The organism is Roseivivax sediminis, from assembly GCF_900112685.1.
Lineage (GTDB): Bacteria > Pseudomonadota > Alphaproteobacteria > Rhodobacterales > Rhodobacteraceae > Roseivivax > Roseivivax sediminis.
Map to the genome: position 1 here is coordinate 222,005 of NZ_FOMS01000002.1, position 54,760 is coordinate 276,764.

The 54,760-nt window shown below is 66.7% G+C and carries 59 protein-coding genes and 1 tRNA gene (2 of these 60 cut by a window edge); 38 read left to right on the top strand and 22 right to left on the bottom strand.

Annotated elements, in window-relative coordinates:
* From F3H57_RS04160 to F3H57_RS04210, 12 genes are all read left to right on the top strand, one after another.
* Positions 1-227, top strand: the 3' portion of a protein-coding gene (locus F3H57_RS04160) for a hypothetical protein (protein WP_149754622.1). It extends 367 nt beyond the left edge of the window; the window shows 227 of its 594 coding nt (coding positions 368-594); its start codon lies off the left edge, out of view; its stop codon occupies positions 225-227.
* Between the two features lie 88 nt (positions 228-315).
* Complete coding sequence (locus F3H57_RS04165) at positions 316-501, top strand: helix-turn-helix transcriptional regulator (RefSeq protein WP_149754623.1); 186 nt, start codon at positions 316-318, stop codon at positions 499-501.
* Positions 502-606: 105 nt separating this feature from the next.
* Positions 607-966 (top strand): hypothetical protein, encoded by a 360-nt coding sequence (locus tag F3H57_RS04170; protein WP_149754624.1) that lies wholly within the window; start codon positions 607-609, stop codon positions 964-966.
* Between the two features lie 115 nt (positions 967-1,081).
* The gene (locus F3H57_RS04175; protein ID WP_149754625.1) at positions 1,082-1,312 is read left to right on the top strand and encodes a transcriptional coactivator p15/PC4 family protein; all 231 of its coding nucleotides are present in this window, start codon (positions 1,082-1,084) and stop codon (positions 1,310-1,312) included.
* A complete protein-coding gene (locus F3H57_RS04180) occupies positions 1,309-1,539 on the top strand; it encodes a PC4/YdbC family ssDNA-binding protein (RefSeq protein WP_149754626.1) in 231 nt (76 codons plus the stop codon). The genes F3H57_RS04175 and F3H57_RS04180 overlap by 4 nt, the downstream gene beginning before the upstream one ends.
* Positions 1,539-2,615: a bifunctional DNA primase/polymerase gene (locus F3H57_RS04185; RefSeq protein ID WP_223162974.1), complete on the top strand. Its 1,077-nt coding sequence runs from the start codon at positions 1,539-1,541 to the stop codon at positions 2,613-2,615. Before F3H57_RS04180 ends, F3H57_RS04185 begins: the two co-directional genes overlap by 1 nt.
* On the top strand, positions 2,615-3,052 hold the full coding sequence (locus tag F3H57_RS04190) for a DUF5681 domain-containing protein (RefSeq protein WP_149754628.1): 438 nt from the start codon (positions 2,615-2,617) through the stop codon (positions 3,050-3,052). Before F3H57_RS04185 ends, F3H57_RS04190 begins: the two co-directional genes overlap by 1 nt.
* The gene (locus F3H57_RS22080) at positions 3,049-3,198 is read left to right on the top strand and encodes a hypothetical protein (RefSeq protein ID WP_188129592.1); all 150 of its coding nucleotides are present in this window, start codon (positions 3,049-3,051) and stop codon (positions 3,196-3,198) included. The genes F3H57_RS04190 and F3H57_RS22080 overlap by 4 nt, the downstream gene beginning before the upstream one ends.
* The gene (locus F3H57_RS04195) at positions 3,195-3,476 is read left to right on the top strand and encodes a hypothetical protein (protein WP_149754629.1); all 282 of its coding nucleotides are present in this window, start codon (positions 3,195-3,197) and stop codon (positions 3,474-3,476) included. Before F3H57_RS22080 ends, F3H57_RS04195 begins: the two co-directional genes overlap by 4 nt.
* Positions 3,473-5,188, top strand: coding sequence for a glycoside hydrolase family 73 protein (locus F3H57_RS04200; RefSeq protein WP_188129593.1), 1,716 nt, complete (start codon positions 3,473-3,475; stop codon positions 5,186-5,188). The genes F3H57_RS04195 and F3H57_RS04200 overlap by 4 nt, the downstream gene beginning before the upstream one ends.
* Positions 5,189-5,315: 127 nt before the next feature.
* Positions 5,316-7,889: a hypothetical protein gene (locus tag F3H57_RS04205; protein ID WP_149754631.1), complete on the top strand. Its 2,574-nt coding sequence runs from the start codon at positions 5,316-5,318 to the stop codon at positions 7,887-7,889.
* A complete protein-coding gene (locus tag F3H57_RS04210; RefSeq protein ID WP_149754632.1) occupies positions 7,886-8,140 on the top strand; it encodes a hypothetical protein in 255 nt (84 codons plus the stop codon). Before F3H57_RS04205 ends, F3H57_RS04210 begins: the two co-directional genes overlap by 4 nt.
* 163 nt (positions 8,141-8,303) lie before the next feature.
* On the opposite strand, the gene F3H57_RS22760 is transcribed toward F3H57_RS04210, so the two are convergent.
* The 6 genes from F3H57_RS22760 to F3H57_RS04230 form a co-directional block, all read right to left on the bottom strand.
* Positions 8,304-8,438 carry a hypothetical protein gene (locus F3H57_RS22760; RefSeq protein WP_262504490.1) on the bottom strand — a complete coding sequence of 45 codons (135 nt, stop codon included), beginning with the start codon at positions 8,436-8,438 and terminating at the stop codon, positions 8,304-8,306.
* A 112-nt stretch (positions 8,439-8,550) separates the two neighbouring features.
* Complete coding sequence (locus tag F3H57_RS04215) at positions 8,551-8,961, bottom strand: hypothetical protein (RefSeq protein ID WP_149754633.1); 411 nt, start codon at positions 8,959-8,961, stop codon at positions 8,551-8,553.
* A 951-nt stretch (positions 8,962-9,912) separates the two neighbouring features.
* Complete coding sequence (locus F3H57_RS22085; protein WP_188129594.1) at positions 9,913-10,074, bottom strand: hypothetical protein; 162 nt, start codon at positions 10,072-10,074, stop codon at positions 9,913-9,915.
* 631 nt (positions 10,075-10,705) lie between these two features.
* Positions 10,706-11,077: an H-NS histone family protein gene (locus F3H57_RS04220; protein ID WP_223162944.1), complete on the bottom strand. Its 372-nt coding sequence runs from the start codon at positions 11,075-11,077 to the stop codon at positions 10,706-10,708.
* Positions 11,078-11,414: 337 nt separating this feature from the next.
* Positions 11,415-11,591: a YegP family protein gene (locus tag F3H57_RS04225; protein ID WP_149754634.1), complete on the bottom strand. Its 177-nt coding sequence runs from the start codon at positions 11,589-11,591 to the stop codon at positions 11,415-11,417.
* Between the two features lie 86 nt (positions 11,592-11,677).
* Positions 11,678-11,938, bottom strand: coding sequence for a helix-turn-helix domain-containing protein (locus F3H57_RS04230; protein ID WP_223162945.1), 261 nt, complete (start codon positions 11,936-11,938; stop codon positions 11,678-11,680).
* 108 nt (positions 11,939-12,046) lie between these two features.
* On the opposite strand from F3H57_RS04230, the gene F3H57_RS04235 reads away from it, so the two are divergent.
* From F3H57_RS04235 to F3H57_RS04250, 4 genes are all read left to right on the top strand, one after another.
* Positions 12,047-12,703, top strand: coding sequence for a hypothetical protein (locus F3H57_RS04235; RefSeq protein WP_149754635.1), 657 nt, complete (start codon positions 12,047-12,049; stop codon positions 12,701-12,703).
* A 26-nt stretch (positions 12,704-12,729) separates the two neighbouring features.
* The gene (locus F3H57_RS04240) at positions 12,730-13,308 is read left to right on the top strand and encodes a hypothetical protein (protein ID WP_149754636.1); all 579 of its coding nucleotides are present in this window, start codon (positions 12,730-12,732) and stop codon (positions 13,306-13,308) included.
* A gap of 90 nt (positions 13,309-13,398) precedes the next feature.
* Positions 13,399-13,662: a hypothetical protein gene (locus tag F3H57_RS04245; protein WP_149754637.1), complete on the top strand. Its 264-nt coding sequence runs from the start codon at positions 13,399-13,401 to the stop codon at positions 13,660-13,662.
* Positions 13,663-13,738: 76 nt separating this feature from the next.
* Positions 13,739-14,242, top strand: a complete 504-nt coding sequence (locus tag F3H57_RS04250) for a hypothetical protein (RefSeq protein ID WP_149754638.1) — start codon at positions 13,739-13,741, stop codon at positions 14,240-14,242.
* A gap of 203 nt (positions 14,243-14,445) precedes the next feature.
* Here F3H57_RS04250 and F3H57_RS04255 read toward each other — a convergent pair whose 3' ends face one another.
* Both F3H57_RS04255 and F3H57_RS04260 read right to left on the bottom strand, forming a co-directional pair.
* The gene (locus tag F3H57_RS04255) at positions 14,446-15,447 is read right to left on the bottom strand and encodes a site-specific integrase (RefSeq protein ID WP_149754639.1); all 1,002 of its coding nucleotides are present in this window, start codon (positions 15,445-15,447) and stop codon (positions 14,446-14,448) included.
* 433 nt (positions 15,448-15,880) lie between these two features.
* Positions 15,881-16,225, bottom strand: a complete 345-nt coding sequence (locus F3H57_RS04260; RefSeq protein ID WP_149754640.1) for a thermonuclease family protein — start codon at positions 16,223-16,225, stop codon at positions 15,881-15,883.
* Between the two features lie 164 nt (positions 16,226-16,389).
* On the opposite strand from F3H57_RS04260, the gene F3H57_RS04265 reads away from it, so the two are divergent.
* Complete coding sequence (locus F3H57_RS04265) at positions 16,390-17,070, top strand: DUF433 domain-containing protein (protein WP_188129595.1); 681 nt, start codon at positions 16,390-16,392, stop codon at positions 17,068-17,070.
* Entirely contained in the window at positions 17,067-17,546 is a 480-nt protein-coding gene (locus F3H57_RS04270) for a DUF5615 family PIN-like protein (protein ID WP_149754642.1), read from the top strand. The genes F3H57_RS04265 and F3H57_RS04270 overlap by 4 nt, the downstream gene beginning before the upstream one ends.
* A 192-nt stretch (positions 17,547-17,738) precedes the next feature.
* Here the strand turns inward: F3H57_RS04270 and F3H57_RS04275 are convergent, their stop codons facing one another.
* The 6 genes from F3H57_RS04275 to F3H57_RS04300 form a co-directional block, all read right to left on the bottom strand.
* Entirely contained in the window at positions 17,739-18,407 is a 669-nt protein-coding gene (locus F3H57_RS04275; RefSeq protein WP_149754643.1) for a Fic family protein, read from the bottom strand.
* An 8-nt stretch (positions 18,408-18,415) separates the two neighbouring features.
* Positions 18,416-18,595 carry a hypothetical protein gene (locus F3H57_RS04280; protein ID WP_149754644.1) on the bottom strand — a complete coding sequence of 60 codons (180 nt, stop codon included), beginning with the start codon at positions 18,593-18,595 and terminating at the stop codon, positions 18,416-18,418.
* A 237-nt stretch (positions 18,596-18,832) separates the two neighbouring features.
* Positions 18,833-18,908 (bottom strand) — tRNA-Thr (locus F3H57_RS04285).
* Between the two features lie 48 nt (positions 18,909-18,956).
* Positions 18,957-20,456 carry a heme biosynthesis protein HemY gene (locus F3H57_RS04290; RefSeq protein WP_149754645.1) on the bottom strand — a complete coding sequence of 500 codons (1,500 nt, stop codon included), beginning with the start codon at positions 20,454-20,456 and terminating at the stop codon, positions 18,957-18,959.
* 13 nt (positions 20,457-20,469) lie between these two features.
* Positions 20,470-22,197, bottom strand: a complete 1,728-nt coding sequence (locus F3H57_RS04295) for a COG4223 family protein (protein ID WP_149754646.1) — start codon at positions 22,195-22,197, stop codon at positions 20,470-20,472.
* Positions 22,198-22,254: 57 nt separating this feature from the next.
* Positions 22,255-22,992 carry a uroporphyrinogen-III synthase gene (locus tag F3H57_RS04300; RefSeq protein ID WP_149754647.1) on the bottom strand — a complete coding sequence of 246 codons (738 nt, stop codon included), beginning with the start codon at positions 22,990-22,992 and terminating at the stop codon, positions 22,255-22,257.
* A gap of 117 nt (positions 22,993-23,109) precedes the next feature.
* Here F3H57_RS04300 and tsaD point away from each other — a divergent pair, with 117 nt between their 5' ends.
* From tsaD to F3H57_RS04315, 3 genes are read left to right on the top strand one after another with little or no spacing between them, the layout of a single operon-like run.
* Positions 23,110-24,186, top strand: a complete 1,077-nt coding sequence (gene tsaD, locus F3H57_RS04305; RefSeq protein WP_149754648.1) for a tRNA (adenosine(37)-N6)-threonylcarbamoyltransferase complex transferase subunit TsaD — start codon at positions 23,110-23,112, stop codon at positions 24,184-24,186.
* Positions 24,187-24,201: 15 nt separating this feature from the next.
* On the top strand, positions 24,202-24,471 hold the full coding sequence (locus tag F3H57_RS04310; RefSeq protein ID WP_149754896.1) for a YciI family protein: 270 nt from the start codon (positions 24,202-24,204) through the stop codon (positions 24,469-24,471).
* Positions 24,471-24,890, top strand: a complete 420-nt coding sequence (locus tag F3H57_RS04315) for an EVE domain-containing protein (RefSeq protein WP_149754897.1) — start codon at positions 24,471-24,473, stop codon at positions 24,888-24,890. Before F3H57_RS04310 ends, F3H57_RS04315 begins: the two co-directional genes overlap by 1 nt.
* A 908-nt stretch (positions 24,891-25,798) precedes the next feature.
* Here the strand turns inward: F3H57_RS04315 and F3H57_RS04320 are convergent.
* Together F3H57_RS04320 and ahcY are read right to left on the bottom strand one after the other, a co-directional pair.
* A complete protein-coding gene (locus F3H57_RS04320) occupies positions 25,799-26,569 on the bottom strand; it encodes a PRC-barrel domain-containing protein (RefSeq protein WP_149754649.1) in 771 nt (256 codons plus the stop codon).
* Between the two features lie 145 nt (positions 26,570-26,714).
* Positions 26,715-28,118, bottom strand: coding sequence for an adenosylhomocysteinase (gene ahcY, locus F3H57_RS04325; protein WP_149754650.1), 1,404 nt, complete (start codon positions 28,116-28,118; stop codon positions 26,715-26,717).
* Between the two features lie 148 nt (positions 28,119-28,266).
* Here ahcY and F3H57_RS04330 point away from each other — a divergent pair, with 148 nt between their 5' ends.
* Entirely contained in the window at positions 28,267-28,860 is a 594-nt protein-coding gene (locus F3H57_RS04330) for an HD domain-containing protein (RefSeq protein WP_149754651.1), read from the top strand.
* A 104-nt stretch (positions 28,861-28,964) separates the two neighbouring features.
* On the opposite strand, the gene F3H57_RS04335 is transcribed toward F3H57_RS04330, so the two are convergent.
* Positions 28,965-29,519, bottom strand: a complete 555-nt coding sequence (locus tag F3H57_RS04335) for an ActR/PrrA/RegA family redox response regulator transcription factor (RefSeq protein WP_149754652.1) — start codon at positions 29,517-29,519, stop codon at positions 28,965-28,967.
* A 66-nt stretch (positions 29,520-29,585) separates the two neighbouring features.
* Positions 29,586-30,215: an SCO family protein gene (locus F3H57_RS04340; RefSeq protein WP_149754653.1), complete on the bottom strand. Its 630-nt coding sequence runs from the start codon at positions 30,213-30,215 to the stop codon at positions 29,586-29,588.
* Between the two features lie 81 nt (positions 30,216-30,296).
* On the opposite strand from F3H57_RS04340, the gene regB reads away from it, so the two are divergent.
* From regB to trxA, 8 genes are all read left to right on the top strand, one after another.
* Complete coding sequence (regB, locus tag F3H57_RS04345) at positions 30,297-31,724, top strand: sensor histidine kinase RegB (protein WP_149754654.1); 1,428 nt, start codon at positions 30,297-30,299, stop codon at positions 31,722-31,724.
* Positions 31,725-31,846: 122 nt separating this feature from the next.
* The gene (locus F3H57_RS04350; RefSeq protein WP_149754655.1) at positions 31,847-33,364 is read left to right on the top strand and encodes a PAS-domain containing protein; all 1,518 of its coding nucleotides are present in this window, start codon (positions 31,847-31,849) and stop codon (positions 33,362-33,364) included.
* A 43-nt stretch (positions 33,365-33,407) separates the two neighbouring features.
* Entirely contained in the window at positions 33,408-33,893 is a 486-nt protein-coding gene (gene tsaE / locus F3H57_RS04355) for a tRNA (adenosine(37)-N6)-threonylcarbamoyltransferase complex ATPase subunit type 1 TsaE (RefSeq protein ID WP_149754656.1), read from the top strand.
* The gene (locus F3H57_RS04360) at positions 33,890-34,867 is read left to right on the top strand and encodes an aminoglycoside phosphotransferase family protein (protein ID WP_149754657.1); all 978 of its coding nucleotides are present in this window, start codon (positions 33,890-33,892) and stop codon (positions 34,865-34,867) included. Before tsaE ends, F3H57_RS04360 begins: the two co-directional genes overlap by 4 nt.
* Positions 34,852-35,523 carry a nucleotidyltransferase family protein gene (locus F3H57_RS04365; RefSeq protein ID WP_149754658.1) on the top strand — a complete coding sequence of 224 codons (672 nt, stop codon included), beginning with the start codon at positions 34,852-34,854 and terminating at the stop codon, positions 35,521-35,523. The genes F3H57_RS04360 and F3H57_RS04365 overlap by 16 nt, the downstream gene beginning before the upstream one ends.
* A complete protein-coding gene (gene addB, locus F3H57_RS04370; RefSeq protein WP_188129596.1) occupies positions 35,520-38,495 on the top strand; it encodes a double-strand break repair protein AddB in 2,976 nt (991 codons plus the stop codon). Before F3H57_RS04365 ends, addB begins: the two co-directional genes overlap by 4 nt.
* Complete coding sequence (gene addA / locus F3H57_RS04375; RefSeq protein WP_149754659.1) at positions 38,492-41,860, top strand: double-strand break repair helicase AddA; 3,369 nt, start codon at positions 38,492-38,494, stop codon at positions 41,858-41,860. Before addB ends, addA begins: the two co-directional genes overlap by 4 nt.
* Before the next feature lie 83 nt (positions 41,861-41,943).
* Entirely contained in the window at positions 41,944-42,264 is a 321-nt protein-coding gene (gene trxA / locus F3H57_RS04380; protein ID WP_149754660.1) for a thioredoxin, read from the top strand.
* Positions 42,265-42,390: 126 nt separating this feature from the next.
* Here trxA and F3H57_RS04385 read toward each other — a convergent pair whose 3' ends face one another.
* The 3 genes from F3H57_RS04385 to F3H57_RS04395 all read right to left on the bottom strand — a co-directional run bounded on the left by F3H57_RS04385 (position 42,391) and on the right by F3H57_RS04395 (position 45,903).
* The gene (locus F3H57_RS04385) at positions 42,391-43,683 is read right to left on the bottom strand and encodes a glycosyltransferase family 4 protein (protein WP_149754661.1); all 1,293 of its coding nucleotides are present in this window, start codon (positions 43,681-43,683) and stop codon (positions 42,391-42,393) included.
* On the bottom strand, positions 43,665-45,059 hold the full coding sequence (locus F3H57_RS04390) for a hypothetical protein (protein WP_149754662.1): 1,395 nt from the start codon (positions 45,057-45,059) through the stop codon (positions 43,665-43,667). Before F3H57_RS04390 ends, F3H57_RS04385 begins: the two co-directional genes overlap by 19 nt.
* A gap of 202 nt (positions 45,060-45,261) precedes the next feature.
* Complete coding sequence (locus F3H57_RS04395; RefSeq protein ID WP_149754663.1) at positions 45,262-45,903, bottom strand: DUF1523 family protein; 642 nt, start codon at positions 45,901-45,903, stop codon at positions 45,262-45,264.
* 272 nt (positions 45,904-46,175) lie between these two features.
* Between F3H57_RS04395 and F3H57_RS04400 the strand changes: the two genes are divergently transcribed.
* The 3 genes from F3H57_RS04400 (at position 46,176) to F3H57_RS04410 (ending at position 47,867) form a co-directional block, all read left to right on the top strand.
* The gene (locus F3H57_RS04400; protein WP_149754664.1) at positions 46,176-46,601 is read left to right on the top strand and encodes an organic hydroperoxide resistance protein; all 426 of its coding nucleotides are present in this window, start codon (positions 46,176-46,178) and stop codon (positions 46,599-46,601) included.
* 97 nt (positions 46,602-46,698) lie between these two features.
* Positions 46,699-47,256 (top strand): hypothetical protein, encoded by a 558-nt coding sequence (locus tag F3H57_RS04405; RefSeq protein ID WP_149754665.1) that lies wholly within the window; start codon positions 46,699-46,701, stop codon positions 47,254-47,256.
* A gap of 38 nt (positions 47,257-47,294) precedes the next feature.
* Complete coding sequence (locus F3H57_RS04410; protein ID WP_149754666.1) at positions 47,295-47,867, top strand: HD domain-containing protein; 573 nt, start codon at positions 47,295-47,297, stop codon at positions 47,865-47,867.
* On the opposite strand, the gene F3H57_RS04415 is transcribed toward F3H57_RS04410, so the two are convergent.
* On the bottom strand, positions 47,864-48,835 hold the full coding sequence (locus F3H57_RS04415; protein ID WP_223162947.1) for a lysylphosphatidylglycerol synthase transmembrane domain-containing protein: 972 nt from the start codon (positions 48,833-48,835) through the stop codon (positions 47,864-47,866). The genes F3H57_RS04410 and F3H57_RS04415 overlap by 4 nt on opposite strands.
* A gap of 315 nt (positions 48,836-49,150) precedes the next feature.
* On the opposite strand from F3H57_RS04415, the gene mdoH reads away from it, so the two are divergent.
* From mdoH to F3H57_RS04440, 5 genes are all read left to right on the top strand, one after another.
* The gene (mdoH, locus tag F3H57_RS04420) at positions 49,151-50,764 is read left to right on the top strand and encodes a glucans biosynthesis glucosyltransferase MdoH (protein ID WP_149754667.1); all 1,614 of its coding nucleotides are present in this window, start codon (positions 49,151-49,153) and stop codon (positions 50,762-50,764) included.
* The gene (locus F3H57_RS04425) at positions 50,743-52,257 is read left to right on the top strand and encodes a glucan biosynthesis protein (RefSeq protein ID WP_149754668.1); all 1,515 of its coding nucleotides are present in this window, start codon (positions 50,743-50,745) and stop codon (positions 52,255-52,257) included. Before mdoH ends, F3H57_RS04425 begins: the two co-directional genes overlap by 22 nt.
* A 97-nt stretch (positions 52,258-52,354) precedes the next feature.
* Positions 52,355-52,969: a CDP-alcohol phosphatidyltransferase family protein gene (locus F3H57_RS04430; RefSeq protein WP_149754669.1), complete on the top strand. Its 615-nt coding sequence runs from the start codon at positions 52,355-52,357 to the stop codon at positions 52,967-52,969.
* A 2-nt stretch (positions 52,970-52,971) separates the two neighbouring features.
* Positions 52,972-54,168: an ABC transporter substrate-binding protein gene (locus F3H57_RS04435; protein WP_149754670.1), complete on the top strand. Its 1,197-nt coding sequence runs from the start codon at positions 52,972-52,974 to the stop codon at positions 54,166-54,168.
* A 63-nt stretch (positions 54,169-54,231) separates the two neighbouring features.
* Positions 54,232-54,760, top strand: partial view of an ABC transporter permease gene (locus tag F3H57_RS04440; protein WP_149754900.1) — the 5' end (the start) only. It continues 1,115 nt past the right edge of the window; 529 of the gene's 1,644 nt are visible here — the first part of the coding sequence; the start codon lies at positions 54,232-54,234; its stop codon lies beyond the right edge, outside the window.

Here is a 54,760-nt window from a genome sequence, read left to right on the forward strand (position 1 = left end):
CCAGTATTCAGCGCACACGAGACAAGTCGCGCCGGCTCGCCAATCTTGCAATAGTGAAATATCTCGCTGAAGGGGCGTCCAAGGAGCCATTATCAGTCGAGGCTGCTTGCGCCCATGTGGCCGAGCAGGAGGGTGTCAAGTCGGGCACCGTCGAGAAAGCGTGGAAGAAGTATAAGCCCGAGATATGGCCGCAACTTATTGAGATGGGACTTATTTCTGAGGGGTAAAAAGCTCAGTACCTTCCCCCCGTGATGGCGCCAAGCGAGGCCAATACCTTTCCAGCACGTTCCAAACGCTTGCTGAAAGGTTCGTCCAATGCCCGCCCGTGTTTTCCGCCGCCCCGACGTCGAAGAAATGACTGGTCTCAGCTGCTCGTCCATCTACGAGATGATGGCGCGTGGCGATTTTCCCAAGCCCATCCGCATTGGTCGTCGCGCTGTCGCGTGGCGCGAGGCCGACCTGAATGCGTGGTTCGAAACCCGAGAGCCCGCAGCAGCATAAAGAAACCCCCGCGACCCTTTACGGGCGGCAGGGGCAATTTCTTATGCAGGGATGCCGAGAGATTAGTGAAGTCCGCCCGATCCTGCAAGAACAATGGATCGAGCAATGAAGTTCACCGACGAAAAGCCCCCGAAGAATGCCAAGCGCATCTACCGCTGGGCCGACCTTCCCGAGTGCCTCGCGCCGGGCAAATACTTGATCGAAGACAGCGATGGCCAGTCGCGCGAGATTTGGTGCCACAAGAACCGCCAGCGGGTGCTGGAGGGTTTGATCCGCTCGCCGCTGTTCTCGGCCAGCTATGCCCGGCTCAGCGATCACGTTGACCACCTCAAGCGCGCTGGCGTCGACATCGAAACGTTGATGTTCCGCAACGACCCGGAGACCGGTCGGAAGACCTACGGCATCTACCGGCTCGTCAGCAATGTGACCCGCGTGGATACGCAGAACGCGGAGGTGGCGGCATGAACGCGCGCAGCATCTCCCCGTTCGACATGCAGGTTCGTCGTATCCGCTGGCAGACTGGCGCCTCCGAGACGCCAGCCCGCGTCATCGCTGGCCTCGCATATGGGGGGCACAGCTGATGCCCTCGTTCACCACGATCAAGAAGAACGACCGCGAGGAAATCCGCATCATGCGGAACGACTTCAAAGGTCACGACATGATCAACGTCCGCGTCTTCTACGACGCGGGCGGCGAGATGAAGCCGGGCAAGCAGGGCATCGCGTTTAAGGCCGAGATGCTGCCGGATGTCCTGTGGGCTCTCAACGAGACACTGGCGATGCCGCCCGAGTGCGGAGGGCATCAGCAATGACGACGCTGGCCATCGTCCGACGCGGCAAGGATCAGGAATTGCGCGTGTCCCTGGAGAAATTCAGGGGCCGCGACCGCCTCGATGTGCGCGTCTGGTTCCGTGGCGAGGACGGCAAGATGCACCCCACGAGACAGGGGTGCTTCGTCAAGCCGCGCGAACTGCCTGACCTGTGTGTTGGCCTGAACAAGGCCCTGCACGCGGTGTCCTCCAAGCGGGGGGCATCTTGATGGGGGTCTTCGCGCAGCACGTCGCGGATTTCGCCGAGCGTGGTCTCGCGGCGTTCCCCGTGGACACACGGGCCAAGCGTCCCGCTGTGAAAGGCTGGCAGCAGGCCAGTGCGGTCAAGTCGAGGGCTTGGGCCAGGTCGCCGAAACTCGCAGCAGCAGATGGCGTCGGCCTGCTCATGGGCAAGCCGTCCGGCGTTGTGGAAGTCGATGTCGATGCTGCAGGAGAGGCATGGCTTGCTGTCGCGGTGGACCGGTTCGGAGAAACGCCCATCAAGATCCGAACGGCTTCGGGCAAGTCCAAGCTCTGGTACCGGCACAACGGCGAGGGGCGTCACATTCGTCCCTTCCCGGACGAGCCCATCGACATCCTCGGGAACGGTTTCACCATCGCCCCGCCTTCGAGGCGCGAGGATCTGGGCACCTGCTACGCCTTCGTGACCGGCGGCCTCGATGATGTGGCCAATCTTCCGACCATGCCCCCGACCGAGCGTCAGACGGACACACAGCGCCTCACAGGGAGCGCGGCAAACGGTGCGCGCAACGTGAGCCTCTGGCGCTGGTGCATGACTGAAGCGCGCCACTGCGAAGATGTGGAGGCGCTGAGTGCTGCTGCCGCTGCCTGGAACGGCGCACTCATTGCCCCCCTGTCGGCGCGAGAGGTCGAGCAGTGCGCGCGCTCTGCATGGAAGTACGAGGCAGCGGGCCGGAACTTCATCGGGCTCAAGAAACCGCAACTCACCAACGGAGACAGGATCATGGACGGTCTGATCGACCACCCGGAAGCCTATGCGCTCTACCTGCTGTTTCAGCGCTGGCACGGCAACCGCAACTCGTTCGCGATTGCGCCAACCGCCATGAGCAGCGCGGGTTCGCCTCCGTGGCCGAGACGCCGCATCGAGAGCGCCCGAGATATCCTGCTGGAGCGGGGCTTTCTCGCCGAGGTTCGCTCACCCGACAAGAGCCGTCGCAAGAGCGGCCTCTACAGCCTCACTGCACAGCCCATACCGGGGGGAGGGGCAGGGGAAGGGGTGTATAGTGATTGTTGGCAAATCTGCCAAGTCTCGGAGGGCGTCTGATGAGCGCCCGCAACAACGGTTCGACTACGGACGCCCGCAACCCTGACGGCACGTTCGCCCAGGGCAATCCGGGCCGCCCCCGTGGCGCGCGCCATCGCATCACCCGCGCTGTCGAGGAACTGCTGGAAGGCGAAGCCGAGGGCATCACCCGCAAGGCGGTCGAGATGGCGCTGGAGGGTGACGTGACCGCGATGCGTCTCTGCCTGGAGCGTATCGCGCCCGCAAAGAAGGATGCACCGGTCAGCTTCGACCTTCCCGAGATGACCACCGCCGAGGACGCCACCAAGGCTGCGCAGGCGGTGCTGCGCGCGGTCTCCGAGGGAGAACTGACCCCGAGTGAGGCGACGAGCGTGATGCACCTCGTGGAGGGCTACCGGCGCGCGCTGGAAACCGAAGAACTGGAACGCCGGGTCACGGCATTGGAGAGCAGGACATGAGCAGATTGGACAAACGCGTCGAGGATCTGGAGCGCAAGGCACCGGAGACAGACAAGGCGCCGAAGGTCGAGCGGGTCATCATCGGCAAGAACGAGGCCGGCGAATGGGTCGAAAAGCGGATCATCACGAACGGGGTAGAAGAATGAGCAGGCTTGCACAGAGGATCGAGCGACTGGAGGGCCCGCGCGGCAAAGTGACCGTGCTCGGCGTTGCTCCGGCGCATTGGCAGCCGGAGAGGCGCGACGCCGAACTGGAGAGGCTGGCGCGCGAACAGGGCGTGACAGGTGACGTCGAATTTGTCGCCATCGCACAGCAATGGCCCGCGATCACCGAAGCGGAAATCGGTCACGTCGGCGATATCCGGGATCTCTTCGAGCATGTGGCAAAACACGGCCGCCGGATCGGCGAACGGAGGGCAGCATGAACAGGGAAGACTTCATCGCCGCCATGATGCCGCACGCACAGCGCGTGTCGCAGGCAACCGGAATCGACCCCCGCATCGTCATTGCGCAGTCGGCGCTTGAAACCGGGTGGGGGAAGTCGGCGCCGGGCAACAATTACTTCGGCATCAAGTCGCACGGACAGAAGGGCGGCGGCACCTACAACACGTGGGAAGTGATCGACGGCAAGCGGGTGAATATCTCCGACAGCTTCCGTGGGTACGGGTCCATGGGCGAGAGCGCGGACGACTACGGGCGCTTTCTTCAGCAGAACAAGCGTTATCGACCGATGCTGAATGCGCAGGGCCTCGATGCGCAGATCAACGCGCTGGCGGAATCCGGCTATGCGACAGACCCGCAGTACGGCAGCAAGATCCGCTCGATTGCGAGCAGCATCAGCGGCGGGGGCGGATCGAACGCAGCCCCCACAGCGCCACAGACGACGCGCACAGGCTCCGACGGCGGCGACACGCTACTATCGACGCAAGGAGGCCCCATGGTTGCTACGGCTTCACAGCGGCCCCCTGCGGGCCTTCTCGCTGTTCCCGAAGAATCGGCGGGCGAGCCACTACTCGGCGGCCTTCTCGGCGACTGGTTCACGCCAGACAAGCGCGACAGGCTGATCCTGGCGCTTGAAGGGATGACGCTGAACCCGAACAAGGCGCTGATGGCAACAGCGGCGGGCGGTATCGAGGATCGCCAAGAGGGTCGGAAAGAAGCGCAGGCCGAGCGGAAAGAGGTCAAGCGCAAGAACCAGACTATCGAATGGCTGAACGCACAGGGCGACTATGGGCGCCGGTTGGCTCAGGCGGTGAGCGCCGGAGGTCTCAGCGCTTCCGAAGCCGTGAAGCTGGCGATGACGTCGCAGGAAGGGCCTAAGCCGACCGACGATATGCGGGAATACGAACTCGCCCGGCAGCAGGGGTTCAGCGGTTCACTACAGGACTGGCTTGATCGCGGCCAGGGCGGAGACGAAAGCGCGTCCGATGCGTCCATTCGCCGGATCATGGAAGCATATGGCGTGGATCAACGTACGGCCGTGGGGATCGTGGACGGGACTTTGAAGGTGAGCCGCGATCCGGTGGACGACACGGTGATTGTCACGGACCTCGCCACGCGCCAGAGCTACCGGCCGCAGATGCCAGACGACACGGGCCAGCCAGCCCAGACGCAGCAGCAGGGACAGCCGGAGAGCCCGCGTCTGTCTTTTCCCGGCAATCCGGGTGCGGATGCCTCGGACGCATTCGGGCTTGAGGGGATGTTGAAAAGCGGCGCCAACGCCGCGTCCGACTTCCTTGGCATGGGTGCCCCGTTCGAAGGCGTGCGCGAGACGCAAAGCGACTTCGACGTGCTGCGCGAAAGCCTGATCAACGACGTTGCCAGTTCCTACCCGCGTCAGCCGCCCGCGTGGCTCTTGAAGAACATTCAGGATCTGACCCCGCAGGCCGGCAGCTTCCAAGGTGCCGGGTCAGCGCAATCGAAGCTGGGGGCGCTGCGGCGCAACTTCGAGAACGAGTTGAACACCACGCAAGAGCAGCTTGGCCGGCGTATGAGCCCGGCCGAGCGGCAAGAGCTTCTGGCCCGCAAGACCGGCCTAGAGGCGGCAATTTCCAAGGTCGATAGCTACCTGGGCCGCTTCGGGGGTGGGGAGAGCAAGCGCACCGGGTCGGGCGTCGAATGGAGCGTGGTCGAGTAGCTGGAAGCGCAACGAACAGTCTTCCCCTGCTTCCGGTGCAACGAGTTGCAGGGGTCGGCGACCTCCCCCCGGTCGCCGGTGCAACGAGTGGCGAGGGGAAGAAGCAGCAGAGGCAAAGGGCAGCGAAATGACGACACTGAACATCGAGGGCCGCCGCGTTCGTGTGGACGACAGCTTCAAGAACCTCAGTCCCGAGGATCAGGAGCGCACGGTCGAGGAAATCGCGCAATCGCTCCGCATCGAGGCGGGCAGCTCGGAACGCCGGGGCTTCATGCCGAACCTAAACCAGGGCATTGCCGAAAGTGTCGGGGGGCTTGTGGACTTCGTGAACCCCTTCGACCAGCCGCATAGCCTCAACCCCTTCTCAGGGGGCACAGGCTCAGCGCAGACAGCCATTGAGCGGGGTATGGATGCCATCGGCACCAACCGCGCTCAGGGAGCGCCTGAGACGCTGCTGGAGAGCTTCGGGCGTGGTACCGGGCAGGCGGCCGGCGCGGCTATCCCGGCAGGCGCTACGGCTCGCGCACTGAGCGGTGCGGGTGGATTGCTCGGAAGCGTGGCAGACGACGCCGCACGGGCCATGAACACGCCCGGAGGCCTGCTTGCCGAGACGATGGCCGGCGGTGCGGCGAAGACCGGAGAGGACGCCGCAGAGGCCGCAGGGGCGCCGGGATGGGCGCAACAGTCTGCGGGGATCGCAGCCGGCATGGGGGCCGGTGCCGTGCCCGCTCTGGCGCGCATGACGCCTTCCGCCATCGGTGCCCGCCAACTCGGTCGCGCAGTGCAATCCGCGACGATGCCTTACACGCAAAGCGGTGCCCGAGAAGTGGCCCGCCAGCGGGTGCAGGGGCTCGCCGGTGGCGCAGGCCGTGGAGAAGAATTGGCCCGCGAGATTGCGAACGGCTCGGAAATCGGCCTGACCCCGGCACAGATGACCGGCGACCCGAACATGCTGGCGCTGGAGCAGACAGCAGCCCGGCAATCGCCCGAGCTGCGCGAGCGGCTGTCACAGCGAATGGATGGGACGAGCGATGCAGCCGCCGGCACTCTGCGCGGCATGGGCGGTGACGTGGGCGACGCGCAAGCTTTCTTCGCACAGCGCAGGCAGGAGGCCCGTGACCGGATCGATGGCTTTGTCCGACGTGCGACGAACAACGCGGTGCGCCCCGTGGCTCAGCGGTCGGAAGCGGAGAACAGCGTCCGCGTGGCCGACCAGATCCGGTTGGCCGAGCAACAGGCGGACCTTGAGGAAAGGCAGCTATGGGACGCCGTACCGAAGGGCGTGCAAGTCTCGACCGGCAACGCCCGCCGTGTGGCAAACGAGCTGATCGGAGGCACCCCCAAGGCGCAGCAGAACGATATTCCCCGCGTGGTGCGCGACCTTCTCGGCGATGGCAGCAACGGCGGTTTCGGGGAGTACGAGACGGTTGCGGAAATGCACGGGCTCTATTCCGAGCTTCGCCGGGTGGCGCGTTCCGCGATGGCCGGGAACGACCAGAACCGCAACATGGCCCGTATCGCCAACAGCGTTGCAGACAGCATCCTCGATGACCTGGGCGCACGTGGGGGCGGCGGTACTGTCGGAAAGGCGCTGAACGAGGCGCGCGCCTACAGCGCGGCTAAGCATGAGATATTCGATCAGGGTACGGTCGGGAAGCTGTTGAAGCGCACGCTGGACGGGGACGAGACGATCAATCCCGAGCTGACCCTGGAGCGTTCGGTGGGGCGCGGTGGCACCACGGGCCGGCTTGGCGCGGAGGAAATCACCCGCGCCGCCGACACCGACGCCACGCAGGGCAGCATCGAGGATTACATGCGGTCCCGGTTCGACCGCGCCGCGTTCAAGTCCGATGGCGCCTTCACCGAGACCGGCGCCCGCAATTTCATGCGCGACAACCGCGAGACGCTGGACCGTTACCCATACTTGAGGGACACTCTGGACGAAGCGCTCCGGACGCAGAGCCGGGCGGTGTCCGTAGGGGCGCGAGGCAATCGCGTCCGGGCAGACATGGACAACCCGTCGCGGTCTTCCACGGCGGCATTCGAAATCGCGGCACCGGAGAACGCGGTTGATCAGGTATTCAAGGCGCGGCGGCCGAGCGCGGAGGCGCGTAGACTTGCGGCCACGGCCCGCAAGGACGACAGCGGGCGCGCTCTGGACGGCCTTAAAGGCGCTTTTTCTGATTACCTGATCCGGCGCAGTGGCGGTGACACGCTGAGCGGCGTCAAGATGCAGGAGTTCCTTGGATCGCCCGAGCGCCGCTCCGCATTGGGGCAGGTGTTCCAGCCGGTCGAGCTACGGCGGATGGATACCATCGCGTCGGAGCTTCGGAAGCTGGAGACTGCCCGGAAGTCCGCCCCCGACATCGGCGCGCTATCCAATCGCTCGCCTAATCGGCTGATCGAGTACGCCGCCCGCGTCATTGCAGCGCGTCAGGGCGCGGACCTGGGCGGAGGCGCTGGCGGGTCCATCCAGACGGCGCAGATGGCCTCCGGTCGCGTGAAGCAGCTTCTCGGCAATCTTCAGAACGACAAGGCCGAGCAACTCCTGATCGACGCCGTGGAAGACCCTGAGCTGTTCCGACTGTTGCTCACGGACCCTGGGCGGATCGAACTGAAGGCTGACCAGGTGAACCGGCTGGCGCCCTACTTCACCGGCGGGTTGGCAACTCAGGCTGAAGAACGGGAGGTGGCGCGATGACGGAGCCGAACCCCTACATGTTCGACGGTGCGGGCAAGGCGCTCGTCGCGAAGCACGTGGCTGATCTGCCGCCAATCCGCTCCGATGCGGAATTTGCGCATTATGCGCGTGAGCTTATCCGCTCCGCCAAAGGGCACACACCGGAAACGCCGGTGGAAGCGCGCGCCATGACGGCAGCGCTCCTGTGCAAGATGCAGGCGTATGATCGGCTGATCGAGGCGTTCGACAGGATGGACGCGGGGGAGATTTAAGCGAGCTTGTGCCGCCCGTGTGAGTGGCGTTCTTTTCAGATTGACGCTTCGCCATTGTGGCCTAGCAGGACTACGTGCCGGAAGCTCTGAGACGGCCATCGGTCCGGTCGTGCGAGGGGTAGGGGAAAGGCACCGGCAGGAGGCTCCTTTCGCCGCTCCTTCCTTATTCGGTTGCTTCGGCTTCCGGAACTTCGGTCTCAGATGCTGGCGCGTCCACACTGCTTCCGCTGAATACTGCGAAGAGCACCACGATGACGACGACCACGACGCCGGCGATGATGAGCGTATTTCGGGACATGATCTTGCCTCTGTGAGTCGTTGCAAGACCACGGTAAGCGCTGCGGGGAAACGCGTAGAGGGAAATCTTGGCGTGAGCGAAGCGCCGCCGTTCGCCAGTGCGGCTCGGGGCGTCATCCCAAGCTCAGCGCCTGCCCATCGAAGGAGTAAATCGCCGTTGGGCGGTAGTCCGCGTGCATGTAGGCATCTGGAGTTACGATGGCTTTTGTCCGTTCTGCGATGGAAGCAAACAAGCCCCGCTCATCGTTGGTTGTCGCGACCCTTCCAAGCAACCGGATCTTCTTGGCGGCCTCGCGTCGCGCCTCTATTTCGCGGCGCTGGGACCGACGAGCTTGGCGGCGTGCGTAGGCGTCGTGGAAGCCCGTGTAACCCTTCTCGATGGCTTTTCGCTCGCCAGACCAATGTTGGATCGCGAGGGACAGTCGAACAATGTCCAGAAAAACCGACCAGAAGTCATCCGACAGCCCGGCTTGGGTGAAGCGCTGCGGTTCAATTTTTGGGCTTCCGTCGCTGAGAACTTCCATCCTGGTGCTCCGGAATTAATTTCCATTACGAACGCTGAGGCGTAGTCTGCACCCCAAATGGGGCAAGTTTGAGTTGCAGAAGGATGTGCCGCGCGCTCAGGCTGGTCATGTTCAGAAAGTCGACTTCTTTGAGCAATTGAGTACAAACAGTTTCCGTCAGTCTGCACGGGAACGACACAGTTTGAGCAAGCGTTTGGTCGAGACAGCGCGAGTGGCCGGTCTCGCACCCCTTGAGAACCGTCCACTCCATGTCTGTCACCGGCTCTGGCGAGCCACATTGTTGTACCTGGTGTTTGGCGGCTTCCCGTTGATCGGGGGGCCGCCTTTTATGTTGTACCGACATGAAGCCACGATAGGACGGAGTATTCCATTGGTGCAAACCCGTAGAGCGGCCAAGGCTGTGATCGGACTTGGAAACACAGTTTTGTCGGAGGTGGGGCCATGACGTCAATGACGGCGGTGTGCCGCCGGTCCAATGCTGTCACATGAATGAGATAGGTTGGTACGATGAATGGGGCGCCTGGTGCATTGCCAAGCGCCCTGGGTCATATGGAAAACTTTGAGTCGTGCACTAAGGATTTGCGTCTAGGCGTGCCCCGCGCTGTAATTCGGGCTGCCGCGGAGAAGGCGTGAACCTACGCCGTCTTCTCGGTGTGCTGGGCAACGTGCAGATTACCTGACTTTCCGCCAAATCAGCCGGGATTCTCGGCTGTGGGGACGTCTTTTCCGGATATCCTTGAAGTTCCTTCGAGTTCCGCGTGATGAAATGTTTCATTCTGCAATCAGAGGCTTAGAGGGTGAACCGAGCCACACTGGTGCGTTGCGTCCTTGTTCGAATCGATCCTCCACACGCTGTCGGTCTCCGCTGCACAGGATGTCGCGCATAACTTTGAGGCGCCGCGGGACAAGCTGATAGCTGCCACGTTGTCAGCGCTCCCCTTCGCAGGCTGATCAGTTCTTGAGCAGGACCACAAAAGCAAATGCCGTTAGTACGGCCACTAGACCAAGGATATGCTGGAAGTTGACCGAATCCAGCCAGGACGTCGGCGGCGGATCAGCATTTTCGCGGCGCTCGTTCCACTCGGCTTCCCTTCTGTGCTCGCCGTCTTCCATTGCGGTTCAAACCCTTGCTGCCACAATCGGCGGAAGAACACCATTGTTGGTGAAATACGTCGGTCGAGGGAAAAGTTCCATCACATATCATTTTAAGTATCGAGCGTTCACTTGTCCCTTGCCTATCCGACTGAGGTGTTCCGCGTGGTGATGGCTCGCGGACTTCAAAGCGTTCTCGCCGGAAGCCTACTCTTTGGGATGCTGCGATACATCATGAGCCGGCTGCGCCGCGCCGGCCGTCCGTCGCTGTCTCGGTAGCTCGTAACGAATTGTCAGAGCGCGGACGCCAAATCTGGTGTCTTGGTGGATAACCCTGTCGCCATTCCAGAGTTCGGCAAACATCGCTGCGCGGGCCTCGGAAAGGGCCACCGCATCACAAACTGAATGACCAGCGCGTTGAACCAGGTCAGCGAGGTTGACATCAGCATACGGGTCGCCGGCCGCTTCGCATCTGCTCAGCAGCTTGCGCAGCTCGGAGAGTGCGGAGACTTTGAACCAGGGTGAATCACTCATCGGTTGGATTGTGCAAGATCACGACACGGTGTGGTAGCGTGACCTCACGGCCCGTTGCGAAAAGTGAATTCACCCGTTGGTTTTCTATCTTGGAGGGTACGCCGGCGTTGTAGAAGGATCAGGAGATTCGCATATCCGCCTCGGAGTATCCCTCTTCGAGTGCCTTCAGGTACCAATTGGGCTTTCGCCCGCGGCCGCTCCAGGTTCGCGTCCGATCCTTGGGGTCGGCGAATTTGGCCGGTTTCGGCGCACGCGTTTTTGTCGTCTCACCCAAGAGGTCCGACAGGGAAAACCCGCTCTTCCGCGCGGCGGCCTCAGCCGCTTCCAGTGCCTCCTGCTTGTCGCGAAGCTCGCGTTGCTCAAGCGCGACGTCGATCCGCTTCCTCAGGTCCTGCAACTCGTCTTTGTTCAAGGACAACACATCAATTTCGGCCATGGACTTCACCTTCCAGAATTTCAGGAACGGCCTTGAGAGCATGCCGATTGTCATGCCTCCGGTACCGCATCAGCGGTGCCTATCGTGGAATAACTCAGGGGTGTCAAATCGGTCGGAGACTTCGGAGCCGTAATCTTTCCCTCGTTCCAACGCCCGGGCCATCTACTTTCAGGCCCAGAGCCTCCTGCAAGCGGATGATGTTTCACTCGGCGGAGTTTTCCTGCCTTCCCGGTGTCAGTTTCCTTGGGAATATTTCGTGCCGTCTCCCCGTTACTTCGCAGTTTCGTAACGAAGATGTTGAGCCAAGTATCGCAGATCAATAGTCAACATCCGCGATACTTAACTTTTGTTGTGCGATACTTTTCTGGTGTTTTCTCTTACTCGGCTTCGGTCACGAGTTGTCCTCGACCGGCGCCGACGGGCCGTTCTTCTTGATCGACTCGATGGCATTCATCGCGGAGCTTTTGCTCGAATAACCCTCGGTCGAGAACATGACCTCGGAGTTGTACTTGAAGCGAACGCGGAACTCGCCTGCCCTGTCTTTGTAGACCTCGAACTTGTGCGCCATTGGTTCCTCCTCTGCTGGTAATACGACCAACAGTAGCCGCAAGGGGTATGCTTCTGGCAAGGATTCGCTTTGGGCGCCGGGTGCCCCTATGTGTCGTCGAGGGTGCCGCCAGCGTCGAGCCGTCGGATAGCTACCCCGTTGCCTTCGGCAACTTGCCCGTTCTCAAGGAATTGGATGCCACGGGCTTCGAGAGCGCGGCGAAGAGCCTCGGCGCTGCTATGCTGCAACCCGCTCTTGCCCGTCTCAAACCGACTGACGGTGGTGAAAGACACCCCGGCCTCTGTGGCCAACTCGCGCACCCCTAACCTTACCGCTGCCCGCGCCATTCGTAACTGTTCTGGCGACATTCGCTAACCCTGTATGTTTTTTCGCCTACAGGGTATTGACTAAGTGCTAACCCTGTAGCTATGTCTACTACACGGTAGGCGAAATAGCAACATGAGGAGCGCTTAAGCATGCACACCATTATCAACCGCAGCGACCTCATGCGCCTCGCGTGGACGTGGGCGCGCCAGGAGCTTGCATACAGCTTCATCTACGACTGGACGCCGGGACCGACCTACGGACAGCGTCGGACCGCTACGGTGAGCGAGAAGCGCTCCATCTTCGCCGACTGCCTGCGCAAGGCGTGGGCCGAAATGAAAGCTCGGGCTCAACAGTGGGCAGCGCATATCGACAGCCTTGGCGCTCTGGTCGAGCGGTCCAGCGCATCTCTGCTCGCCGAACTCAATGACTCCGAGAACCGCAGTCACATCGACGCCGATGGCTGGGCGCGGATCGAAGCCCTGCGCGCCGCTCTTTCCGTCGTCCGTGAACGCGAGGCGGAAAAGCGTGAGTTGATCGCTTCGGCGAAGGGCCGGTTCTGCGCCGTCACCTTCACCAAGAAGGACGGCACCGAGCGCACTATGCAGGTGCAGCCCGCAGCGCTGCACAGCCGTCTCAAGGGCGATGCGGCGACCGATGCGGGCAAGCGGGCGGCCGAAAGCCGCCGCGCCTCTCATCCCAACCTGCTGCCCGTGTGGGACGCGCAGAAGCGTGCGGCCCGCAGCATCAACCTCGCAACCGTCACGCGGATCGCCGTGGACGGCCGCGAGCACCTGTTTCGCGCCTGAGGGCGCCCACCGAGAAGGAGGATACCATGACCGACAGCATCGAAAGAGACTGGCCCGCTATCAATCAGCGCCTCGCGCAGTTTGGCGAATGGGTAGGGGCAGAGGCCCCCACGCCCATCCTCGATGACGAGGGAGCGCCCACAACCGAATTCCTGCACTACGCGGAACAGGAAGAGCTGTGCCTCGACTGGGCGTTCGCCGGGGATGTGAAGCCGCTGGCGATGGCCTACCGCAAGAGGCATCAGGCTTTCGCATGGCACGCGGTCCAGGAACGGGTGCAGCTGCTCGCCAAGGAAGCCGGGGTCGAGCCGGTGAAGTTGGATTTCGAGGACAGCGCCGTACTCTTGACCGACGCCCTCACGCAGTTCTGCGAAGACGCACGCGGCGACCTGATGTGGTTGGCATTCGGTGACGTCAGTCAGCTGGTTCGTTCGCACCGGGCTCACACCAAGGCCATGGAGCCGGTCAAGCAAGCGGTCGACGCTCTATCGGCGAACGAGAAGAAGGCTCTCACCTTCACGCTCCAACTGATCCTCGAAGGCAAGGACGCCGAGGATGCCCTGCAAATCTACGCCCGTGCCGTGGAGGAGCAGCGGGCCGCGTGAGCCGGCCGGAGGGCGCTTGCCCCCGGCGCCCTCCAGCCGTGCCGCAACCGAAACGTAACGCTAAGCGCAGTGAAAGACCGGAGACCTACCATGAGCATACAGAGCGACAAGTATCGCGATGCCCACGACGCGACCACCGAGAGCATCATGACAGCCCGTGACCTTCTCGAAGCGTTTTGGGATTTGGCTATCGAAGACGAATACCTTGGCACCAGTAACCAGACGGCCCGCAGCTTGATGGCGGTCGTTCGGTCGGCAAAAGACAAGTTGATCGCAGCCGAAGCCCAGCACGAAGCCGAATGGAAACTCGCGAGCGGCGCGGGGTCCCAAGCCGACACGAAATTAGCAGCCTGAGCGAGATACGGACAGTTGCGAAACCGGGGAGTGCCCATTCGCGCACTCCCCTTCGCCATTCCCGAAAGCCATTCCCATGAACATGATTGCCAGCAGCTACGAGCGCGACCGCGCCTGGTCGGACCAGTTCATACCCCAGATCAAGCACATCGTCGGGGCGCACTTGTTACAGGCTGCGCCCGATGCTTTGGACATGCGGCAGGCGACGGATCTTCTCATGCTCGATGGCAAGGATCTTCGCATCGCGGCCCGCGTCCGCCGGCCGGGTTACGCTGAACGCTTCCCGCATCAGTTCACCATCCGCTCGGGGCTGCCTTCGGGAGGGGAGACCGAGCTGGCGAAAATCGTCAACGGACATGGCGACTGGATGTTTTACGCACACGCGAACGAATGGGGCGGCTTGGAGCGCTGGTGGCTGATTGACCTTCGCGCATTCCGAGCGGCGTTGATCCGTCACAAGGCCGGCGATGGTGCAATCAAGTGGGGCAACAAGACAAACCCGGACGGCAGCCGGTTCGTCTGGTTCGACCTCCGCAGCTTCCCAAAGCACCCGTCAATTGTCGTCGCTGCGTCGGGGTAAGCATCCGCGCTGCTGGTGAAACTCGTTGTGCGGCGAAGCTGAGTGGATCATCGCGGCACGTGCGCGCGCGGTTGACCCATATAGCACCATGTACTCGGCCAGCGCCTCCTCTAACTCGACAATCCGTTTCTCGCACTCACAAGTCATTTGCCACCCATCTTCTAGCCGCTGAATAATGATGTGACTGTATGGTTAACCATAGGTTAACGGTGCTCGCCGCTTCCTGTTTCAGTCTCCTCGAACGCTGCGCAGACCTGAGCGGCTGCCGATTGGCTGGCGAGGATGCGTCGCCCATAGCGAGCGGGCATTTCCGGTGAATTCCATCGGCCGGCTACCATGATGCTTGATAGGTCGCATCCAAGCCTGAACGCGTCCTGCACGCCGCCAACGCGTGTGCTGTGCGCGCTTACGTCGCGCCGGCCGGTCCTTCGCTTCATGATCCTCGAAACTGTCGCCGGGTCGAGCGGCGTACGTTGGCCGCCTCTCTGTGACTTGGTCAGGATCGGATCATCGAGGCCAAGACCGGCCAGCTTGATCCAAGCCAAGGCGGCGTCCGTCCCTCGGCGTGAGAGATATGCATATGCCCCTTCGCCGTACTGGTCGGTTTTGGAGCGAGCGACAAAAAGTAGGCTCGACCCGTCGCTCTGGGTCTCCAGGTCACGCACGCGGAAAGCGACGATTTCGCTCGACCGGCACCAGCTGTCGCTGGCGATCCACAGGAGGGCTTTGTCGCGCATCTCGATCCGCGAGTTCCCGAGCTTTTCGATAGTCGCGATCACTTCTGGTTTCGATAGCGGCGCAGCCTGCCGGATATGGGCGCCATAGGTGCGTTTCACCGCCATAAGCGCTAGCTCGACCAGACGGTGCTTGCAGGGGGATAGTGTGAACGACGCCCGGTGCATTTCGTTGATCGCCCAGAGCCGTACGCCAATGGTCGTGGGGCGAACCTTGCCGCCAAGATGGTCAATGTATGCGGCCACGGTGCCCGCGCTCACAGGCGGCGTCGGATCGTAGCCGTGTTCGTCACACCATCCGCGAAACATAGCGATTATCTGGACGTAATTCCGGCGTGTTGTTGGTGCGAACGCCGCTTCGGATCGACGTTGGTACTCCTCGATCAGGCGCACACGTTCGCTCGCGGACCTTCGTGAAATCTCTGAGATGGTCGCCAGATGGATCTGTTCGAGTTCAGCGCGTCCAGACATTGCCAAAGGGTCCCGCAGTCCATCGATGATCTAGGATAGCGACCCTCCGGACAATCGCCGAGCAAAACTTGCTTGCCCGGACTGGATGGCGCGGCATAGCATCAGTTCGTTTGAGTAGGCTTCATTGGAGTAGCTGTTTTGAAGAATGCCATCTCGATCCTCGCGCTCGCTACGTTTGCCTTTGTTCCATTGGCCGGGAGTGCGCAGACTTTTTCCCCGGTCACGGTGAGTCCTTCGGCAGACGGCGGAGTTGATCAGCTCTCCATAGCCGAGCGTATCGAGAGGATGCGGTCGAATTCAGCGGGCATTTTCGACGCTGCATGCTGCAAGATATGCCGCAAGGGCAAAGCGTGTGGAGACAGCTGTATCAACCGATCCTACAATTGCAGCAAAGGGAAGGGCTGCGCATGCGACGGGTAGACCCCGCGTTGGTTTAACGACACCAATCGGCATTCTTTGACGCCTTTGCGAGCCCGGCACGCATCAGCGGCTCGCGTACATCCTCGCCGTCGTTGCCGAACAGAACAGCGAGGTCGCGTCCGTAACCGCCGCCGCCTCGATTAATGATGCACAAGTTGCCCGGCATGAGGGATTTCACCAGGGCGGTGGCCTCTGCGCCAACTTCCGCTTCATAGCCGCACTCTGGCTGATAGGTCTCCGGCGTATCGAACGGGACGTTCCCTACGCCGGTCAGGCGCGCGTTCGGGCCGTCCAGGCGAACCGTGTCGCCGTCTACGATCATTGATGCGGTGACGGCGATGATTGCCAGGCAGTTCATTCGGAATCGGCTCCTATTATCAACCGGCTGATTAGTAATCGCCGCGTCGAGCGTACGGAAGATGCGGTCAAAGAACAGGTTCCGCGCTTCTCCTAGGTGACCGTGGTAGGATATTTCCCTATATGACGATATATCGCTCACAGCGATCCACAGAGGAGGGGACCGTGAACGACCTGTCGCCAGACCCGCTCTTCGCGGGGTTCTTTAGTGTCCCGGAGACTGCCAAGTTGGTGCACGCCAAGTCGGCAGCTATACGCGGCTGGCTGAACGGGTACCCAAACAGCCAGGCCGGCCCGGTCATTGATCGGGATTTCAAGGATACCCGAACACTCAGTTTTCTTGATCTCATGGAAGTGCGCTTCGTGGCCTTCTTCCGCTCTCAGGGCGTTCCCATGAGAACGCTGCGTGATGCGGCGGCAAGAGCACGGGCTGATTGGTGCGTGTCGCATCCTCTAGCATTGGAGAGCGAACACTACGTCACCGACCGCAAAAAGGTGTTTGCCACTGTGGCCGCGGAAAGTGGTGACAGGGTGACCTGGGACATGGCTAGCGGCCAGCACGAAATGTGGGATACAATCGAGCAGACCATCCAGGCAGGGGTGGTCTTTGACCCAAAGTCTTTCCTTGCAACCAGATGGCGCCCCGCACCACAACAGTTTCCCAATATCGTCATCGATCCGAAAATCGCCTTCGGAAAACCAGTCATTGAGGGCATCCGAATCCCTACCTCAGTGCTGTTTCGCCAGTGGCAGTCGGAACGAAAAGCTGCCACCGTGGCACGCCTCTTCAAGGTAGAAACTTCGGATGTAGAGACGGCCGTTGGCTACGAGCTGAGGGCCGCTTGAGGATAAGGGCCGATGAACACGTCGCGCCGGCCATTGTCGACGCGGTTCGTGACTTGGCGCTTTCAGACGGATGGGAGCTCTCATCCGTACACTCCGCAGGCCATCGTGGACGGGATGATGTGCACTGGATCACTGCATTTTCAGAGGAGGGGGGAGACGCAATACTCACCGCCGACACCGACTTCTTGAAGCTTGAGCCCCAAGTGAGCGCTGTTTTCAACACTGGCTTGAAGGTCATTCACTTGCCAAGGAGATGGTCCAGCGCCCGTGGAACGCTGCAAGCGGCCCATCTACTGATGTGGTGGCCGAGGATCGAAGACACCCTGAGAACGATGAGTGGCCGTGAATGCTTCTCTCCAGACTGGAATTTAAAGGAGCCCAAGGACAACCTGAGGAAGGTGAAGATTGACTTTGAGACTGCCAGAAAAAAGAAGAAGAAGTCGTCGCGGCCCGGGCGAGAGGCGCGTTCCAGCTAGAGGGTAACTCTTGCTCGCAACACTTTGTTCTCTGCTCTGAAGTCCATACACGGGACCACGATCCGCTAATGCTTTGGCGGCATCAACGGTCACGTCTAAAACGTTTGGACTCTCTCCGAGGCCGACACGGAGTTCAGCGCTTCAATGGTGACGCTTGGACAAACCGGATTGAACTACCTCGGCAAAGTTGGCCTATTCGGTCGCTGAGTCGAAAGCGCCTTTGAGTTGCTTCGCAAGCATTGCTGACATCAGGTCTTCCATGCCCGACACAATATCATCGGGGAAACCTTCGCTTTCCGAAAACTTCGCATCTGCGCTTTCGAGTGCGTCGTAGTATGGCTTCCGGTTGGCAACAACTTGCTCGGGTATCGTTTGTCGGCCGGGGAAAACAGCGCCAGCGTGTACGCTCAAAACCAGGTAAGATACTGCTCGCGAGGTTCTGCCATTTCCATCCGTGAACGGATGTATCCAATTCAGACGCCACATGACGAAGGAAGCGAGATGTATTGAGTTCCTGCGCGCCCAGTTGTCGTTGACGTAATCGCACATTTCCTCGACCAGTTCAGGAACGAGGTGTGCTCCCGGCGGCTGGTGTTTGCTCTTGCCAATCTCCACGTCGCCGGGTCGCCAATTCCCCGCGTAGGCATCGAGGCCTTGGATCGCACATCTGTTGAGATCCAGAACCTTGGACGGGCGTAGTTTGAAAGGACTACGCTCAATGCCGGACATGACCATGTCTTGCACAAGCTGTGCCTGCTTCAGAGCGTTTGCGGCTTCAAGTCTTGCGCGTTCATCGGGGTTCGACACGATGGCAGCACTTTCTGCCTGACTGTGTCGTACCCCGTCATCATGTTCGTCCATACTGATAATCAAAGTCCGAGTTTGTCGGCCTCCTGATCGATCATCTCACGAGTGATGCGCGAGTTCTCGAATGCGGAGTTACCATACGCAAAGCTGCGACGTTGTTCGGTCACTTCCTTCTCGGTCATGCCCACCTTGCGAGCGCGGTCGATGAGGAACTGAAGTGCTTCGGTTTCCTGGGCGGTCATGATGGTCTCCTGCTTCCCGAGTTTTTCTTGTGATTTGCTGTGACACTACTACTACGCAAACCGCTTACCAAGCGGTTCCATGCTTCAGGAGGTCGAACAGCCGAAGTTGATGTGATGTGATTCCGTGAAGCCACGCAAATACAAGTAGCGCAGTTCACTAAGGGTGGACAGGAAGGTGGATAAACCTGGCTTTGGCCAAGAGTTTTCCCTTAACTTCAAGTGCTTGCGCGAAGTCTCTGGTGCCGGTGATAGGACTCGAACCTACGACCCCATCATTACGAATGACGTGCTCTACCAGCTGAGCTACACCGGCGCCGGAGTGAGCCGGCTCTTAGCACCGGCTCACGGGCAGGAAAAGGGGTCAATTCGCCTTTTCGCGCTGCTGCTCTTCCGCAGACTCGGCGGTCTCCGAGGCTTCTGCGTGGGCCTCCAGATCCGCCGTGGTGGGCTCGGCCGACGCCGCTGCCGGCAGGTCCGGCTGTTCCTCGTCGCCGACGAGCAGCGGCAGCATCTCGGCGCCCACGGGGGTGGCCACTTCCGATTGCGGCGGGGTCTTCCAGGACAGCGTGTCGAAGGCCTCGCAATTTGTGCAGACGGGCACCCAGTCGGCGTGGATGTGGTTGCAGTTCTCGCAGACCCAGGCTGGGCCGCGCGGAGCCGTCAGGGCGCGGGCGAGCCAGCCGCGGACGACGCGGTCGGACGCGCCTTCGCCGCGCTCGATCGCCGCCATGATCGACAGCACGCGGGCGTCCGGCTCCGTCTCCGGCAGATCGCCGACGGCGCGGCGGGCGCCGGGGAAATCCTCGGCCGCGAGGTGCAGCTCCGCGTTCAGCAGCCTCGTCTCGCGGTGTTCGGGACGGATGGACGTCAGCTGGCCGAAGCGCTTGAGGCGCGCATTGGGACTCTCGTCGGGTTCGATCTCCGCATAGGCGGCGGCGAGGTCCGGATGCGGCTCCTGCTCCCACGCCTTGCGCAGGATGCGCGCGGCATGCTTCTTCTTGCCGTCGGTGATCAGGCCGCGTGCGGCCATCGCCGCGGCGGGCACGAGATCCGGCGAGCCCTTGTTGGCGGCGATGGAGACCTCGCGCGCCTCGATCGTCTTGCCGTTGTCGAGCACGTCCTTGGCTTCGGACAGCGCCAGGACCGCGTCGCGCCGCTTGTGCACGTCGCGCGGCAGGGCACCGTATTTCAACTTCGCGTTCAGGGTCTTGCGGGCACCGGCCCAGTCGTGCTTGCCGGCCTGAAGGCGCAGCAGGATGTCCTGCACCTCCTCGTGCTTCGGCTTCAGCGCGAAGGCGCGCTCGGCCAGCTGCATCGCGGTCTCGGTGTCGCCCTCGGCGAGGCGCTGGTGCATGATCCCGCGGATCCCGACAAAGCGGGTCTTGTCGTTGGTCAGAAGCTTCTTGTAGGTCGCCTCCGCCTTCTTGCGGTCGCCCTGCATCTCGGCGGCCTGTGCGACGATCAGGTTGGTGATCTCCGGCCGTTCGAGGTAGCGCTCGGCCTTCTGTGCCTTGGCCATGGCGAGCCGGCCCTCGCCGGCGGCCAGTGCGGTGAGCCCGTCGGACAGCGCCTCAAAGCCCTTCTTTTCGCGATTGCGGTCGAAATAGCGCGACAGCGCCGTGTCGTCGCCGTTGATGAACCGCAGAACCGCCACGAGGAGCGAGAGAAGCTTGAACAGGATGTAGAGCGCGACGACCAGGAGGATCAGCGCCAGCACCGATTGCAGCGGACCGAGGGTGTATTCGGTTCCGGCGACGGTGACCATCACGCCGCCGGTGGATTCCATCAGGTAGCCGGCGCCGAGCGTGAGGGCCGCGACCGCCGCGACGAAGATGACGATCTTGAGAAGAGACCAAAGCATGTGCGGCGACCTTTTACTCTTGGTTCAGTTGCTGCGCGAGCCCGTCGGCCGCGGCGACCGCCTCGGCCCGGGTGCGCGCCTGCGAGGTCCAGTCGGACATCGCCGCTTGCGCCGCCTCGGGAAGGGCGGAGATTTCATCGAGCGCCGCCTGCAGATCGCCGGCGTTCACCGCCGCCTCGGCGCGGCTGAGGATGGCATCGGGGCTCGATCCCTCTTGCGGGGTAACCGATCGGGCGCCGAGCTGGCGGGCCATGAAGCTGGCGATCCGGTTGCCGCCGTCCTCGCCCTCGGCCGCGTTCGCGCGGGCGGCGGCAAGGCCGGCGCGTGCGGATTCGGGGAAGCCGTCGATCAGCGCCGCCTGGGTCGGCACGCCCTCTTCGGCCGGGGCCGTCAGAACCTCGGGCAGGTCGACCTCGCCTGACAGCGGGTCGAGCGCGTCGGCATAGGGCTCACCGGTGCGCACGGCGGTCAGCAGGTCGGCGGCCGCGGCGCGCAACCGGGCCAGCTGCGCCTGGCGTTCGGCGTCGGCCTCTGCGGCCCGCGCCTCGTCGACCATCGCCTGAAGCTCGGCGCGCTGCTCCTCGATCTGGGCCTGCTGGCTTGCGAAGGCGTCTTCCATCGCGGCCTGCTGCTCGGAGAATTGCTGCTCCATGGCTGTGGCCCGCTCCTGCTGGACCTGGTCGAAGCTCGCGCTTTGTTCGTCGACACGGGCTTGCAGTTCCTGCAGTTCGCGCTCGTAGGCGGCCACCGTCTCGGGCGAAACGACGTCTTCCATCGGCGCCTTCTCGATCGCGGTGACCCGCTCGGCGAGGGCGGCGGCGCTGTCGTCGCTCGCCTCGAGGCCCGATTGCAGGCCCTCGACCGCCGCTTGCAGCCCGGCGAGCGAGGCGCCTTCGCCCTCCGCGCCGCCGGCAATCTCGTCGATACGGGCGGCCAGAGCCGTCAGTTCGGTGCCGAGCGTGGCGGTGCGGTCCACGAGGTCGGCGACGGAGGTTTCGAGGCTCGACAGGTCGACCTCGGAGAGGCCGGTCTCGACCCCCGCGATGCGGCTGTCGAGCGCGTCGAGCCCGGATTGCGAATTCTCCAGCGCAGCGCGCGTCTCTTCCTCGAAGGCGGTGACGTCGTCCGAGAACGGCCAGCCGGTCGGTCCGAGATACTGCGACAGTGCGAAGCCGGCGGCGGCCGCGACGACGCCGCCGAGCAGCATCGGAAAGAAACCGCCGCGCCGCTCGATGACCTTTTCCTGCACGACGGTTGGCGCCGCGTCGGGCGCGGCGCTGCCGGCGATGGTATCTGTGGTCTCGGCGCTCTCGGCCGGGGCCTCGGGCAGATCGTCATTCGGCGAAAGGCCGTCGTCGGTGGGCGTGACGCTGTGATCGCCTGTCTCGGGGCGGGGCGCATCGACGTCCTCGTCAGACTGCGGGGGCGCCATGCCGTCGTCGTCGGCGCGGTTTTCGGCAAAGGAGGGGCGCGGCGCCGGGCCGTCGGTGTCGTGCGCTGAACTGTCACCTGACAAGGTGTCGTCCGCCGGCGTTCCGGCGCTTGCCGTTGCCTCCGCCGCAGTGTCATCCGACGTCGTCTCGTCCGTGGGTGACCCGTCCGTCGCTTCACCGGCTTCTGTCTCGCGCTCGTCCGGCGCAGGCGCGGCGGTGGCTCCGGTTTCGGTGCTGCCGTCGCCTGCCTCCGTCGTGCTCTCCGGATTGTTTTCGGCGTCGTCCTTCCGCTTGTCCGCGTCTGCCACGTCCGCTGTCCCCTTCGAATCCCGTCGCGCGCTCGGCGCGTCAATTGCTTGGCGACCTTACTCGGCCCCTCCCCCCGTCTCAAGCGCCGCGGCTGCGACGAGAAGTTCGGCCGCTGTCACGACCATCGCGGCTGCATCCGGCCTGATCGCAACGGCCAGTTTGTGCGGCGCCGCGGGGCAGAAGGCCTCGGCGACGGCTTCGCTCATCGCGGCGGCGAGAATCGGAGCACCGAACGGGCGGTGCAGCGCAAAGGCCCGCGCCGTCCGTGGCGAAAACAGCGGCGCGACGACCGGGATCGGTCCTGCCAACGCGTCTTGCGCCTCGGACGTGAACTCCCGCACCGGCTGATCGTAGAGGACGGCGTCGGCGGCGTCGATCCCGGCGGCGCGCAGCCGGCCGGCGAGGTCGCCGCGGCTGATGGCCCCGCGCAGATGCACGACCGGGCCGCTCACGCGCTCGGCCACGAGATGGGCGAACAGCGCGTCGATATCGCCGCCGGCCGACACCGCGTCGAGCCCGATCGCCCGCGCCGCCGCGGCGGTTGCGTCCCCGACCGCGTGGGTCACGCGTCCCTCGGGGCCGCCGAGCGCCGCGTAGGCCTGCACGGCGTTGGCCGAAGTGAAGACCAGCGTCGCCTCGGGATCTATCGGGGGCAGGGCCGGGCGCCGCCGGATCGCCAGAAGCGGGCTGACGATTGCCCGGAAGCCGGTGATCCCGGCGTCATCCAAGGCGGACAGGAACCGCTCGGACGCGGCGCGCGGCCGGGTGAGCAGCAGAACAGGGTCGGTGCTCATGAGAGCGCGCGCGACGGGGTCGGCATGAACGGGGCTTTCAAGACGCGGGTAGCGGGATTGCCGCCCGGGTGTCCCAGTGCTACCTGCGAGCGGGCTTTGGCGCAACGGACGAGACCAATGGCGCGCACCCTTCTCGGGATCGAGAGCAGTTGCGACGACACCGCTGCCGCTTTGGTACGCGGGCGCGAGGTGCTGTCGTCCGTCGTCGCAGGGCAAGGCGGGCTGCACGCGGCCTATGGCGGCGTCGTGCCCGAGATCGCCGCCCGCGCCCATGCCGAGACGCTCGACACCGTGGTGGCCGAGGCGCTGCGCACCGCCGGTCTGCGCCTTGCGGAGGTTGACGGGATCGCCGTGACCGCGGGGCCAGGCCTGATCGGCGGCGTTCTGGCGGGGGTGATGACCGCCAAGGCGCTGGCGGCCGCGACGGGCAAGCCGCTCATCGGGGTCAATCACCTGGCCGGGCACGCGCTGACGCCGCGTCTGACCGACGATCTGGCCTATCCCTACCTCATGCTTCTCGTCTCGGGCGGGCATTGCCAGTTCCTGATCGTGCGCGGGGCGGAGGATTTCACCCGGCTCGGCGGCACCATCGACGACGCCCCGGGCGAGGCTTTTGACAAGGTCGCACGGCTTCTGGGCCTCGCGCAGCCCGGCGGGCCCAGCGTCGAGGCGGCGGCGGAGGCGGGCGATCCGGCGCGCTTCGCCCTGCCGCGGCCGTTGCTCGACCGGCCGGGGTGCGATCTGTCCTTCTCGGGGCTCAAGACCGCCGTGCTGCGCGAACGCGACCGGCTGGTGGCGGCGCAGGGCGGGCTGTGGCGGCAGGACCGGGCCGATCTCTGCGCGAGTTTCCAGGCCGCGGTGCGCGATGTGCTGGTCGCCAAGACCCGCCGCGCGCTCGACCGCTACGCCGAGGAGTCGCCGGCGGCGCCTGCCTGCGCCGTGGCCGGCGGCGTCGCCGCGAACCGGTCCCTGCGCGCGGCACTCGCCGCGAGTTGCGCGGAGGCGGGCGTGCAATTTGTCGCGCCGCCGCTGGCCCTCTGCACCGACAACGCGGCCATGATCGCCTATGCCGGACAGGAATTGATGGAGGCCGGGCACCGCTCCGGCCTCGACCTCGGCGCGCGGCCGCGTTGGCCGCTCGACACCGGGGCCGCCCCGCTTATCGGACACGGGCGCAAAGGCGCCAAGGCCTGACACAGGGGAACCATGATGCTCGTCGCCCTCATCGCCCGGGACAAGCCCGACTCCCTCGAGATCCGCAAGGCCAACCGCGACGCGCACCTCGCCTATATCGAGGCGACGGGCGTGGTGACGCAGGCCGGTCCGCTTATCGTGGATGGCGGGATGGCCGGATCCCTCGTGATCCTCGACGTGCCCGACCTCGCCGCGGCCGAGGCCTGGGCGGCTGACGATCCCTACGCCAAGGCCGGTCTTTTCGGGTCGGTGGAGCTTGTCGAATGGAAGAAGGTGATCGGCTGATGCGCTACTGGCTCTTCAAGTCCGAACCGTCGACCTGGTCCTGGGACGACCAATGCGCCAAGGGCGATGCGGGCGAGGAATGGGACGGCGTGCGCAACTACCAGGCACGCAACTTCATGCGCGAGATGGAGAAGGGCGACCGCGGGTTCTTTTATCATTCGCAGAAGGAGAAGGCGGTCGTCGGCACCGTGGAGGTGATCGCCGAGGCACATCCCGACAGCACCACCGATGATGCGCGCTGGGAATGCGTGGACATCAAGGCGCTGGAGACAGCAAAGCAACCCGTCACGCTCGACGAGATCAAGGCAGAGCCGGGTTTGGAGGACATGGTGCTGGTAAAGAACTCCCGTCTGTCGGTGCAGCCGGTCACGGAGGCGGAATGGCGCATCGTCTGCGGGATGGCCGGCCTGACGCCCTGACCCGGCTCGGCCGCCGCTCGGGGCGGCCCCACATGCACGGGGCCCCTCGCTCACGCGAAGGGCCCCGCCATTTTTTCAATCACCCCGATCAGGCCCTCCCACAGGCCCTTCGAATTCGGCCGGCGGCTTTGGACCGCCGACATCCACCCTCCGGACGCTTGCCGCGCCCTCACCCCTCGGTCCAGCTTGCGCGGCCCGGTCTTGCTCACCCCTGCCCCGGCGCTCCCACACGCCTCGACGGTACGATGTCCGACAGGGCCCGTCATTCGCGCGGACGCGGCCCGGTCGGTTCGGAGACGGCGCACGAGCCGTGCCCCGATCCGATCCGTCTGCCCCGATGACGATGATGGAGACGCTCCCACACGCTCCGCCAAGGTCAGAGGGGCGCGATCCGATGCAAGGAAGCCAGCCGAAGGTCGAAGCTTTCTTGCAGATCCGTTCGGTGAGTTCCGACCGACCGGATGTCAGGATCGCTGCCTTCTGGCGCTATAGGTATGATGTATATCTACCTCGCGGCGTGGATGCGAGTCGCGAATAAGTAAAAAGCGCTTATTATCGCCTATCATCATTTTTCGAGGCACCTGGAAAGCGGTCGCGTCAGGCGCGCGACGTCGCCGCGGCTGCGATACGCGCCGTCCCTTGGCCGCAAGTCGCCTGCTTTATCAGGGGCTTGGCGTACTTCCGTATCCGCAGGGATTGCCGAAAAAGCGGCGATAAATTTACCGGAGTTTCCCTGTACAGCTGTCCCGACCTGTCCTGCGAAGCGGGGTTCACCTGCCAAATTCCGGAGATAGCATCTTACACTCGAAGTGCGACGCATAAAAAGGCGCGCCCTGAAGGGCGCGCCCGACTACCGCAATGTCACACTCTCGGGTGTGGCGCGGAGGATTGCCTCAGTTACCCGAGGTTCAGTCTTCCGTCTCGCCTTCGCCTTCGGACTCGGTGTCCATCTCGGCGTCGCCCGATTCCATGTCACCGCTTTCCATGTCGCCGCCGGCGTCTTCCCCTTCGGCTGCACCGCCGGTGGCAGTGCCGGCGTCGTCACCCGTGGCTGCGCCCGGATCTTCCGACATGCCGCCGGTGGTGTCGTCAGCTTCGCCGCCGGTCGCGCCCATGTCTTCGCCTTCAGACGCTCCCGAGCCCATGTCGCCGCCATCGTCGGCCATCAGCTCGGACATCATCATGTCGTCGGGCAGCGGTTCGACCTCGGATTCATCGAATTCCGGCTGCTGCTCAAGCGTCTCGCGGTCTGTGTCGAGGTTGAAGCCCATCGGATCTTGGCTGAGTTCAAAGTCCGAAACCGGGATCGCCACGGTGTATTCGCCGAGGCCAAGGAAGCCGCCGATGCCGATGACCGCCTGCGCGCCGTCACCCTGGTCGATGACGTAGTCGACCTCCCCAATGCGGGAGCCTTCGCTGTCGAACACGTTCATGCCGGTCACGTCACCGACCATCATTTCCTCGATCGAGGTGAAGGCCGGCTCCTGCGGGGCAGCCGCTTCGCCTTCGGCCGCTTCGCCTTCGCCAGACATGCCGGAGCCGCTGTCGGTGCCCTCGGTCGCCTCCATTTCGGTTTCGGCCTCGGCGCCGCCGGTGGCCGAGCCGTCATCCTGTGCGGTCGCTGCGCCTGCGAAAAGGGCCGCCGTCGCCGCGCTCATCAGAAGTGCCTTGAGTTTCATGATGTGCCTCCTTGGTCACGTTCATTGCTGCCTAAGGAAGCATCGGGCCCCCGGGGAAGTTTCCCCGGGGGCCCCAAAGTGTTTGCACAGGCCGTTTTCCGCCGCTCACGGCACGGTGAGTGGGCGGGTTCCCGCCTGTGGCGGATCAGTAGCGATAATGCTCGGGCTTGAACGGGCCTTCCGGCGTCACGCCGATATAGGCGGCCTGCTCGGGCGACAGCTCCGTCAGCCGCACGCCGATCTTGCCGAGGTGCAGACGCGCGACCTTCTCGTCGAGGTGCTTGGGAAGGACGTAGACCTCTTTCTTGTACTCGTCGCCCTTGGTCCACAGCTCGATCTGCGCCAGCACCTGGTTGGTGAAGGACGCCGACATCACGAAGGACGGGTGGCCCGTGGCGTTGCCGAGGTTCAGCAGACGGCCCTCGGACAGCAGGATGATGCGAGAGCCGCCCGGCATCTCGATCATGTCCACCTGCTCCTTGATGTTGGTCCACTTGTGGTTCTTCAGCGCCGCGACCTGGATCTCGTTGTCGAAGTGGCCGATGTTGCCGACGATCGCCATGTCCTTCATCGCGCGCATGTGGTCCACGCGGATGACGTCCTTGTTGCCGGTCGTCGTGATGAAGATGTCGGCCTGGTCGATCACGTCCTCGAGCAGCACGACCTCGAAGCCGTCCATCGCCGCCTGCAGCGCGCAGATCGGATCGCTCTCGGTCACCTTCACGCGCGCGCCGGCGCCCTGCAGCGAGGCCGCGGAGCCCTTGCCCACGTCGCCGTAGCCGCAGACCACGGCGACCTTGCCGGCCATCATCGTGTCGGTGGCGCGGCGGATGCCGTCGACAAGGCTTTCCTTGCAGCCGTACTTGTTGTCGAACTTCGACTTGGTGACGCTGTCGTTGACGTTGATCGCCGGGAAGGGCAGCTGGCCGGCCTTCATCAGCTGATAGAGGCGGTTGACGCCCGTGGTGGTCTCTTCGCTGACACCCTTGATCGCGTCACGCTGCTTGGTGAAGAAACCCGGGGTCTCCTTCATGCGCTTGCGGATCTGCGCGAAGAGGAATTCCTCCTCCTCCGAACCGGGGTTCGCGATCAGGTCTTCCTCGCCGGCTTCGACGCGCGCACCCGTCAGGATGTACATCGTGGCGTCGCCGCCATCGTCGAGAATCATGTTCGACCCGCCCTGGCCGGGCCCGTCGAAGTGGAAGATCTTGTCGCAGTAATCCCAGTATTCCTCCAGTGTCTCGCCCTTCACGGCGAAAACCGGCGTGCCGCCCTCGGCGATCGCGGCCGCGGCGTGGTCCTGGGTCGAGAAGATGTTGCACGAGGCCCAGCGGACCTCGGCACCCAGAGCGTTCAGCGTCTCGATCAGGACGGCGGTCTGGATGGTCATGTGCAGCGAGCCGGCGATTTTCGCACCGGCGAGCGGCTTGGAGCTTCCGTATTCCTCGCGCAGGGCCATCAGGCCCGGCATCTCGGTTTCCGCAATGTCCAGTTCCTTGCGGCCGTAGCCAGCGAGATCGATATCCTTGACGACGTAGTCCTTGGCCATGAAAAAGGCTCTCCGTTCCCATTGTTTTCGGATATTACGGCGCCGCCTTATCACCGTGACGCCGGGTCTACAACGTTCGTGACCCCGTTGCGCTCACTGCGGGGCTGGGGCATCGCTGGCGCCGGGCCGAAAACGGAGACGCACGCAGATGGCGAAACAGCCCCGCGCCTGGCAACGCATGCTCTCGGGCCGCCGGCTCGATCTGCTCGATCCCACGCCGGTGGATATCGAGATCGAGGATATCGCGCACGGTCTCGCCTTCGTGGCGCGCTGGAACGGGCAGACGCGCGGCGACTACGCCTATTCGGTGGCCGAACATTCCCTTCTGGTCGAGGCGATCCACGCGCGGATATGCCCCGCCGCGCCGCCGAAATGGCGGCTGGCGGCGCTCTTGCACGATGCGCCCGAATACGTGATCGGCGACATGATCTCGCCGGTGAAGGCGGCGGTGGGGCCGGGCTACGGCGCGCTCGACGACCGGCTCACCGCGGCGATCCACCTGCGGTTCGGCCTGCCGGCGGAGATTCCCAAGACGGTCAAGCGCCAGATCAAGCGCGCCGACCGGGTGTCGGCCTGGATGGAGGCAGTGGAGATCGCCGGCTTCGGCCCCGCCGAGGCCGACCGCTTCTTCGGCCGCCCCGACCCGGACCTGACCTCGGACCTTGCCATCCGCCTGCGCCCCCCGCGCGACGTGCGCGCCGATTTCACCGCGCGCCATGCCGCGCTGATGGCCGCGCTCTGACCGGGCCTGCGCGACGTCGCTGCTTCTTTGGGCCTCAAATACTCCGGGGAGCGCGAGGGGCCGGCCCCTCGCTCCCGCCGCCGGGCGCCCCGCGCGCCGGCGGCCTACCGCGGCGACCGCTTCGCCAGGATCCGCTGGAGCGTCCGGCGATGCATGTTCAGCCGCCGCGCCGTCTCTGACACGTTGCGGTCGCACAGCTCGTAGACCCGCTGGATATGCTCCCAGCGTACCCGGTCGGCAGACATCGGGTTCTCCGGCGGCGGCGGCATCTCCGCGCTGCGGGACAGCAGCGCGTTGATGATGTCGGTGGCATCGGCCGGTTTCGACAGGTAGTCCGTGGCGCCGATCTTGACCGCGGCCACCGCGGTGGCGATTGCGCCATATCCGGTCAGCACGACGATCCGGCTGTCGGGCCGCTTCTCGCGCAGCACCTCCACCACGTCGAGTCCGTTGCCGTCCTCGAGCCGAAGATCGACGACCGCGTAGGCCGGCGGGCGGGCGGTGGCGATGGCGCTGCCCCCGGCGACCGAGTCCGCCGTCTCCACGTCGAAGCCGCGTTTGGCCATGGCCTTTTCGAGACGCCTCAGAAAGGCTTCGTCGTCGTCGACCAGAAGCAGCGTCCGGTCCTTGCCCAGCTCGTCATGGCCTGCCTGCGTCACGCACGTTCTCTCCCGCCTCGTCCTGCGCAGGGATAGGTAGGCGGTGCACCCCGTTCGGTCAAACGCTTAGGCCGCGTCGAGAAAGCAGCCGACACGCTCGGCCATCTCCGCCGCGCCGGTTTCGCGCCGGAAGAACTCCACCACGCCGTGCTCGGGCATCACCAGGTAGGTGAAGGTGGTGTGATCCACGAGGTAATACTCTTCCTCGGTGTCGGGCACGTTGTAGTAGACGCGGTAGGCGTCCGCCGCCGCCTTCACCTGTTCCTCGGACCCCGTCAGCCCGACCATGTCCGGGTGCATCGCGTCGGTGAACTCGGACATCACCTGCGGCGTGTCGCGGCGCGGATCGACGGTGATGAAGACCGGCTGCACCTCCGCGTCCTCCGCGGCCAGAAGCTCCGTCGCCTCGGCATTGCGGGCATTGTCGAGCGGGCAGACATCCGGGCAGAACGTGTAGCCGAAATAGACCAGCGACGGCGTGTCGAAGACGTCCGAGTCGGTCACCGTCTCGCCGGTTTCGGAGACCAGCTCGAACGATCCGCCCACGGACCCCATGCCGCCGGCGATGTTGCCCTCGCGGCAATTCGCGAAGGCCTCCGCATCGCCGCGCATCTGGGAAAACAGCACCGTGCCTCCGACGATCCCCAGGATCGCCACGCCGGCGGCGATGGCCGCCACCCCGGTTCCGATACGCATGCCGTCTCGCTCCGTCATTGCCCGATGCCGCCTGGAGACCTATCAATCTGCCTGCCGGGGTAAAGAGACAAGGGGCCGCACATGTCCGAGAGCGCAGTAATCCCCGGGGGCGAGCCGCACCTGCTCGATCACGGGCGGCAACGCAACGCGATCCGCCTGCGCACGATGATCCTGCTGCGCTGGTTCGCCATCGCCGGGCAACTCGTCGCGATCATCCTGGCGCAGAGGATCTACGATCTGCAGCTCGAAATGGGGCTGTGCTTTCTCGCCGTGGGCGTATCCGTCGCCGGCAACCTCGTGGCGATGCTGGTCTTTCCCGAGACCAAGCGCCTGTCGGAGCCCGAGAATTTCCTCATGATCACGTTCGACGTGTTGCAACTGTGCTTCCTGCTGTTCCTGACCGGCGGACTGCACAATCCGTTCTCGCTGCTGGTACTGGCGCCGGTGACGGTCTCGGCGGCGGTGCTGCGACTGCGCTCGACCATCCTTCTGAACGCCATGGCCTTCGTGCTGGTGACCGTCCTGGTGTTCTGGCACCTGCCGCTGGTGACCGACGGCGGCGAGGTTCTGCGCATCCCCGACCTCTTCGTCTTCGGTCAATGGATCGCGACCTCTATCGCGCTGGTGTTCATTTCCATCTATGCGCGCCGGCTGACCAGCGAGATGCATGCCATGCAGGAGGCTCTGGCCGCGACGCAGATGGCGCTGGCGCGGGCGCAGCAGCTCAAGGATCTCGGCGGCGTGGTGGCGGCGGCGGCGCACGAGCTCGGCACGCCGCTCGCGACGATCAAGCTGACTTCGTCGGAACTGGTGGAGGAACTGGCCGACCGGCCGGACCTGCGCGAGGATGCGGAACTCATCCGCGGGCAGGCCGACCGCTGCCGCGACATCCTGCGGGCCATGGGCCGGGCGGGCAGCGACGATCTGCAGACCCGCCAGGCGCCGCTCGAGGCGGTCATACGGGAGGCCGCCGAGCCACACATGCGGCGCGGCAAGTTGCTCCATATCGAAGCCTCGGGTGATGGCGGATCGCCCCAGCCGCACATCCAGCGGCGCCCCGAGATCATCCACGGACTGCGGAACCTCGTGCAGAACGCGGTGGATTTCGCCCGCGCCAATGTGTGGGTCGAGGCGCTATGGACCGACGACACCATCGCGGTGCGCATACTGGACGACGGGCGCGGCTTTCCGCCGCAGCTCCTCGGTCGCATCGGCGATCCTTTCGTGCGCATGCGCCGCGCCGGGCCGGAGCCGCGCGAGCGCCCCGAATACGAAGGCATGGGGCTGGGCCTCTTCATCGCCAAGACGCTTCTGGAACGCACGGGCGCGGAGCTGAGCTTCGCCAACGGGTCGGAACACGGCACCGAGACATCCGCGCCGGTCCGCCGGGGCGCGATCGTGGAGGTGGTCTGGCCACGGGAGCGGATCGCCCCGCCGCGCCCGCGGGCGACCGGCGCCGCCGAAGAGACCCCGCCGGAACGAGAACGGCAGCGGATCAGCGCCGCTTGAGCGGAATTATCGAAGTAATTTAACCGGACATTTACCCTTTCGGAGCCATCAAGGCCGGCAATGGCTGCGGGCCTTCGGCGTGCCCGTGCTCTTCCCGACGGAACCAGCGAAGTGCCCGAGCAATGATCGAATCCGTGACGCTCGCCGCCCTCGTCGGCGCCGCCTGTGCAGCGACGACGACGGCAGTTATCGCGCTCCTGTCCTTGCGCGGCAGAGGCGGGGCGGAGGCGCGCACAGGCGGGCACGAACCGTTGTTCCTCTTGCGCGGCGATCGCGCGGTCGATGCCAGCGCGCTGGGGGACAGCATCCTGCACAGGCTCGATCATCCGCGCGGGTCCGATGGGGTCGGGGCGCATTGGCCCGACCTGGCAGCGCTGTTGCGAACGGTGTTCCCGGACCTTCCCGATATCGTGCCCGACCCCGGCGCCCGCTTCGGCAGCGCGAACTCCGGCGGTCTCACCCTTTGCGCCGATCGCGCGGGCCGGAGCCTCGGGCTCTCGGTGTATCAAGGGCGCGCGGCGGAGGCGCCGGCGCTGGAGTATGCGCTGGCGCGCGCCGAACTCACCGCCCTCCGGGAGGCGCTGGAGCGCGCGCCCCTGCCCATCTGGCGCACCGACCCGGACGGCGCCGTGACGTGGGCGAACGACCGATACTGCACCCTGTCGGCGCGGACCGGCGCCGACCCGCTCTTTCCCGCGGCGCCCGAACCCGGGGCCGAGCGTCAGAGTATGCGGATCGGGCTCGATCCGGTGCCGGAGGGCGGACCGCACTGGTTCGAACTGATCAGTCAGCGCGCCGTCGAGGGCTGGCTGCACTACGCGACGGAGATCGACGCCGTGGTCGACGCCGAAGCGGCGCAGCGCAACTTCGTGCAGACCCTGTCGAAAACCTTTTCCCACCTGCCGACGGGGCTGGCGATCTTCGACCGCAGCCAGGCGCTGGTGCTGTTCAATCCGGCGCTCACCGACCTCACCGGGCTGTCGCCCGAACAGCTCGCCGGGCGGCCGGATGTTATGTCGTTCTTCGACATGCTGCGCGAGGCCCAGGTCATGCCGGAGCCTCGGGACTATGCCACCTGGCGGGCCGAGATGGCGATTCTGCTGCGCGTCGCACAAGACGAAGGGTACAGCGATACCTGGTCGCTGCCGTCGGGCCTGACCTACCGATTCACGGGGCGGCCGCAGCCCGACGGTGCCGTCGCCTTCCTGATCGAGGATATCAGCGACGAGGTGTCGCTCACCCGCCGGTTCCGGCACGAGCTGGAATTGGCGCAATCGGTGATCGACGCTTTCGACGACGCGATCGCGGTCTTCACCGCCGGCGGCATCCTCGCCTTCTGCAATGCCGGTTACCGCCGCCTATGGAACAGCGACCCCGACAGCGACGTCAGCTACACTTCGGTGGTGGAGGCGACGCGCCTCTGGCAGGGGGCCTGCCAGCCCAGCCCGATCTGGGGCGAGCTGCGCGATTTCGTCGGCCAGTTCGGCGACCGCGCCGGGTGGGAGGCCGAGGTGGTGCGCAACGACGGCGCGCGCATCGCCTGCCGGGTGGAGCCGATCCACGGCGGCGCGACGCTGGTACGCTTCGTTGGCGACCCGATGCCGGAGACGGCGCCGAAAACGCTTCTGCAAACGGTCTGAAAGGCGGTTGCCGCCGCGGCCGGGCCGCGTCATTTTCGGCGCCATGACGCCCAGCCCTTCCGCCCGCTCCGCCACGCTCGCGCTGCCCGACCCGGGCGCCACCGCCGCCTTTGCCCGGGCGCTGGCGCCGCGGCTCGCGGCCGGTGACGTGCTGCTGCTGTCGGGTGGCCTCGGCGCCGGCAAGACGCATTTCGCCCGCGCGCTGATACAGGCACGGCTGCCAGTGCCCGAGGACGTGCCGTCGCCCACCTTCACGCTCGTCCAGGTCTACGAAACGCCCGAGGCGGAGCTCTGGCACGCCGACCTCTACCGCCTGTCCGGGCCCGACGAGGTGATCGAGCTCGGCCTCGACGCCGCCTTCGAGACCGCGATCTGCCTCGTGGAATGGCCCGACCGGCTGGGTACCTTCGCCCCCGCAGGCGCGCTGGAGCTGTCCCTTGCGCCGGGCGCCTCCGAGGACGCCCGCAGCCTTACCGCCGAGTGGACCGCGCCGCGCTGGGATGGCGTGCTGTCGGGGCTGCTGACATGAGCGCGTTCCTCGATGCCGCCGGATGGGGCGGGGCGGCGGAGGCGCCGCTCGCCGGGGACGCCTCCACCCGCCGCTACACCCGGCTGTTGCGGGACGGCAAGACCGCGATCCTGATGGAGGACGCGGACGGTGACGTGTCTCTCTTCGCCCGCATCGCGGAGTATCTGAGGGCGCAGGGGCTCAGCGCGCCCGGAACTTTCGCGATGGATGCGCCGCATGGCCTGCTCCTGATCGAGGATCTCGGCGACGCGCTTTTCGCCCGGATCTGCGCGGAGGATCCGGCGGCGGAGCGCGACCTCTACATCGCCGCGACCGACGTGCTCATCGCGCTCCACGCCGCCCCGCCGGCCGAGGGGCTGACACCGGCCGGCCCGCATTACTGGGCCGGTCTCACCGACCTGGCCTTCGACTGGTATGCAGCGCAGGCGGACCCAGCCCCGGCTCCGTCGCTCAAGGGCGAAACCGAAGCCGCCTTCGCCACGCTCCTGTCCGATCTCGCGCCCGAGACCGAGGTGACGGTCCTGCGCGATTACCACGCCGAGAACCTGCTGTGGCTGCCGGAACGCGACGGCGTCGCCCGCGCCGGGCTGTTGGATTTCCAGGACGCGCTTCTCGGCCATCGCGCCTATGACCTCGTGTCGCTGCTGGAGGATGCGCGCCGCGACGTGACGCCGGCGACGGCGGAGGCGTGCATCGCCCATTACCTCTCCGCGACCGGGCAGGACGCCGCGCGGTTTCGCGCCGCCTATGCCGCGCTTGGCGCGCAGCGCAACCTGCGGCTTCTGGGCGTCTTCGCCCGGCTCGCCGCGGTGCGCGGGCGCACGCATTACGTCGACCTCATCCCGCGGGTCTGGCGCAATCTCATGGGCGATCTCGCGCATCCCGCGCTCGCTCCCGTCGCGCCGCTGGTGACCGCGCTGCCGGCGCCGGCGCCCGACCTGCTGCAAAGGCTCAAGTCATGCCCGACGCCCTGATGGTCTTCGCGGCGGGCTTCGGCACGCGGATGCGCCCGCTGACCGACGATTGCCCCAAGCCGCTCCTTCCGGTGGCGGGGCGCAACCTGCTCGACCGCACGCTCGATCTGGCGCGGGAGCACGGCGAATTGCGCATTGTCGTGAACGCGCACTACCTGGCGGGCCGGATCGAGGCGCACCTTGCCGGTACGGACATCGCCGTGGCGGTGGAGCCGGAGATCCTCGACACCGGCGGCGGGCTGAAGGCGGCGCTGCCGCTTCTGGGGGCCGATACGGTCTTTACCTCCAACAGCGATGCGGTCTGGCGCGGGCCGAACCCGTTCGGCGTGCTCGCCGCCGCCTGGCGGCCCGAGGAGATGGACGCGCTGCTCCTGACCGTGCCGCTGCCGCAGGCGCTCGGTCGCAAGGGCGGCGGGGATTTCGGCCTGCAGGACGACGGCCAACTGATGCGCGGGGGCGACCGCGTCTATACCGGCGTGCAGATCCTCAAGACGGCGCGTGTCGCCGCAGTGCCGGAGCGGATCTTCTCGCTCAATACCGTGTGGGACGCGATCGCGGCGGAGGGCCGTCTCTACGGAACGACCTACTGCGGCGAGTGGTGCGATGTCGGCCACCCCGAGGGCATCGCGCTCGCCGAAACGCTGGTGACGGCATGATCTTTCCGCCCGAGGACGGCCCGCGCATCTTCGCGCTCGCCCCCGGCGTGGATTTCCCGCGCGCGGTGGTGGACGGGCTGCGCGCGCGCTACGCCGGCACCCCGCCCGAGGCCATCGCGCGGGCCGAGGTGATCGTGAACACCCAGCGGATGAAGCGCCGGATCGAGGCGATCTTCGCCGAGGGGCCGGCCGGTTTCCTGCCGCGAATCACCCGGCTCGATTCTCCGGGTGATCCGGCGGTCGCGGCGACACTGGCGCCCGCGGTGCCACCCTTGCGCCGGCGGCTGGAGCTGACGGCTCTGGTCTCGCGCCTGCTCGACGCCGAACCCGACCTCGCGCCGCGCGCGGCGCTGTTCGATCTGGCCGACAGCCTCGCCGCGCTGATGGAGGAAATGCAGATCGAGGGTGTCGCCCCCGAGACGATCTCCGGCCTCGACGTGTCGGACCAGTCGGGGCACTGGGCCCGGTCGCTGCGCTTCGTGGAGATCGTGCAGCATTATTTCGACGTCTCCAGCCCCGCCGATCCGGCCGCGCTGCAGGCGCGGATCGCGGACGCGCGGATCGCCGCGTGGCAGGCGGCGCCGCCCGAGCATCCGGTGATCGTCGCCGGCTCCACCGGCTCGCGCGGCACGACGCTGCGGCTGATGGCGGCGGTGGCGCGATTGCCGCAGGGGGCGCTGATCCTGCCCGGCTTCGACGGCGATCTGCCGCGCCATGTCTGGGACCAGCTCACCGACGCGATGCCGCGCGCCGATCACACCCAGCCGGGGGAGGATCACCCGCAATTCCGCTTTTCGCGCCTCTTCGAGCGGCTCGGCCTCAGCCCGCAGGACGTGCGCCCGTGGACGGACGCCGCGCCGCCGGCGCCGGCGCGCAACCGGCTGGTGTCGCTGGCGCTGCGCCCCGCGCCGGTGACCGACCAGTGGCTGAGCGAGGGACCGACGCTCGGCGATCTCGGCGCGGCGACGGAGGGCATGACGCTGGTGGAGGCGCCGACCCGCCGCGACGAGGCGCAGGCCATCGCGCTGCGCCTGCGCGCGGCGGCCGAGGACGGCGAGGACGCCGCGCTGGTCACCCCTGACCGGATGCTGACGCGGCAGGTGAGCGCGGCGCTCGGCCGCTGGGGCATCGTGCCGGACGACAGCGCCGGGGTGCCGGGGCAGCTCACCCCGCCGGGGCGGCTTCTGCGCCATGCCGCGCAGCTTTGCGCCGCTCCGCTGTCGGCCGAGGCGCTGATAACCGTGCTGAAGCACCCGCTGGCCCATGCCGGCGATCCGGCGGATCATCACGGCCTTCTGCGCCAGCGGCTTGAGCTGTTCCTGCGCGGCGAGCGACTGGGCCGGGGGCTGGTGCAGCAGTCCATCCCCTATCCCGAAGCGGCGCATCTGCGCGCCTTCGGCACCGCCTTCGGGGCCGAGGCCTGGGCCGAATGGGTCATCGCGACCTTCTGCCAGCCGCCCGTCGAGGGACGCCACCCGCTTCCCGGCTGGGTGGAGGCGCATATCGCGCGGACCGAGGCCATCGTCGCCGGCCCGGCGGGTGATCCCGCCCCACTCTGGGACAAGGAGGCCGGCCGCGCCGTGCGCGAGGCGATGGAGGCCCTGCGCGCCGAGGCCGAGCATGGCGCGGATCTTTCGGCGCGGGATTACGCCGCGCTGGTCGACGCCGTCCTGCGCCGGGTGGAGGTACGGCAGAGCGACACCGTGCACCCCCATATACGCATCTGGGGCACGCTGGAGGCGCGGGTGACGGGGGGCGATCTTTTGATCCTCGGGGCGCTCAACGACGGCACATGGCCCGAAATGCCGCAGCCCGATCCGTGGCTCAATCGCCGGATGCGCGCCGATGCGGGGCTCCTGCTGCCCGAGCGGCGCATCGGCCTTTCGGCGCACGACTTCCAGCAGGCGGTGGCCGGGCAGGAGGTCTGGCTCACCCGGTCGAAGAAGTCCGACGATGCGGAGACGGTGCCGTCGCGCTGGCTCAACCGGCTGACCAACCTGATGACCGGGCTCGACGCGCAGGGCGGCAAGGCGGCGCTGACGGCGATGCGGGCGCGGGGCGATCACTGGCTGGGGCTCGCCAGCGCGCTGGAGGCGCCCATCGAAGCCGCCCCTGCGCCGCGCCCCGCGCCGGTGCCGCCGGTGGACGTGCGGCCGCGCCAGCTTTCGGTCACGCGGATCAAGACGCTGATCCGCGATCCCTATGCGATCTACGCCGCGCACGTGCTGAACCTGCGCCCGCTCGGCCCGCTTCAGCGCGCGCCGGACGCGCTGTTGCGGGGGATCGTGCTGCACGCGGTGCTCGACGCTTACGTCCGGGGTACGCTTGAGGACCCGGTCACGCTTTCGCCCGACGCGTTGATGGAGGCGGTGCGGCGCGGGCTGGCGGAGTTGCCGTTCCCGACGATCCGGCAGCTGTGGGAGGCGCGCATGGGCCGCGTCGCGCCCGGCTTCGTGACCGAAGAGGCCGTCCGCCAGGCCCGCGCCGCGCCCCATCCCGAGCGGCTCGAGATCGGCGGCAAGGTAGACCTGCCGGCGACGGGCTTCCGCCTCACCGGCACCGCCGACCGGATCGACATCGACGACCGCGGCGGCGCGTGGATCTACGATTACAAGACCGGCCCGGTGCCCAGCTCGGAGCGGGAGCGCTATTTCGACAAGCAGCTTCTGCTCGAGGCCGGGATGGCGCTGCGCGGCGGCTTCCCGAACCTCGCCCCGCGTCACATCGCGGGGCTGGCCTATATCGGTCTCAGCTCCGATGCGGGGGAAAAGCCGCTCGATCTCGACGTGGCCCCGCCCGATGAGGTCTGGGCCGAGTTCGAGCGCCTGATCGCCGGGATGCTGGAGGAGGATCACGGCTTCACCGCCCGCCGCGCCATGCAGGAGGACGCGGCGGCGAGCGATTACGACCACCTCTCGCGGCTCGGCGAATGGGAGGTCACGGACCCCGCCGCGAAGGAGCGTCTGGCATGAGGGACGACGCCACCCAGCGGCAGGTCGACGCTGCGACGCCGAGCGCGTCCACTTGGCTGGCGGCCAATGCCGGGTCGGGCAAGACGCGCGTGCTCACCGACAGGGTGGCGCGGCTCCTGCTGGACGAGGTCGCGCCCGAGAACATCCTGTGCCTGACCTACACCAAGGCGGCGGCCTCCGAGATGCAGAACCGCCTGTTCACACGGCTGGGTGCCTGGGCGATGCGCCCCGACGACGATCTGCGGGCCGAGCTGCGCGCGCTTGGCGTCGAGCATGATCTCGGACGGGTGTTCCTGCAACGCGCCCGCACGCTCTTTGCCCGCGCGATCGAGACGCCGGGCGGCCTTCGGATCCAGACGATCCACTCGTTCTGCGCCGCGCTTCTGCGCCGCTTTCCGCTGGAGGCGCGCGTCAGCCCGCAGTTCAAGGAGATGGAGGACCGCGCCGCCGAGCTTCTGCGCGCCGAAATCCTCGATACGCTCGCGGGCGGTCCTCAGGCGGCGGTGGTCAGCGACCTCGCGCGCCATTTCACCGGCAGCGATGACAGCCTCGACGACCTCGTCCGCGCGGTGATCGGCCGCCGCCGCGCCTTTCTTCCGCCACGGCAGGATGCCGAGATCCGCGCGCTTTACGACGTGCCAGAGGGGGTGGACGCCGCCAGCCTGCACGGCCGCGTGTTCCTGGGCGGGGAGGCGGAGCTTCTTGGCCGGCTCGTCGCGGCGATGCGCGCGCATGGCGGCAGCACCGACCAGAAGACTGCCGCGCGGCTCGATGGGCTCGATCTCGCCCGCCCCGAGGCCCTCGCGGTCCTCGAAGGTGTCTTCCTGACCGGGGAAAAGGCCAAGTCGCCTTTCGCCGCCAAGCTCGGCGGCGTTCCGACGAAGGCTTGCCAGAAGGCCGCTGGCCTTTCCGACCTCCAGCCGGAGATCGATGCGCTCATGCAGCGGGTGGAGGATGTGCGCCCGCTCCGCCTCGCCCTTGCCGCATCCGACCGCGACCTTGCGCTCCACCGTTTCGCGCAGGCTTTCCTGCCCGCCTACGAGGCCGCGAAGGAGGCGCGCGGCTGGCTCGACTTCGACGACCTGATCGACCGGACGGAGGCGCTTCTGTCCGACGACCGGGTGGCCGACTGGGTGCTCTACCGGCTCGACGGCGGGATCGACCATATCCTCGTGGACGAGGCGCAGGACACCAGCCCCCGGCAATGGCAGGTGATCGAACGGCTGGCGCGGGAATTCACCTCGGGCGCCGGGGCGCGGTCGGACACGCCGCGCACGATCTTCGTGGTGGGCGACAAGAAGCAGTCGATCTACTCCTTCCAGGGGGCGGACCCCTCGGGTTTCGACCGGATGCGGGACGATTTCGCGCAGCGCCTCGCGGCGACCGAACGCCCGCTCGCCACGCTCACGCTGGCCCATTCCTTCCGGTCCTCCGCGCCGATCCTCGATGTCGTCGACCGCACCTTCGAGGGGCGCGAGGCGAGCGGCTTCGTCCCCGAAGAGCGTCACATCGCGTTCAAGGCGCATGTGCCGGGCCGCGTCGACCTCTGGCCTCACGTGCCCAAGGCCGAAACGCCGGAGGAGCCGCCCTGGTACGATCCTGTCGACCGGGTGAGCCCGACGCACCACGACAAGGTGCTGGCGAGCCGCATCGCCGAGGGCATCGCGCGGATGATCGCCACCGAGACCCTGCCGGTGGAGCGCAGCGGCACGCTCGCGCGGCGCCCCGTGCACGCGGGCGACATCCTGATCCTCGTGCGCGGGCGCGGCATGCTCTTTCGCGAGACGATCCGGGCGTGCAAGGCGCGCGGGCTGCCGGTGGCCGGCGCCGACAGGCTGCGCGTGACGGCGGAGCTTGCCGTGAAGGACATCGGCGCGACGCTCGCCTTCCTGTCGGTGCAGGACGACGATCTGTCTCTCGCCGCCGCCCTGCGCTCGCCGCTCTTCGGCTGGTCCGAGCAGGATCTCTACAGCCTCGCCCAAGGCCGCAAGGGCCGGCTGTGGGAGGCTCTGCGCGCGAAGCGGGAGGATCATCCCGAAACGCTCGCCATCCTCGACGATCTGCGCGGGCAGGCCGATTTCCTGCGCCCCTACGATCTGATCGAGCGCCTCCTGACGCGCCATGACGGCCGTCGCCGCCTGATCGGGCGGCTGGGGCAGGAGGCCGAGGACGGGATCGACGCGCTGCTCGGCCAGGCGCTGTCCTACGAGGAGGCGTCGGTGCCCTCGCTCACCGGGTTCCTGCAATGGATGCAGACCGACGATCCGGAGATCAAGCGCAGCCCCGAGGCCGCCGGCGACCGCATCCGGGTGATGACGGTGCACGGCGCGAAGGGACTGGAGGCGCCGGTGGTGATCCTGCCGGACGCGCGGGCGCCGGTGACACGCCGCCGCGATGCGCTGCTTGCTGTCGGGGAGGCGGCGTTCTGGCCGCTCTCCGGCCCCAAGCCGGCCGCGCAGGAAGCGGCGGAGGACGCCCGCAAGGCGCGCGAAGCCGAGGAGCGGGACCGCCTGCTTTACGTGGCGATGACGCGGGCGGAGCGCTGGCTGATCGTCGCTGCCTCCGGCGATCTCGGCAAGCAGGGCGACGACTGGTACAGCCAGGTCCGCGCCGGGATGGACCGGGCAGGCGCCGCGCCGCACGGGTTCGACTTCGGCCCGCACGGGGGCGGGGAGGGGCTGCGCCTCGGCGCGGACTGGGCGGATCTGCCCTTGGCCGAGGCGGAGGAGGAGGCGGCCGCCGCGCCCGAGCTGCCCACGTTCTTCCGCGATCCCGCCCCGGTCCCGGAAGAGGCGGCTGAGCTGCGCAGCCCCTCGGACCTTGGCGGCGCGAAGGCGCTACCGGGCGCCGCCGGCGACGATAGCGAGGCCGCCAAGGCCCGCGGCACCGCGCTGCACCTGCTGCTCGAGGTCCTGCCGACGCTCGCCCCCGAGGCCCGCGCAGAGGCCGCCGCGTGCCTGCTGCCGGACGATGCCGCGACGCTTCCGGCGCTTCTGGCCGAGGCGGAGGCGGTGCTGGCCGACCCGGAACTTGCGCCGCTCTTTTCCGGCGAGGCGCTCGCCGAGGTGCCGCTGAGCGCCGAGGTGCCGGGGATCGGCCGCCTTTCGGGTGTGATCGACCGGCTGATCGTGGCGCCCGATCGGGTGCTGGCGGTGGACTTCAAGTCCAACCGGACGATGCCCGAAAGGGCAGAGGACGTCCCCCCCGGCCTTCTGCGCCAGATGGGCGCTTATGCGGCGATGCTGGGGGCGATCTATCCCGGCCGCACCGTCGACGTGGCGCTTCTCTGGACGGCCGCTCCGCGCCTCATGGAGTTGCCGCACAGCATCGTGAGGGCGGCGCTGGCCGAGGCCACCCGATCTTGACGTTCCGCGGGGGCGTCCATAGCTTCGATGTCCAACGATCAAGGCGGGCGCCGGCCCGCGACTCACGATCCAGGAGAGTTCCGATGTCCACCGTGTCCGTCACCGACGCGACCTTCGACGACGAAGTGAAGAATTCCGACGTCCCCGTGGTCGTCGATTTCTGGGCCGAATGGTGCGGCCCGTGCAAGCAGATCGGCCCCGCGCTGGAAGAGCTTGCCGACGAATACGGCGGCAAGATCAAGGTGGCCAAGGTCGATGTCGACCAGAACCCCGACACCGCCGCCGCGATGGGCGTGCGCGGTATCCCGGCGCTGTTCATCTTCAAGGACGGTCAGGTGATCTCCAACCGCGCCGGGGCGGCGCCGAAGGCGGCGCTGAAGGGCTGGATCGACGAATCGATCTGATCCCAGTGCGGGACAGCGTATGCATTTGAGAGGCCCTCGTCAGACTTGGCGGGGGCTTTTTGCATTGCGGTTGGTTTTGGTTCTTCATTGCGCGACGCGGGGCGCAGCCGCCCGGCACCGCAGCCCTCAGCCCTGCATGACCTCGGGTGCCTGACCGCTCCCGTCCTGAACCCAGTCGTAGACCCGCGCCACCTGACGCGCCTTCGCGCTCCATGTGAATTCGGCGGCCACCCGCGCCCGCGCGGCCTCTCCCAGCGCGTACAGTCCGCTCCGGTCCTCCGCCAGCCGCGTCAGCTCCGCGCGGAACGCCGCGACGATCTCGGGCCGTGTACCGCACGGGACCTTGAGGCCCGTCTTCGGCCCGACCAGTTCCCCGGGCCCGGCATAATCGACGATCAGCGGCGGCACACCGAGGGCCATCGCCTCCAGCACCACGCCGCCGCCGAATTCACGGATCGACGGGAAGGCGAAGACGTGGCTGCGGGCCAGCACGTCCTGCACCTCGCCATGCGGGCGCCAGCCGTGGAAGGTCACCGGCAGTCCCTCCGCCTCGGCCCGCAGTGCCGGCATCATCGGACCGTCGCCGACGATCTCCAGCCGCATCCGTCCCGCCTCCAGCAGGTCTCGCGCCGCCTCGATCAGCATGTCGGGCCCCTTGTAGGGCACCAGTCGGCCGACGAAGGAGGCGACGAGCGGCCCGCCTTCCGGGGCCGCGCGAGGCGCGGAAAAGCGCGCCGGGTCGATGCCGTTCTCTGGCAGCCAGACGGTCCTGGTCCTATGCGCTGCCGGGATCTCGGATGCCGTGTGGCGGGACCCCGCGAGGATCGCGGCGGCGTGGCGCAAGGTGCCGCCACGCCCCGGCATCATCCGGTACGCGCCGCGCAGATAGCTCAGCCATTCCTTTTCGCGCCGGCGTTCCGCGTCGAACCCCCTGGGCCACGGCACCCCGCCGTTGAGCGGGCCGAGCACGAACGGCACCCCCGCGCGCGCCACCCGCCCCGCGATGGGCGAGGCGATGGTGGGCGACAGCGGCGTCACGCGGTGAACGATGTCCCATTCGCCGCGCGCGATCTCCGGCCCGAAACGGCGCCAGACCAGCCGCTCGAAATACGGATAGGACAGCGCGTTGATCGCCTGCACCATGGTCCAGCCCTTGCCCTCGCCCATGCGCAGCTTCTCGGCCAGCGCCCAGGCGGGTTTCGCGAAGGCCTCGGAATCGATGGCGGTGAAGTCGCGCCCCTCGTCCAGCCCGGCGCGCAGGATGGCGTCGCGATTGCGGATCTGGGTGACGAGGTGGACCTCCGCGACCTCGCCCAGCGCGCGGGCCAGCGACCAGCCCACCAGCGGCACCGACACCCATTCGGGGTTCGCCGCCTCGGCGATGACGAGGACGCGGGGCTTCACAGGATCGGCTTCCATTTCATCCGCGCGGCGGGGCGCTCGCGCAGCCGTTCGGCGCGCAGCACTTCGGCGTAGCCGGTGAGCGCCCCCGCGATCAGCCAGGTGATCGGCGTCAGCGTCGCATTCGGCAGCATGTCGAAGAGGTTGAAGGCGAGCAGCAGCGTCAGCGGCGCGATGTAGCGCGCCACCTCCCCGTCACGGCGCGACACGGTCTCGCGCCACAGAAGGAAGATCGGCAGCGATATCAGCCCGAACTCCGCCAGGAAGCCGATCCAGCCGTAGATCCCGATGGTGATGATCCAGCGCCCGTCGGCCACGGTCAGGATGCGGCCCGTGACCTCGTCGTGGATGTGGTTGCGCCCCCAGCTGCCCCATCCGAAGACCGGTTTTTCCCGGGCCTTTTCAAGGAGCACTTCCTCCTGGTCGAAGCGGAACTCAATGGACCGAGCGCGATCGGCGTCAATCGCCTCGGCCCGGGCGAGGAGCGTTTCCTCGGGGACGATGCCGGCGCCCTTCATCACCGGGTAGGCCATGGAGAGGCAGGCGATCAGGATCGCCGCGTTGATCTGCATGACGGGGTTCAGCAGTAGCACGAGCGGCACCAGCCCGACTGCGAGAATGAGCGCCCCGAGCGACTTTGCGAGCACCAGGATGGCCGTCAGGTAGAGCGCCGAGAGGAAGTAGACCAGACGGTTGCCGCGCGTGTCGGATTTCCAAAGCGCCCAGGCTGCTACCATCGCCATCATGCAGAAGAACGCGACCCAGAGCCCGTGGTAGAGGAACACCATCGGGCGGAAGCCGCCGAAGCGGATCGTCTGGTCGAAGGCGTGCTGGTAGTAGCCGTAGACCCAGAGGTTGATCTGCGGCGACAGCCGGATCTCGATCAGCATCAGGACCGAATAGGCCATGCCGCCCCAGAACAGCGCGCGCAGGGTTTCGCGCTGCGCCTCCCCGGTGGCCAGCAGCCGCCGGGCCAGCAGGAACGGCAGGATCAGCAGCGCCTGGGTCATCGGCAGTGCGATCATGTCCTTGAAGCCGAGCCCCGGAATCACCGCCGCGTCGAAGACCAGCGGCTCCGGATTGACCAGGACAGTGAAGACCGGGGAGATCACGAAGATGGCCAGCAGAGCCCGCGCCATGAGGTTGCGGGGAAAGAGCGGCGCGCTCCTGCCCTGCGTCCACAGAAGCGCGAGGAAGGCCGACAGCGCAGGGATGTTGTGCTTGGTGAACGGCGGGAAGAGCGGCAGGTCGAAGACCGCCGGTGGCTCCGGCAGCACGAGGTAGCCGCCGACGATGGCAATCAGCATGGCGCGGGACGGCGGCAGCCGCTGGAACATCACCAGCGTCAGAACCGGCCAGAGCGCCAGCATCAGATAGGCCAACATGTTCGGCATTGCGCCGGGCCGTCCTCGTTACCTCCGGCCCCCGGGGGCGGGGCCATGCTCGTCCTAGGGCCGTCTGCCGGCCGGATGCCCGGTCGCGACGTCGCGCCGCGGCTGGATTTCCGCGCCGATCCGGCATCGACCTGCCGCGAACCGGATACCCTCCGAATCGGCAGGCAATGTGGCTACAATTGCAACAATTGTGGCGCGGGCGTCAGCCCTTTCCGCCGCCCCCGAACCAGCGCGCGATACGCCGGCGGCGGCGCGACCAGCGGTTTCCTGCGCTGTCGAAGCTCTCGCCCACGTCTTCGAGCACCGGGTCGATGCGGTTGCGGCGGAAGCGCAGCACGCGCACCGTGATCGCCCAGGCGATGGCCACGAGCAGCACGAGGATGACGATGGCCGTCCACGGCACGATCGTCACGTCCGGCCCCTCGACGGCGCGGATGGACAGCGCGTTGGGGAAGATCGACAGGAATTCCAGCCGCCAGCCGTAATGTTTGATCGCCACCCATTGCGGCGACTCCGAGTTCGAGCGGAAATCGACGGCGATGGCCTGCAGGTTGGAGCTGTCGAACTTGAAGTAGGGCGGCCAGCCCCAGCCGGTATCCTCGTTGCGGTAGACCATGACGTCGCCGTCGCCCTGGCGCGTCTGGATGAAGAACACGTCGCGGTTGCCCGGCGTCGTGTCGCTGCCGTCGGCGCCGGTCCAGAACATCCGGTTGGCGCCGAAATCGACGCGCTTTTCATAGGTGTCGGTGATCCGCGCGACGTCGTTCTGCGGCAGCGTGTAGTGCAGAAAGCCCAGCACCACCGCCCAGAAGACCACGATCGCCGTCCACTTCACGTATTGCATCGCCGCCTCCCTGCCGCTTCGTGCGCGCCCTCCGGATAGTGCAGTTGGCGGCCCGCGGAAAGCCCTAGCCCCGGCCCGTGGCCTCGATCCGCGCAACCAGGTTGCGCAGCCTTGCCCGCAATTCGATGCACAGCGACGTTTCCGGCGCGGAAGTTCGTTGCGGAACGCTCATTGCGGCCAGGTGGGACGGCGGCGGGCGGGCAATGCTTGAAGGGGCTGCTGGCCGGCATACGTGGCGAGCGCAGATACTGCGCAAACGCGAAGGAGGCATCATGCCCACCAAAATCGTCTATTCAATCAGCGCCACTGCCCATGGCGGCGGCCGCGACGGCCAGGCCAAGACCGAGGACGGCGCCATCGACCTGAAGATGCGCCCGCCGAAGGAGATGGGCGGCTCGGGCGACGGTGCGAACCCCGAGCAGCTTTTCGCGACCGGCTACGCGGCCTGCTTTCTCGGCGCGATGCGCCACTATGCCGGCCAGAAGAAAGTCGAGATCCCGGACGACGCGTCGGTGACCGCCGAGGTCGGCATCGGCCCGCGCGAGGACACCGGGTTCGGCCTGTCGGTGTCGATCAAGGTGTCTCTGCCGGGCATGGACCGCGCGACCGCCGAGGACATCGTCGCCGGCGGCCACGAGGTCTGCCCCTACTCGAATGCGCTGACCAAGGGCGTGTCGGTGACCCCCGAACTGGCGTAAGCCACCCCCGCGCGGCTCCGGTATACCCGACTTGCAGGGGCCGCGCGCTTTCGTGACACTCCCCTCGAAACGCCAATTCGAGAAAGGGATTTCCACGATGTTTCACCGTTTTGCCTGCGCCGCCGCGCTGACGCTTCTTCCCGTCACCGCCTTTGCCGACGAGATATCCGAGGCGCTGACCGCCGCTCAGGATGCCTATACCGACGGCGATATCCAGTTCGCGCTAGACGAGCTCGACTTCGCGCGCCAGCGGCTGATGGAGAAGAAGACCGACGCGCTCGGCGGCCATCTGCCCGAGGCGCCCGAGGGCTGGACCCGCGAGGTAGACACGGAGATGAATTCCGGCCTCGCCATGATGGGCGGCGGCGTCGGCGCGAAGGCGAGCTATACCGACGCGGACGGCGAGAGTTTCACGGTCACGCTGATGGCTGACAACCCGATGGTCGCCAGCATGTCGGCGATGATCTCCAACGCCGCGGCGATGGGCATGCGCGTCGAACGGATCGGCCGCCAGCGCTTTGCCACACAGGACGATCAGGCCATGGCGCTGATCGGCAACCGCATCCTGGTGCAGGCCGAGGGGGCGGAGCCGTCGGTGATGATGCCGGTGCTGGAAGCCATGGACTTCGCCGCGCTCGGCAACTTCGGCCAGTAGCGCTTGTGCCGCTCCGCCCCTCTGCTAGCGATGGCGTCATGGACACCGCGACCGACAGGCTGACCGGCATCGTCGCCTTTCTGCAGGGGGCGGAGCGGCTGAAGGACACGCTGCGCAGCGGCCATACCGGCCAGGGGCGCCGTGAAAGCGTGGCGGAGCATTCGTGGCGGCTGTGCCTTTTCGCGATGCTGCTGGAGCGGGACACGGATGTCGACCTGCTGAAACTCCTGAAACTCTGCGTGATCCACGATCTGGGCGAGGCGATCTCGGGCGATGTGCCGGCGACTGATCAGTGCGCAGGAGATGGTCGCGAAGCGCGGGAGCGGGCGGATTTCCTCACGCTCTGCGCGCCGCTGCCCGAGGATCTGCGCACCGAGATGGCCGCGCTCTGGGACGAATATGCCGGGGCGGCGAGTCCCGAGGCGCGGATGGCCAAGGGCCTCGACAAGATCGAGACGATCCTGCAGCACGTCGCCGGAAGCAATCCGGACGATTTCGACTACGCCTTCAACCTCGATTACGGCCGCGCGCGGACGGAGGCCGATCCGATCCTGAAAGCGCTGCGCGAACTGGCGGACAGGGCGACGCGGGCGCGGATGGACGGCGGCTAGGTCTTCTTGGCGTGGCCCGCCGGCGCGTGCGGCCGGCGGTGCGACCGGCGCATCAGGATCGGCACGAGGCCGGGCAGCACTGCCGCGATGAAGGTCAGCCCGAAGGCGATGGAGGCGGCGAGCCCGGCCGAGCTTGCGAAGCCGGCCACCGGGAACAGCGTCGCCGCCGCGCCTTCGCGCAGGCCCCAGCCCGAGATCGACACCGGGATCAGCATGGTCAGCAGGATCGGCGGCACGATGGCGCAGATCGCCACGAGCGGCAGTTCGGTCCCCGTGGCGCGGGCGCAGAGGGCAAAGGCGCCGAGGCTTGCCACGGTCGTCCCGATGCTCAGAACGATCTGCCAGGGCAGCACCCGACGCGCCAGGAGCGAGGCGGAGATCGCGTACCACAGATCGTCGAGCGCGCGTTTCTGCGGCCCCGGCAGAAGCCAGGTCAGCCAGAACACGAAGGGCACGCAGGCCCCGCCGATCATGATCGGCACCAGCGCGGAGCGCAGCCAGAACGGCCACTGGAACCCGCCGGGCAGCGCGAAAGTGATGAGGAAGGTCGCGCACATCGTCGTGAAGATCAGCGCCTGCCCGCCGAGCCGTTCGAACACCACCGCCTGACTGGCGCGCAGCAGCCCGGCATGGTGCCGCGCCCGCACCGCGCGGCCGGCATCGCCGACCATGCCGCCGGGCAGCGACTGGTTCACCAGTTGCGCAAGGTAGTATTCCGAGATCGCCTTGCCGATCGAGAAGCGCTGGCCGAGCTGTCCGGCGGTGATCTTCCAGCGCAGCGCCGACAGGATCGTCTGCGCCCCGAGCGCCAGCCACGCGGCCAGAAGCCAGCGCAGGTCGGCGCCCGACAGGATGCGCAGCGCTTCCTGCCCGTCGACGGCATGCCACAGCACGGCGAGCAGGGACAGGCTCACCGCGATCTGCAACATTCTCATCTGGGTACGCGACAGGCGCGCCTGCCATGCCATGTATCGGGACCTCATATTCCGCCGTCGCCGGGCCCGTGGCCCCCGATCCCGCAAGAGGGATCCGCCCGGACGCACTGCGCATATGGGCCTCAATGCGACCCGAGGCAACGAAATTGCGGACGCCTCGCAGCCGGGTGATGCGTTCGCGCCGCGCCCGTTGAAGCGGCACATTGCCCGCGTGTGGCGGATTCTCGCGCAAGTCGCGCCTCGTCCTCGGCGAAGAATGGCGGGTGCCGAAACCCGTAGAGAACCAAAACGGCCGTGCTGCATTGCAGAGGGGATGTCTGTTCTACGGAAACACGCAAGGGGTGCATCGTGACCGTTCACATTCCCAACAGCCGCTTCGACGCGGCCATCGCTCCTCACCCGGGTCCGGCCGAACCGGCCCGGCCGGATCGTCGGCCGCTTCTGGCGGTCATGGCGCTGACGGCCGTCCTGACCGCCGCGGTGATGGCGGGATACGTCCTGACAATAGGGGCGTGGGGCTTCTGGTCGGTTCTGGCGATGGCCCTCATTACCCTTACGACGACGACGCTCGCCCTTGGCGCCTCGACGGCGGTTGTCGGGCTGATCTTTCCCGCCCCTCCGGCACCCAAGCCGATGCCCGATTGGCAGCCGGCGACCCAGACGGCGATCCTGCTGACGCTGTGCGGCGAGGAACCGCGCGGCCCGGCGAAGATGCTGGCGGAACTGGCCGACGACCTGGCGCAGCGCGGGCTCGACCGGCACACGCGGATCTTCGTGATCTCCGACACCCGTGACGACAAGGCGGAGCGCGAGGCGACCGCACTGGCACCCCTGATCGGCGCCGGCCGCATCACCTATCGCCGCCGCGAGGAGAACGTGGGCCGCAAGCCGGGCAATATCGGCGACTGGCTGCACCGCTGGGGGCCGGATTTCGACTTCATGCTCGTGCTCGACGCAGACAGCCGGATGAGCGCGCGGCGCATCCGCCATCTGATCCACCGGATGGAACGCTCGCCCTCCACTGGCCTTCTGCAATCGGGCATGCGGCTCCTGCCGGCCGAGACGCGCTTCGGCCAGCTTCAGCGCAGCGCGCAGCGGATCATGGGCCCGACCTTCCTCGAAGGCTTTTCCGCCTGGACCGGTGACGCGGGCAATTACTGGGGGCACAATGCGCTGATCCGCGTGCGCGCCTTCCGCGACGCGGTTCCGCTGCCCAAGCTGCCGGGCGCCGCGCCCTTCGGCGGCGACGTGCTCAGCCACGATTTCGTGGAAGCGGCGTGGATGCGCCGCGCCGGCTGGCGGATCGAGATCGACGCCGACACCCGCGCGTCGGCCGAGGACGGCCCGCAGACGCTGTCGGAATATCACAAGCGCGACCGCCGCTGGTGCCAGGGCAACCTGCAGCACCTGCGCCTGATCACCGCACCGGGTCTGCACCCGCTGTCGCGGCTTCACATGGCGGTGGGCGTCATGGGCTTCCTGTCCGCGCCGCTGTGGCTGGCCACGCTGCTGCTGCTGGCGACGGGCGCGGTGCCGCTGGCGACGGGCTGGATGCTCCTGGCGGTCGCGACACTGCTGATCACCCCGAAGATTTGCGGCGTGTCGCGCATCATCCGCCAGGCCAAGGGGCTGCGCGCCAAGGGCGTGGTCCTGCGCGCCGCGCTGCTGGAGACGGTGCTGTCCTCGATCCTCGCCCCGATCGTCATGGTGCATCACGTGATCGACGTCGCCGCGGTAGTGTCGGGCCGCGATTGCGGCTGGAAGAAGAGCGGCGGCACCGGCATTTCCTTGCCGACCGGCGGGGTCGAAGCGCTGGCGGGCGCGGCGATCCTCGCTATCGTGGCGACCGTCAACCCGGCGGCCATGGCCTGGGTCCTGCCCGTGGCACTGCCGCTGATCTTCGCACCGCTGTTCATCCGGTTCATGGAGTCGCCTTGTAAATGCATCGCCGCACGTTCGTGACGACCAGCCTCGGCGCCCTCGGCGCCGGGGCGCTTTCGCCCCTCACCGCATCAGCCCAAGACCGGGCCCCGTCGCTTCTGGACATGGCGCGCGACATGGCAGGCAAACCCTACGAGGCGCCGCAGGGAGAGCTGTCGGCGCCCTTCGCGGATCTCGACTACGATGCCTACCGCGCGATCCGGCCGCTGCCGGGGCAGGCGGCCTTCCTGCCGCTCGGCGACCGCTACGCCGTCGATCTGCTGCCGCCGGGCCTCTACTTTCCCGATCCGATCAAGATCGAGTTCGTGCGCCGCGGCGGCGTCGTGGAGACTCTGCCGTTCTCGCCCGACCTGTTTTCCTACGACCCGGCCTATTTCGACTCGATCCCGGAGGAGAGCCCCGGCGCCGGGTTCACCGGCCTGCGCCTGCGCACCAATCTCAACAAGCCCGACGTGCAGGACGAGTTCTTCGTCATGCAGGGCGGCACCTATTTCCGCGCCATCGGCCGCGACATGACCTACGGGCTGTCGACCCGGGCCATCGCGCTCGGCACCGGCGAGGCGGAACCCGAGGAGTTCCCGCGCTTCACCATCGTGCGCCTGCACACCCCCGCCGAGGACGGGATCGTGCGCTTCGAGGCGCTGATCGACAGCGCCTCGCTGACCGGGTACATGGACCTTTACGCCAATGCTGGCGACCAGACCCGGACACGGGTGCAGGTCACGGTGTTTCCGCGCAAGACGATCCCCAATGCCGGCTTCGCGGCGCTCACCTCCATGTACCTCAAGGGGCCGATGCGCGCCGCCGTGTCCGACGATTTCCGGCCGCGGGTGCACGACACCGACGTGCTGATGATCGAGAACGGCGCCGGAGAGGCTCTGTGGCGGCCGATCTCCAACCCCGCCGCGATCCAGACCTCGGCCTTCTCGGACGAGATGCCCAAGGCCTTCGGCCTTTACCAGACCGATCGCGACTTCGACGATTTCGAGGATGCCGAGGCGTTCTATCACAAGCGGCCCTCGGCCCGGATCGAGCCGCGCGGCGATTGGGGGCCGGGCGAGGTGCAGCTGGTGGAGCTGCCCACCGACACGGAGTTCATGGACAACATCGTGTCGTACTGGCGCCCTGCCGAGCCGCTGGAGCCGGGGCGGTCCTATACCTACGACTACGATGTCGTCTGGACGGTGGCGCCGCCGCCGCAGGATTTCCCGGTGCGCATCGGTCAGAGCAGGTCGGGCCGCAAGCATGACGAGCCCGGCACACGGATCTTCGTGATCGACCTCAGGGGCGATCCGCGCGGGCTGATGCCCGAGCTTATCGCCAATGCGGGCGAGACCACCGAGGTGGTGATCCACCCGCTTCCGGACGGGCAGCAGCACCGGGTGACCTTCAATCTCAAGCCCGGCGATGCCGACGCGGTGGAGCTGCGCCTGGCGCTGCGCGACCGCGAGGGCAATCTCGCCGCGCCGATCTGGCTGCATCGCTGGACCCGCGCGCGCGACGGGCAGGTCTGAGGCCGCTGACACCTGCGTCACGTTCGCGTGGGACCGATTGCCGCGGTGGGCGGCGCGTGCTTCGTATCGGGCGACCCAACCCGGAGCCCGCCGCCCCATGCTCGATGCCCGTGCCCGCCGCCTGATCGACCCGCCGCTGAACGCGGTGGGACGTGTGCTGGCCGGCCGGGGCATAACGCCGAACGCCGTGACGCTGGCGGGCCTCGCGCTCGGGCTCGCCGCCGCGGCGCTGATCGCGCTCGGCGTCTTCGCCGCGGCTCTTACCCTGCTCCTGGTGTCGCGGCTGGCCGACGGGCTCGACGGGGCCGTGGCGCGGGCCTCGCGCGGCAGCGATTACGGCGGCTATCTCGACATCACGAGCGACTTTCTCTTCTACGGCGCGGTGCCGTTCGGCTTCGTGCTATTCGATCCCGCCGCCAACGGGCTGGCCGGGGCGTTCCTGCTGTGGTCCTTCTACTTCAACGGGGCGAGCTTTCTGGGCTACGCGATCCTGGCCGAGAAGAAGCACATGCAGACCGCCGCGCAGGGCGTGAAGTCGCTCTATTATTCCAACGGTCTGCTGGAAGGGACGGAGACGATCCTGTTCTTCGTGCTGCTGTGCCTGCTGCCGGGCCACTTCGTGCCGTTGGCCTGGGCCTTCGGGGCGCTATGCTTCGCTTCCGGCGCGCTGCGGCTTTACGGGGCGCATGCCGTGTTTCACCTCAAGGAGTGACCATGATCCGATCCGTCCTGCCGGCCCTCTTGCTCGCCGCGCCCGCCTTCGCCCAGACCGATCCTGCCGACTGGGACGCCGTGACCGAGGCGGCAGAGGGTCAGACGGTCTACTGGCACGCCTGGGGCGGATCGACCGCCACCAACGACTTCATCGCCTGGGTGGGCGAGCGGGTGGAGGGCGAGTACGGCGTAACGCTCGAACACGTGAAGCTGGCCGATACCGCCGATGCCGTGACCCGCGTCCTGTCCGAAAAACAGGCGGGCGAGGACGAGGACGGCGCGGTGGATCTGATCTGGATCAACGGCCCGAACTTCGCCTCGATGAAGGCGGAGGATCTGCTTTACGGCCCGTTCGCGGAAGAGCTGCCGAATTGGGAGCATGTCGATGTGGACGGCAAGACGGTAGAGACCGATTTCACTGTCCCGACCGAGGGGTACGAGGCACCCTGGGCGATGGCGCAGGTGGTGTTCATGCACGACACCGACGATCTGCCCGACCCGCTGCCCTCGGCCGAAGCGATCCTCGACTGGGCGGAGGCCAATCCGGGCCGGTTCACCTATCCGCAGCCGCCCGATTTCCTTGGAACAACGTTCCTCAAGCAGACGCTGATCGAGCTGACGGACGACAACAAGACTCTGATGCAGCCCGCCGATGAGGCCGATTTCGACGCGGTGGTGCAGCCGCTCTGGGACTACCTCGACGCGCTGACGCCGAACCTCTGGCGCGGCGGGCGGGCCTATCCGCAATCGGGGCCGGACCAGCTTCGGCTGATGGCCGACGACGAGATCGACCTGGCGATCTCCTTCAGCCCCGGCGAGGCGTCGACCGCGATCGCCGATCTGCGCCTGCCCGACAGCGTGCGCACCTTCGTGCTGGAGGACGGCACGCTGGGCAATGCCAGCTTCGTGGCGATCCCCTACAATTCGGGGTCGAAGGAGGGCGCGATGGTCGTGGCGAACTTCCTGATGTCGCCCGAGGCGCAGGTGAAGGCGCAGGATCCCGACGTGCTGGGCTACGGCACGGTGCTGGACGTGGAGGACCTGCCGCAGGAATGGCGCGAGGCATTCGATGCGCTCGACCTCGGGGTCGCGACGCTATCCCCCGAAGAGCTCGGCGAGGTGCAGCCGGAGCCGCATCCGTCCTGGATGACGCGCATTGCCGACACCTGGGCGGAGCGCTACGGCGCCGGCCAGTAAGGCGTGCCTTCGGCGCGATTGCCCCTCTGGCTGCGCCTGCTGCCCGCGCTGACGCTGCTGGCCATGCTGGGGCCGGTGGCGGCGGGGCTGGCCGGCACACTCTTGCCGGCGCTCGGGGTCTACCCGGCGGCGGGGCGGACAGGCGGCTCGGTCCAGCCCTTGCGGGCTCTCCTCGACTGGCCGGGCCTCGCGGCGGCGGTGCGCCTATCGGTGACGACGGGGCTTGTGTCCACCATGGCGGCGCTGGGGATCGTGACGCTGTTCCTGGCCGGCTGGTCGGGCACCCGCGCCTTCCGCGTGCTGGAGCTCCTCTTGTCGCCGCTGCTGTCGGTGCCCCACGCGGCGACGGCCTTCGGCCTCGCCTTCCTGATCGCGCCATCGGGCTGGATCGTGCGGCTTTTGTCGCCCTGGGCGACGGGGTGGGAACGCCCGCCGGACGTGATCGTCACGCAGGACCCCTGGGGCCTGTCGATGGCCGCGGGCCTCACGGTGAAGGAGATGCCGTTCCTTCTGCTCATGGCGCTGGCGGCGCTGGGGCAGAGCGACTGGCGGCGGCGGATGCGCGTGGCGACCGCGCTGGGCTACGGGCGAG

Coding starts and splice junctions, on each gene's coding strand:
- F3H57_RS04275 (WP_149754643.1), bottom strand. CDS start 18,407: ATGGACGAACATGATGACGGGGTACGACACAGTCAGGCAGAAAGTGCT.
- F3H57_RS04340 (WP_149754653.1), bottom strand. CDS start 30,215: ATGCGTATCGGAACCGGGGTGGCGGCCATCGCCGCCGGCGTGGCGATC.
- F3H57_RS04410 (WP_149754666.1), top strand. CDS start 47,295: ATGGACACCGCGACCGACAGGCTGACCGGCATCGTCGCCTTTCTGCAG.
- F3H57_RS04180 (WP_149754626.1), top strand. CDS start 1,309: ATGACGACGCTGGCCATCGTCCGACGCGGCAAGGATCAGGAATTGCGC.
- F3H57_RS04400 (WP_149754664.1), top strand. CDS start 46,176: ATGCCCACCAAAATCGTCTATTCAATCAGCGCCACTGCCCATGGCGGC.
- F3H57_RS04395 (WP_149754663.1), bottom strand. CDS start 45,903: ATGCAATACGTGAAGTGGACGGCGATCGTGGTCTTCTGGGCGGTGGTG.
- F3H57_RS22085 (WP_188129594.1), bottom strand. CDS start 10,074: ATGGAAGACGGCGAGCACAGAAGGGAAGCCGAGTGGAACGAGCGCCGC.
- F3H57_RS04225 (WP_149754634.1), bottom strand. CDS start 11,591: ATGGCGCACAAGTTCGAGGTCTACAAAGACAGGGCAGGCGAGTTCCGC.
- F3H57_RS04190 (WP_149754628.1), top strand. CDS start 2,615: ATGAGCGCCCGCAACAACGGTTCGACTACGGACGCCCGCAACCCTGAC.
- F3H57_RS04300 (WP_149754647.1), bottom strand. CDS start 22,992: ATGAGCACCGACCCTGTTCTGCTGCTCACCCGGCCGCGCGCCGCGTCC.
- F3H57_RS04205 (WP_149754631.1), top strand. CDS start 5,316: ATGACGACACTGAACATCGAGGGCCGCCGCGTTCGTGTGGACGACAGC.
- F3H57_RS04435 (WP_149754670.1), top strand. CDS start 52,972: ATGATCCGATCCGTCCTGCCGGCCCTCTTGCTCGCCGCGCCCGCCTTC.
- F3H57_RS04255 (WP_149754639.1), bottom strand. CDS start 15,447: ATGTCTGGACGCGCTGAACTCGAACAGATCCATCTGGCGACCATCTCA.
- F3H57_RS04290 (WP_149754645.1), bottom strand. CDS start 20,456: ATGCTTTGGTCTCTTCTCAAGATCGTCATCTTCGTCGCGGCGGTCGCG.
- F3H57_RS04430 (WP_149754669.1), top strand. CDS start 52,355: ATGCTCGATGCCCGTGCCCGCCGCCTGATCGACCCGCCGCTGAACGCG.
- regB (WP_149754654.1), top strand. CDS start 30,297: ATGTCCGAGAGCGCAGTAATCCCCGGGGGCGAGCCGCACCTGCTCGAT.
- F3H57_RS04175 (WP_149754625.1), top strand. CDS start 1,082: ATGCCCTCGTTCACCACGATCAAGAAGAACGACCGCGAGGAAATCCGC.
- addA (WP_149754659.1), top strand. CDS start 38,492: ATGAGGGACGACGCCACCCAGCGGCAGGTCGACGCTGCGACGCCGAGC.
- F3H57_RS04350 (WP_149754655.1), top strand. CDS start 31,847: ATGATCGAATCCGTGACGCTCGCCGCCCTCGTCGGCGCCGCCTGTGCA.
- tsaE (WP_149754656.1), top strand. CDS start 33,408: ATGACGCCCAGCCCTTCCGCCCGCTCCGCCACGCTCGCGCTGCCCGAC.
- F3H57_RS04425 (WP_149754668.1), top strand. CDS start 50,743: ATGCATCGCCGCACGTTCGTGACGACCAGCCTCGGCGCCCTCGGCGCC.
- F3H57_RS04215 (WP_149754633.1), bottom strand. CDS start 8,961: ATGGAAGTTCTCAGCGACGGAAGCCCAAAAATTGAACCGCAGCGCTTC.
- F3H57_RS04195 (WP_149754629.1), top strand. CDS start 3,195: ATGAGCAGGCTTGCACAGAGGATCGAGCGACTGGAGGGCCCGCGCGGC.
- F3H57_RS04260 (WP_149754640.1), bottom strand. CDS start 16,225: ATGAACTGCCTGGCAATCATCGCCGTCACCGCATCAATGATCGTAGAC.
- F3H57_RS04385 (WP_149754661.1), bottom strand. CDS start 43,683: ATGGAAGCCGATCCTGTGAAGCCCCGCGTCCTCGTCATCGCCGAGGCG.
- F3H57_RS04220 (WP_223162944.1), bottom strand. CDS start 11,077: ATGACAATCGGCATGCTCTCAAGGCCGTTCCTGAAATTCTGGAAGGTG.
- F3H57_RS04235 (WP_149754635.1), top strand. CDS start 12,047: ATGCACACCATTATCAACCGCAGCGACCTCATGCGCCTCGCGTGGACG.
- F3H57_RS04320 (WP_149754649.1), bottom strand. CDS start 26,569: ATGAAACTCAAGGCACTTCTGATGAGCGCGGCGACGGCGGCCCTTTTC.
- F3H57_RS04230 (WP_223162945.1), bottom strand. CDS start 11,938: ATGTCGCCAGAACAGTTACGAATGGCGCGGGCAGCGGTAAGGTTAGGG.
- addB (WP_188129596.1), top strand. CDS start 35,520: ATGATCTTTCCGCCCGAGGACGGCCCGCGCATCTTCGCGCTCGCCCCC.
- F3H57_RS04165 (WP_149754623.1), top strand. CDS start 316: ATGCCCGCCCGTGTTTTCCGCCGCCCCGACGTCGAAGAAATGACTGGT.
- F3H57_RS04200 (WP_188129593.1), top strand. CDS start 3,473: ATGAACAGGGAAGACTTCATCGCCGCCATGATGCCGCACGCACAGCGC.
- F3H57_RS22760 (WP_262504490.1), bottom strand. CDS start 8,438: ATGTCCCGAAATACGCTCATCATCGCCGGCGTCGTGGTCGTCGTCATC.
- tsaD (WP_149754648.1), top strand. CDS start 23,110: ATGGCGCGCACCCTTCTCGGGATCGAGAGCAGTTGCGACGACACCGCT.
- F3H57_RS04405 (WP_149754665.1), top strand. CDS start 46,699: ATGTTTCACCGTTTTGCCTGCGCCGCCGCGCTGACGCTTCTTCCCGTC.
- ahcY (WP_149754650.1), bottom strand. CDS start 28,118: ATGGCCAAGGACTACGTCGTCAAGGATATCGATCTCGCTGGCTACGGC.
- F3H57_RS04245 (WP_149754637.1), top strand. CDS start 13,399: ATGAGCATACAGAGCGACAAGTATCGCGATGCCCACGACGCGACCACC.
- F3H57_RS22080 (WP_188129592.1), top strand. CDS start 3,049: ATGAGCAGATTGGACAAACGCGTCGAGGATCTGGAGCGCAAGGCACCG.
- F3H57_RS04415 (WP_223162947.1), bottom strand. CDS start 48,835: ATGGCATGGCAGGCGCGCCTGTCGCGTACCCAGATGAGAATGTTGCAG.
- F3H57_RS04170 (WP_149754624.1), top strand. CDS start 607: ATGAAGTTCACCGACGAAAAGCCCCCGAAGAATGCCAAGCGCATCTAC.
- F3H57_RS04250 (WP_149754638.1), top strand. CDS start 13,739: ATGAACATGATTGCCAGCAGCTACGAGCGCGACCGCGCCTGGTCGGAC.
- F3H57_RS04330 (WP_149754651.1), top strand. CDS start 28,267: ATGGCGAAACAGCCCCGCGCCTGGCAACGCATGCTCTCGGGCCGCCGG.
- F3H57_RS04240 (WP_149754636.1), top strand. CDS start 12,730: ATGACCGACAGCATCGAAAGAGACTGGCCCGCTATCAATCAGCGCCTC.
- F3H57_RS04315 (WP_149754897.1), top strand. CDS start 24,471: ATGCGCTACTGGCTCTTCAAGTCCGAACCGTCGACCTGGTCCTGGGAC.
- F3H57_RS04365 (WP_149754658.1), top strand. CDS start 34,852: ATGCCCGACGCCCTGATGGTCTTCGCGGCGGGCTTCGGCACGCGGATG.
- F3H57_RS04310 (WP_149754896.1), top strand. CDS start 24,202: ATGCTCGTCGCCCTCATCGCCCGGGACAAGCCCGACTCCCTCGAGATC.
- F3H57_RS04280 (WP_149754644.1), bottom strand. CDS start 18,595: ATGACCGCCCAGGAAACCGAAGCACTTCAGTTCCTCATCGACCGCGCT.
- F3H57_RS04390 (WP_149754662.1), bottom strand. CDS start 45,059: ATGCCGAACATGTTGGCCTATCTGATGCTGGCGCTCTGGCCGGTTCTG.
- F3H57_RS04360 (WP_149754657.1), top strand. CDS start 33,890: ATGAGCGCGTTCCTCGATGCCGCCGGATGGGGCGGGGCGGCGGAGGCG.
- F3H57_RS04185 (WP_223162974.1), top strand. CDS start 1,539: ATGGGGGTCTTCGCGCAGCACGTCGCGGATTTCGCCGAGCGTGGTCTC.
- trxA (WP_149754660.1), top strand. CDS start 41,944: ATGTCCACCGTGTCCGTCACCGACGCGACCTTCGACGACGAAGTGAAG.
- F3H57_RS04210 (WP_149754632.1), top strand. CDS start 7,886: ATGACGGAGCCGAACCCCTACATGTTCGACGGTGCGGGCAAGGCGCTC.